Below are 53,469 nucleotides of genomic sequence, written 5' to 3' on the forward strand. Positions count from 1 at the left end.
CTCGAACAGGAACACGGCGTCTGGCGCTGTCAGACCCAGTTCTCCTGTACCGAGGTCTGTCCGAAGGACATCCCGCTCACCGAGCACATTCAGGAGATCAAGCGCGAAGCGATCAAGAACAACCTGAAGTTCTGGTAAGCGACCACACAATCACAATTCAATCATGTACACACACGATGTAATCGTCGTCGGCGCGGGTGGCGCGGGCCTCCGCGCGGCGATTGCGGCACACGAGGAGGGAGCCGACGTGGCTATCGTGTCCAAACTGCACCCGGTTCGCAGTCACACCGGTGCGGCCGAGGGCGGCATCAACGCCGCACTCCGCGAGGCCGACTCGTGGGAGGACCACGCATACGACACGATGAAGGGGTCCGACTACCTCGGCGACGCCCCGGCAGTCGAAACCCTCTGTAAGGACAGTCCGAAAGAGACCATTCAGCTCGAACACTGGGGCATGGCGTTCTCGCGCGAAGAGGACGGCCGTGTCAGCCAGCGCCCGTTCGGTGGCCTCTCGTTCCCGCGTACGACCTACGCGGGCGCGGAGACCGGCCACCAGTTGCTCCACACGATGTACGAGCAACTCGTCAAGCGCGGCATCAAAGTCTACGACGAGTGGCACGTGACCAACCTCGTCGTCTCCGACGAAGAACGCCCAGAGGACCGCTCGTGCCACGGCATCGTCGCCTACGACGTGCAGTCCGGCACGGTCGAGGGCTTCCAAGCCCGCAACGGCGTCATCCTCGCTACGGGTGGTCTCGGACAGGTCTACGACCACACCACGAACGCGGTCGCCAACACAGGCGACGGCGTGGCGATGGCCTACCGCGCCGGCGCGCCCATCGAGGACATGGAGTTCATCCAGTTCCACCCAACCACGCTCCCTTCGACGGGTGTTCTCATCTCCGAGGGTGTCCGCGGAGAAGGTGGCATCCTCTACAACAAGGAGGGTGAACGCTTCATGTTCGAGTACGGCTACGCGAACAACGCCGGGGAACTCGCCTCGCGCGACGTCGTCTCTCGTGCCGAACAGACCGAAGTTGACGACGGCCGCGGTATCGAGGACGAGTACGTCCACCTCGACATGCGTCACCTCGGCGAAGAGCGCATTCTGGACCGCCTCGAAAACATCATCCACCTCTCGGAAGACTTCGAGGGCGTCAACCCGCTCGAAGCACCGATGCCGGTCAAGCCCGGCCAGCACTACGCGATGGGTGGCGTCGAGACGGACGAACACGGCGAGACGTGTATCTCCGACCTCTACGCCGTCGGTGAGTGTGCCTGTGCCTCCGTCCACGGTGGCAACCGCCTCGGCGGTAACGCGCTCCCCGAACTCATCGTCTTCGGCCGTCGCGCCGGCGAACACGCCGCGGGCAAAGACCTCGGCGAGCCGAAAATCACGACCGGGAAGGTCGGCGACTTCGAACTCGCAGAGGTCGAGACGCCGGTCGAACTCGGCGAAGCGGGCATCGGCGAAGACGTCGTCGCGGATGGAGGTGCTGCTGCCGACTCCGGTACTGCCGCAGCGAGCGACGAAGCGATGCAACGCGCCGTCGAATCGGAGCGCGAGATGATAGACTCGCTCCTCGAAAAGAACGAGGGCGTCCAACACGCCGAAGTCCGCGAACGCGTCCAGAAGTCGATGACGCGCAACGTGAACGTGTTCCGCGAGGAGAGTCGCCTCAAGCAGGCACTCAAGGATATCCGTGAGGCTCGCGTCCTCTACCAGGACGTCTACGTGGGCGACAAGTCCCGGACGTTCAACACGGACTTGCTCCAGACGCTGGAGACGCGCAACATCCTCGACCTCGCCGAAGCCATCACCGTCGGCGCACTCGCCCGCGAGGAGTTCCGCGGCGCTCACTGGCGCAAGAACTACCAAGAGCGACGCGACGAAGAGTGGCTCAAGCACACGATGCTCTCGTGGAACGACGGCAAGCCGGAACTCTGGTACAAGCCCGTCATCCTCGAAGGCGAGAACAAGACGTACGAGCCGAAGATTCGGAGCTACTAAGCTCGACATCTCTTTTCTTCGACGCTGGGCCGCGAAGTCGAGCGACAGCACTGTGTCGAACGGCCCACCCGTGGCCCAACCGAGTGCCGGTCATCGGTGAGAGTCACCGACCGCGAACCGGACTGACCAACGGCTATTTCATGAATCACGCCCTAGCAATGGCTGGAAGGGTGGCTCAGTGGTAGAGCACACCGGCAGTGGCCTTTCGAGGCCGATCCGGTGGTTTTCAATGGCTTCGCGTGGTTCGACTCCCGCCCCTTCCATCCCGCGTTCGTCCCCGTTCTGTCCCGCTTCGTCTTTCGTCGAAAGTCGCTCCCGATACACCCGTGTTTTTCTCGCATGTACGTTCGTGACGAACAGAACGATTTGCTCGAATTCGAGTAGTTCAGGTTCCCTCTATGGATTATACACTATTCGACAATCGTTGAAAGAGGGTTTTATTATCGTCGAAGTCAAGAAGTCGATAACAACTATGCAGCAGACGATTCAACATACGACGGTTCCCTCGGAGCTGAATTCGCCGACAGCCAAACTCGTCTACCTCTATCTCACGACGCACGACGGCGCGTCTATCACCGAACTGGAATCGGGTCTCTCGATGAAGAAAATCTCTCTCTACAGCATCCTCAAGACGCTCTCGAAGCGTGGCTTAGTCCAGCAGCACGCAGAACAGTACCACGTCGCGCAGTAGTCACTCAAGCGCGCAGGAGGCCCCGTCACACGAACGCCAGCAACAGGCCGAGGACGATGGCTGCGAAGATGAGCAACGATGCAGCGAGCATGAACTGGTCGGATTTACTCATACCCTCTCGTCGCAGCGAGTGGAAATAAGTCTCCGTCTCGTCGAGGTGGGCCAGTATCGCGCCCGAGAACTGGTACGAAAGCCGGTTCGCCCCACATTCTCCGTTCTAGTCGGATTTTCGTCTAATTTTCTTCTTCGATAACAGCAGGGGTAATACTAAATTCAAGAACCTCGTGGAGTCAGTAGCGAAGTTAATGGAGTACGTGTACGCGGTCACGGTGCTGATTGCGGGGCTTCTCCTCGGAGCCGTCGCAGTCGTGACTGCGCTGACGTACACGCCGTACGGTGCTTCGACGTTCGACACCGCCATTACCGCGTTGACGGGGATTACACTCCAACTCGGTAACCTGCTTTCTATCTCGGCGCTCTGTGCGTTCTTGTTCGAAGGGCTCACGATGGCTGGTATCCACTACCCGATTATCGTCCCGGCGACGTTCGCGTACGTCGTCACCCACATCACCGTCTACTACTCGTGTCTCCGAATCACCGACCTCCAGGCAGAGCCGCTGGACCCGGATATCGTCATCAAGCACAACCCGTTTCGTGCGCTCGTCCTCGGTGTTCCGGGGTCGCTTCTCTTGATTCGGGTTCGACCACCGAGTGGACGGCGATAGGGGGTTCTGTTTGGGAAGACAGGGCGGAGTGCGATTTGAACGCCGTGAGACGACTGTCTCACGTGCGTAGGCGAACAGAAATTAGTCTGAACCGCGGTCGCAACGCTTCGAATGGTTACTAGCTGAACGTCCGGAGTGCGATTTGAACCACGGTCGCAACTCTCCGAGTTGCTCCCTGATTCAAATCCCACTGTTCGCTCTTTCTTCGTCGCGTTGCTCCTCAGAAAAGAGCTAGGAGTGGGATTTGAACCCACGAAGTCTCGATTACAAGTCGAGTGCATGAACCGCCCATGCTCCCCTAGCGCATCTGGCGATTATCGGTCCTCCTTTGAGTGTGTATCGTTTCGCGTCGATTTTTCGAGTTCGATTCGATGGGCGTCGTACCCGTGGCGTCGGTAGAATCGACGCGCATCTTCGTTAGCCGCGAGGACGTCCAAGGAGATAGTATCGACACCGTTCGCTCGAAGCTGTGCTTCGGCTGCCGTGAGCAGTTCAGTTCCGACTCCGCTGCCGCGCCGCTCGGGGAGGACGAACAGGTTGTGAATCGTCCCGCGACGAACGTCTTGCTCGTATCGACCGGATTCGATGCCGAACATGACGAACCCGAGCGGGTCGCTCGTCGAGTCGTTGTCGCCGTCCGCGACGGCGACGAACACGCCGCCGGCGGTGATGTACTGGGCTATCGACTCTCGAATCGGCGTCCGGTTGGCGTCGGCTTTCAGATGCGACTGATACGCTCTCTGGCCCGCTGCGAGGTCCACCCAGTAGTCCACGAGCGTATCGAGGTCGGAGAGCACCGCCGGCCGAACCTGCATGCGTTCCACTCTGACGGCTGTTGGCTTTTATTTGGCGGCAATGACCGGATGTTGGCAAATACGTCGTTGTCTGTCGGTTGTACTGTTTGCACCAGTGGCCAATTAGGAAAGCTTTAAGACTGTTTATCGTCCGCACTTATCATGAGGATAGTTATCAATGGGTATTGCCGAAACTTACTCCCGGGGCAGGCAGTTTGCCGTCGAGCGTCCGTTCGCGCTCGTCCTCGCCGTCGTCGCAGTGTTCCTGCTCGGCGACCTTCTTCTCGGGGTAGCAACTGGCCAAACGCAGTTTGCCGACATCGGCACGCTCGTTTGGGATGGCCTGATGCGTGGGCTCGTGATTGGCCTCGCGGGCATCGGGCTATCGATGACGTACAGTATTCTGAACTTCGCTAACTTCTCGCACGGTGACTACATCACGGCCGGCGCGTTCTCCGGGTGGGCGACGACCTACCTCCTGGCCGGACTCGGCCGTGCTGACATCGGTGCCCTGCTGTTAGTCGGCGCGGGTGGCTCCGTCTACGGTGGGACCCTCGGCATCGGGATGCTCTCGACGCCGGTCGCCGTCGTCGCGGGTATCATCATCGCAGGCGGATTCACCATCCTCCTGTCGCTCGGCGTGGACCGGTTCATCTTCCGACCGATTCGTGACGAGGGAGGTATCACCCTCCTCATCACGAGTATCGGTGTCGCGTTCGCGCTCCGCTACCTGATGCAGTTCGTCTTCGGGTCGGACGTTCGCGGGACGACCGCACAACCACCATCGGTCGGACTCTACTTCATCGATGGAACCATCTTCATCGACGCCCACGACATCACGCTTCTCGTCGTCGCGGGCGGACTGATGCTCGGCGTCCACCTGCTCTTGCAGCGGACGAAACTCGGCAAAGCGATGCGCGCGATGGCCGACAACGAAGACCTCGCCCGTATCACGGGAATCCCGACCGAACAGGTCGTCCGTGCCACGTGGATTATCGGTGGCGGTCTCACCGGTATCGCCGGCTACATGTTCGTCCTCTGGAAGGGGACGCTCGGATTCAACGACGGGTGGCTCTTGCTGCTGCTCATCTTCGCGGCAGTCATCCTCGGTGGCATCGGCTCGATTTACGGTGCCATCACCGGCGGTATCGTCATCGGTATGACGGCGTCGCTGTCCGTGCTGTGGATTCCGTCTGCGTTCGCACGCGCGGCGGCCTTCGTCGTGATGATCGTCATCCTGCTCGTGAAACCGTCCGGTCTCTTTAGCGGGAGGGCGACCGCATGAGCATCAGAGAAGACCTCGCCGACCGGATGCCCGGTGGCGACGCGGGACTCATCGTTGCGACGCTCCTCGGCGTCTATCTGCTGTACATCTTGGCAGGTATCGGGCTTGGGTACACCCTTCGTGGGCAACTCAACTCGCTCGGAACGCTGACGTTCTACATCGGTATCTTCGCCATGCTGTCGTTGGCACTCAACCTCCACTGGGGGTACACGGGGCTGTTCAACATCGGTATCGTCGGCTTCATGGCCGTCGGTGTGTACGTGATGGCCATCGTCTCGAAACCGACGTTCGTCGCCGGTGGGGCCGCACAGGTCGGCGGGCTTGGCCTGCCACTGTGGGTCGGCGTCCTCGCCGGCATGGCTGCCGCCGCGATTCTCGGCTTTATCGCCGCACTCCCTGCCTTGCGGTTGCGGGCCGACTACCTCGCAATCGTGACGATTGCACTCTCGGAGATTATGCGCTTTAGTTTCCTCTCGGGAGAGTTGCAAGAGTTCAACCTGCTCGGCAACAAGGTCGGCTTCGGTGGCGGGTCCGGTCTCATTCTGGACTTCGTCCCACCGCTCGAAGCGCTCTTCCGTAGTATCGGCCTGTGGGGTGCCTACCTCGGTCTGGTCGATGCCGTCCAGGTCGTCATTCCCCGGAACCCGAAGCCAGTCGTCGATAGTCTCGTCTACGGGGCGCTGCTGTTGGCCTTCGTCGCCCTGTTCTATTGGTTACTCAAGCGGACTGGCGAGTCGCCGTTCGGTCGCGTCTTGAAGGCGATTCGAGAGGACGAAGACGTCGCCAACGCGCTCGGCAAGAACACTGACAACTTCAAAATCAAGTCGTTCATGCTCGGGTGTGCGCTGATGGGTCTCGCCGGGATTCTGTGGCTCATGCCGCAGGGTGCGGTGACGCCGAACTTCTTCCGCCCGCGCGTGACGTTCTTCGTCTGGATTGCGCTCATCATCGGCGGTGCCGGCTCCAACACCGGCAGCGTCCTCGGCGGGGCAATCTTCGCGGCCGTTCTCTACCAAGGCCCGCGCTACTTCCAGAACCTCGTCCAAGCGGTACTCCCGAACCTCGACGCGCCGAACGGATTCGGCCCGGCTATCTCGCCGCTCATCTCGTCGTTCGACCCGGTTCCGTTCGTCCTCTACACGGTTGACAGCATCCGCCAGCTCCAACTCGTCTTGATGGGTCTCGTGCTCATCTGGCTGATGCACAACCGACCGGAAGGACTGCTCGGACACCGCAAGGAGACGGCGTCTGTGATTTCGCTCGACCGCCCGAAGTCGATGCAAACGACCGCGGCCGACGGTGGGTCGGAAGAATCTGTCCGGACCGATGGTGGCATCGACGAAGAAGGAGGTGTCACCGTAGGTGACAGCACGTTAGACCGGAGGTCTAACGGAGGTGCTGACGATGAGTGATTCGTCTGCACCCTCTGTCGATGACGTTGCGAACAAAGTCGATGAAGGCGCACTCGGTGCCTTCGCCGGCGGCGTCGAAACCACAGAGCAGTTCCCATTGAAAGTCGATGGACTCCGAAAGTCCTTCGGCGGTATCACCGCCGTCGATGGTGCGTCGTTCGAAGTCGAGGCCGGGACGCTCACCGGTCTCATCGGCCCGAACGGGGCCGGTAAATCGACGACGTTCAACCTCATCACGGGGATGCTGAAACCCGACACCGGAACGGTGACGTTCAACGGCGAGGACGTGACGGGTCTCGAACCCCACCAAATCGCCAACCGCGGGATGGTTCGAACGTTCCAAATCGCACGCGAACTCAGCGAGATGACCGTCTTAGAGAACATGATGCTCGCGCCGAAGGCGCAAATCGGCGAAGAGCTTTGGCGGTCTGTCGTCCCCGGCGTGCGCAACGAAGTGCGCGAACAAGAAGAAGAACTCCTCGAACGCGTCTGGGAAGTCCTCGACTTCTTCGACATCGACCACATCGCCCACGAGTACGCGGGGAACCTCTCCGGCGGCCAGCGGAAACTCCTGGAGATGGCTCGGGCACTCCTGACCGACCCCGACATGCTCCTCTTGGACGAGCCGTTCGCCGGCGTCAACCCGACGCTCGAGAAGAAACTGCTCGAACACATCCACGAACTCCGCGAACAGGGTTACACGTTCCTGCTCGTCGAACACGACATGGACCTCATCATGAACAACTGTGAACACGTCATCGTGCTCCACCAGGGCAAGGTCCTGACCGAAGGGACGCCCGACGACATCCGGAGCAACGAGGACGTTATCGAAGCCTACCTCGGAGGTAACGTATGAGCATCGACGCGAACACCAGCGCCACCAGCGGCGCGGGTGTCGAAGACCGCGACGACGTCTTACTTCGCGTCCGCGACCTCGACGCAGGCTACGGCGACTTGCAAATCCTGACCGACGTGGACATGGACGTCTTCGACGGCGAGTACGTCACTATCGTCGGCCCGAACGGCGCAGGCAAATCGACGACGATGAAGTCCGTCTTCGGCCTGACTGCCCTCATGGGCGGCAGTGTCGAGTTCAAGGGCGAGGACATCACCGGCCGACGACCGGAAGACATCATCCACGTCGGCGTCGGGTACGTCCCACAGAACGACAACGTGTTCCCGACGCTCTCGGTCCAAGAGAACCTCGAAATGGGCGCGTACATTCTCGACGAGGTGCCACAGGACGCACTTCGGGCGGTGTACGACCGCTTCCCCATCCTCGAAGAGCGCAAAGACCAGAAGGCCGGTACGATGTCCGGCGGGCAACAACAGATGCTTGCGATGGGTCGCGCATTGATGCTCGACCCCGACCTCCTGCTCTTGGACGAACCCTCGGCGGGACTCGCACCCGACCTCGTCCAGGAGATGTTCGACAAAATCGACGAAATCAACGAGGCCGGGACGGCCATCCTGATGGTCGAACAGAACGCCAAAGAGGCGCTTCGACGCTGTGACCGCGGCTACGTCCTCGCAAACGGTGAGAACCGCTACATGGACACCGGCACGGCGCTCCTCGAAGACGAACAGGTCCGTCAGGACTTCCTCGGCGGGTAATCTTCGGCAATCCCCTTTTCGAGATGCCTGTGTAGTGAGGCTGAGCCTCAGCGTCGTCACGTCCAAGAGAGTATCCCTGTTTCCACCGTCGGAACTCCCCCTTCGAGTTGGACCTCCGCTTTCGTGCTTGCACTGTTGCAAGCGAGGTATGGAACGGTAGCAGAACCCGATGACGTTGCAACAGTCAACTCGTACTCGTCGCCGATTGGGAAGTCAACGGTGAGATGGTCGGTTCCCGGTGCAACCGTCTGTGTTGTTTCGGCGACAACCACGTCGTCCCTGGTTAGCGTCGTCGTCACTTCGTGTCGGGTCTCGTCGTTGTTCTCGACTACTATAACTGCAGTCCCGGGCCACGCACACCCAACTCTCAGCGCTCCACTCTCGGTGATGAGGACAGCTAAGACAGGATAGTTTGCGTATTCGCCGATTTGCCATTCGTATGTTGACTGCTGTCCGTATTCCGTCTCGATGAACACGTCGTACGTCGCGTGCGATTTCACTACCGGGCCAGCCGAAATTTCGTGGTGTCTCAGTGCATCAAAGGTGTGGACGAAGAACTGGTCACCAGAGTGCTCGAGTGTGACTGTGAGTTCAGAGGCGTCGTTGCTTTCGTTTCGTACGACCACGCGAGGTGAGCTGAAAATGTCTTTCGCACCCGAAACGGTGTACGGTAGTGACTCGTCGCTCAACTCGACACTCTCGTTTTCGCGTGGTTCGAGTGCTCCGTTGCTCGTGATAACGATTTCGAGGCCTCTATCTCCTTCTTTGAAGCACCACTCGTAGTCGAGACGAGCACCGGTTTCGAGTCCAGCCACGATGCTATAGACTCCTTCTCCGACGATGTCGGGCTTGATACTCATCGAATGTCCGGGTCCGGGGCCTATATCGAAAGACTGGTCGAGAACTGTTTCGTCGGCCTGCGTAACCTGCACCGAGAGTGTGTGGCCGCGGTCGGACTCGTTTTTCACACCAAGGTTTACCCTTGGAACCGGTGTTTTGGTCCGTGTCTGCTCTGGTGTTGGCGATGCTGTTGTCGGTGGTTTAGTCGATGGCTCTGCTGTCGTTCGTTGGGATGCAGGCCTCTCGGAATTAGACCCAAGACACCCTGCGACACCTACGAGGAGCGACCCGGAGAGCGACGAGAGGAGGGCACGGCGCTTCATCGTCTTCTCGTATCAGCAGTCGGATAAGTGTCTTCTGCCCCAACACTCGAAATCGAGCGCCAGCGCCGTCGCTCACTGCTTTGCGTCGAAAGAAAATCGGAGTTGTGCGTTTAGTTCTCTGGACCGGAGAGTGCCGTCTCGATGACGGAGGAGTACGACGACTCACCGATGTTGAATGCGACCTGATTGTAGACTTCGCCATCGAACGAGTCGGCGAAGACGTTCGAGAAGCGCTCAGAGAGCTGCTGGCCGTAGTCGTTGTTGACGTAGAGCGTCGAAACCGTGGAGGCTTCGAGGCGTTCGGCCATGACCTGCGCCATGACGCGGCCCTGCAGGAAGTCGGATGGTGCCGTCCGGAAGATGAAGTCGTTGTCTTCGAGGTTCGAGACGGACAGTGCCGTCGAGGACGGCGAGCAACCGACGACCTCGTTCGGGATGAACGCCTGTTGTGAGACAGGGACGTTCACACCGGAGGATGCCGACCCACACACTGCGGGGACACCTGCGGAGACGAGCGACTGTGCGGCAGAGACACCGGCGTCCGGGGACGTCTGTGTGTCTTCGATCTGCGCGTTCACGGTGATGCCCGCCGGGTTGGCGTCGTTGACCTGCTTGACCGGAATCTGTGCTGCCTGAATCATCGGCTGACCGACTGCCGCGAGGTCGCCGGTCTCAGGCAGGAGAATTCCGACCGAGATTTCGCGGTCGGAGCCGCCAGCCCCGCTGTCTGCAGATGGGCCGTTGCCGTCCGGGTTCTCGCCCTCGAAGCTCTGGACTTCGACGTCCGTGGTGGCGTTGTTCTCTGCGTCGAACTCCCAGACGGCGTATGCTGCCTCTGCTGGGTCGCCCTTCTCGTCGAAGTTGACGGACGAAGAAGCACCGACGTAGTTGATGTCTTCGCCGTTCGCGGCCGCCTCGACACCCTCGACGAGGTTGTCTGGCGTGACCTCCATGCCACCGGGGTTGGCGACACGTCGCATCTGGTCGCGGATTGCCGCGCCGGTGTTCTCACCGGCCGCAGCGTTTGCGAGAATCAGCGTCGCAACCGAGTCGTAACACTGCGAGTTGAACACACCCGGTGCCGCGTTGTACTCTTCTTGGAAGAGCTGGTTGAACGTCTCCTGTGCCGGACCACCCGCTGCGGGTGCGGTACCGGTGACGTTCGCCATGTCGTTACCGACCTGACCGGGCATCGAGCCCGAGCGCAGACCGTCGGGAACGAGAATGGACTCGCTTCCATCGGATGCGCTGTAGTAGTCACGGAAGAGCTGAATACCACTTTCCGGGTAGCCGATGACGACGAGGCCTTCTGGCCCATTGCCGCCACCGCCACCGCCACCGATACAGCCTGATAAACCAGTTAAGCCTGCCGCCCCTGCGGCGCCCACTCCCTTTAGGTAGTCTCGTCGTGCGATATCACGTACCATATGAAAGTCAATGGCAAGTACGGGTTATAAATTTAACTCCCTGAGTTTCGAAAAAGACGAATTTGCGATATACCGCGGTAAGGACAGAAATTCGTTGAAATTGTCAATTGTAGACTTTTATATTCGATATTCACTCACTGACCGTTGACACGACAGACGATGCGAATCGCTGCGTTCAAACCGCTTGCACCGCGTTTTTCGAGCGATGACCATCCCGTCGTTCGTCATCGGCATCGCCGGGGGTAGTGGTGCCGGAAAGACGACTGTGGCCCGACTCATCACGGAGAACGTCGGTGAGTCCGTGACACGGATTCCGATTGACAACTACTACAAGGACCAGAGCCACCTCGAAATGGCCGAACGAGAGCAGGTCAACTACGACCACCCGTCGGCATTCGAGTGGGACCTCCTCAGAGAGCAACTGTCGGACCTCCTCGAAGGCCGTACCGTCGATATGCCGCAGTACGACTTCGAAGTGCACAATCGTAAACCCGAGCGCGTCACTGTCGCACCCACCGACGTCATCATCCTCGAAGGAATTCTCGCCCTCTACGACGAACAGGTCAACGAGATGCTCGACCTGCGACTCTACGTCGAAACGGACGCCGACGTGCGCATCCTCCGGCGCATCCAACGCGACGCCATCGACCGCGGCCGCGACTTACAGGGCGTCATGGACCAGTATCTCTCGACGGTCAAGCCCATGCACGAGCAGTTTATCGAACCGACGAAGAAACACGCCGACCTCATCATCCCCGAAGGCGCCAACAGCGTCGCTGTGACCCTGCTCGAAGAGAAGGTCCAAGCGGAGGTCGAAGGTGACGAGACGCGCACGTGGGAGCGCGGCGAAATCGAGAAAGAAGTCCAGCAGCGTTCGTCGATGCAGGGGTCGGACGACTGACGTCCGAGCGAACGCTTACGCGCTTTTTCCTTTGACGAACTGCTCTGCGCCTTCGTAGAACCAGTAGCCCGCTTCGCGCATGCCCTTGCCGACGGCCTTGTGGAACTCGACGAAATCGCCGTACTCCTCGCCATCGACGTGCTCGAAGATTTCGCCGAGCGAGACGACGCGCTCGTAGTCGATTCGAATCGGTTCGTCACCGAACTCCTCGACGAACTCCGCTTTGTTCAGCGGGAAGTCCTCGTCTTCGTCGATTTTCTTGGCGATGATGGCCTGACCGTATTTACGCCGTCCTTCGCTTCCTTCTTCTCCGTCTGGGTCGTGTGGCCAATCCATACCCGACTGTTAGGGGGCCGATTCAAAGCCGTTACGCATCGGTGGTGTGTGGCATGGGTGGGTGGCTGAGTACTCACGTCAAGATTAGAGATTGGACGGGCCCCATTTCACTACAGTGGTAGGTAACTACTCTATACTGTGTGTTGAAATGATGTTCAAATTCCTAACCCACAATCTACGCTATTGTGCCAGTAAATCTGTTCTCAAAATGATTCCAAGCATACCTATTAAAACGACAAAACCTGACAACACCTTGGCCCAGTCAGCCAATGGAAGTACTCCAATAATTTGGGCGAGAACAAGAATAAATGTCAAGAAGACCAGAGAATTATTAATCTGGTTATCGCGTGCCGACAACTCTCTTTCGTGAGCGACATCGAACCCATCTGATGTGAGTTTATATCCATACTCTCTTTCTCCCTCAAGACCGCCAGTCCCAGGACTGTCCCATCTTGATTTGATTTCTTCTCTTTCGACAAGTCCCCATTCTTCCAGAGTCTCAACCGACTTATTTGCCTCTAGTCTGTTTAGGTCCGTCTCTACAACAAATGGGTGACTTCTGTTAATTTCTCCCGTAGGTAGGTTGGGGGACTGCTGATACAGAACGCGAACGATTTCGGCCCAATCTGGTTCTTCCATACAGAATAACAAATAGTCAAAACACACGACATTATCGGTTAAGGAGGATTGACTAGTTCTGTGGGCCGCGTAAGAGTTAATCCCATGTCGTTGTGTACACCATTGACTAACTTCACGACACCAAATAAACGAAATCTGGAGTTGTGACCTGTGTCATAATGTGGTGGGACTGGGATTGTGAGCGCTGTGAGACGTTCGTCTCACATGCTCAGGCTCACTGCGTTCGCCTGAACTTCACTCGCAAATCAGAGATTTGCTCCCTAGTTCAAACCCCAGACCGGACCGCAACACCCGCTCACGATGGCGAGCACACGCTACGCGGTGCTCGCAGTGTTGTTCGCGGTAGAATGCGGTGGGACTGGGATTGTGAACCACGGTCGCTCGCTGTGCTCGCTCCCTGATTCAAATCCCACTCCGTCTCCGATTTCCACTCACTGTGCCGCGCAGATGTCACTGCGCGGCGATTGGTTCGTGGAAAATGCGGTGGGACTGGGATTTGAACCCAGGATTCCGTGAGGAAACCTGCTTTCAAGGCAGGCGCGTTAGGCCGCTCCGCCATCCCACCCTCGTCACCACGTTTTCGGTGGGGTACCTAAGAGTTGTCGCTCTCAGTCAGTCACGAACGAGTTCGAGCACGCCGTCCACTTCTTCGACCGAAAGCCCCCACTCGAAGACGAGCGTCGTCGTGTGCTTGGGGACGAGACGCTCGACTTCCACGCGCGAGCGAAGAATCGGAACGAGCGTGGCGAGGTCAGCGCCCGTTTCCACGACCGGGAGCATCTGGAGATACTCGAACGAGAGGTCCGCGTCGTCGGCGCGCTCGGCCAGCGTCTGAATCTCCGGCGTCTCGTAGGCGTCGGTGAAGTCGATTGGTTCGGTGAAGCCGGCGTAGAAGACGCGACCCTCGGTCGAAGGGCCGACGACGACCTGCGAACTGCGGAGTTTCATCGCCGCGGTGTCGATGTGCGGGCGACCGAGTTGCGGGACGGTCGGGGTGACGACGGCCGCGGAACTCACCTCTTCCTCACGAAGCAGGTGCGTCACGGTGTTGCCGGCGCGGGCGGAGAACGTCGAACCGACCTGCGGTTCGAATCGAACGTCGTCGAGGTCGCCGACTGCGTCCGCGACGATCTCCCGGAGTTCGTCCTCGGCGGAGAGGTCTTCGACGTACTCGTCGGGGAGGTCGTCGTCCGCGCGGTAGTTGACGAGCAACTCGCCGCCGGAGCGCGAGACGGCGAGGGCGGCGTCCTTGAGCATCGCTTCGTACAACTCGGCGGCTTCGGTCTCGGAGAGGGGACTCGTCTCGACGAGCGACGAGAGCACGAGTCCGGGCCGCGGTGGTTCGGCGAGAACGGCGACGGTGGTCATATCGACACGTCAGTTCGGGGCACCCTTCAAGTCGCCGCTTGCGACTCGGCGAGTCGAGACGCGGTTAGCGACTCCAGTGACCGTCAGCGACTCCGACGACCCTTCGTCTGACGGTAGTCGCGGTCGAACACTTCCTCGACGACGTGGTCGATGAACGCCCGTGTGTCCTCGTCGGTCTGGTCTTCGGGGGCTTTCATGGGCACGAGTTCGAACCCGCGTCCCCGGATGGTCGTCGCGTGCTCGGCGTCGATGTCGAAACTGTCGGCCGCGCGCGTGGTGTAATCGAACGCGAGCGCCTCCAGTGCGGCCTGTCCGACGGGGACGATGATGTGCGGGTTTATCATCCGAATCTCGGCGTTGAGGAACGGTTCGCACGTCGATATCTCGTTCTCGGTCGGCCCGCGCTCGGGGTGACGACACCGGGTCAGATAGGTCACGAAGGCGTTCTGGATATCCGGTTCGTCGGCATCTGGCTCCGACCGGACGAAGCCGAGTTCGCCGAGGATAGACTGGACTCGCTCGCCCGCTTCGTCGCCGGTGAAGGGAACACCGGTCTCTTCGGCGGCGGCGCTCGGGGCTTCGCCGACGAACAGGAACTCCGCGCCCACGTCGCCGTAGCCGTGGACGACCTGCTGGCGGACCTCGCAGAGCGCCGAGCAGTTGGTGCAGTCGGCGTCCATCGAGAAGGGATTCTTGAACTGACGTTGATTCGCGTCCACACAGGGTGTTCGTCTGGGAAGCTAAAATCAACCCGGTCCCCGGAGCACAGAGGTGCGGAGTGAAAGTGAAATAATGTGAATTATGCGTGCAAGTGTTCGAAATACCCGAATTGGGGCGAAAGACACGCTTGTGAGCAGTGAAAGTGAAAACGGGTACCGAACTCGTCGGTGTGAGGTGAGGACAGTCCCTTCAGCGGTCGAGACCGCCTTTCGACTTGATGTCCATGATGTGGCGGACGTTCAGGTAAATCTCCTCGGGCGAGGTGTCGCCGTCGGGGTCGTAGAGGTCGCTCACGCGGTAGAGAATCGCCGATACCTGCCGACTCTCCGAGGAGTCGCCGTAGATATCGTCGGCGATTTCGCGGAGTACCTTTCGCTTTTCCTCGTCGTTCTCGAACTCCGCGTCCGAGTCGGGAGCCATCTCCCAATCGACGTCGTCGGCGTCCTGTTCCGGGTCGGGTTGGGTGTCGCCATCTGGTCGGCCGTCGCCATCTGACCGGCCGTCGCCATCTGACCGGCCGTCGCCATCTGACCGGCCGTCGTCACTCATCGTCGGCAACCTTCCGTCGCTGGACGATGCCGGTCATGTTGGCGACGTTCTCGGTCATCACGCGGAACGCGTCGGCCGTGTCGCTGTCGTCGTCGAGGACGATTGGGCGGCCGCCGTCGCCACCCTCGCGCACTGCCGGGTCGAGTGGAAGCGCACCGAGGAACGGCAGGTCGTTCGAGGCGGCGAAGTCGCGGCCGCCGCCCGCGCCGAAGATGTCGTGGCTGTTGCCGCAGTCGGGACAGCGGAACGTGCTCATGTTCTCGACGATGCCCAAGACGGTCGTATCGTGCTTGCCGAACATCCGAAGTCCCTTGTTGGCGTCGTCGAGCGCGACGTTCTGCGGCGTGGTGACGATGACGGCACCCGTGAGCGGGAGCGTCTGGAGGATGGTCAACTGCGTGTCGCCGGTTCCCGGCGGCAGGTCGAGCACGAGGTAGTCGAGTCGTCCCCACTCCACGTCTTCGACCAACTGGGTCAGGAGTTGGTGGACCATCGGGCCGCGCCAGATGACGGGGTCGTCCTCGCCGACGAGGAACGCCATCGACATGAGCTTCATCCCGTACTTTTCGGGCGGGACGATAGTCTGGTCTTGGGTCGCCTGCGGGGCGTCTTCGGCGGCGACCATCCGCGGGACGTTCGGGCCGTAGATGTCGGCGTCGAAGAGACCGACGCGCGCGCCGAGTTTCGAGAGACCCGCGGCGAGGTTGACCGCGACGGTCGATTTCCCGACGCCGCCCTTGCCGGAGGCGACGGCGATGATGTTCGTGACGCCGGGCAACACTTCTTCGTCCGGGTCGCGGTCGGACGGAATCTTTGCGGTGAGTTCCGCCTCCAGTCCCATCTCGCCGAGCACTTCGCGCACTCGACGCCCGATGGTGGTCTCCGAGGGGGAGTACGGTGCCCCGAGTGCGAGCGACACGCGGGCGGTGTCGCCATCGACCTCGATGGCGTTCACCAGTCCGAGAGAAACGATGTCGTCGCCGAGTTCGGGGTCCTCGACCGCTCGCAGACGGTCGCGTACGTCGGCTTCGTCCATGTCCATCTGTCCGGCCGTATCGCCGATAAGAGTTTTGTAAACCCCCGAAGCGCCTCGATAAATGCGGCCACATTCGCCGACATTTCCCACGCATGGTAATCGAATGTGGTTACTTCGAGGTCGATTGACACCTCGAATTTATCAGCGCTCCCACGTACACTCCTGACATGGTGTTGGCGGACGACTTTGGCAGAGAAGTAACCGGCGTTCGTATCTCTCTTACCGACCGGTGCAACTTCGACTGCATCTATTGTCACAACGAAGGGCTGGGAGACACGAGGGGACCGATGGACGCCTCGGACAACGAGATGAGCGCCGACGACGTGGTGCGATTTCTCGAAGTGGTCGAGGAGTACGGCGTCGAGAAGGTGAAGTTCACCGGCGGCGAGCCGATGCTCCGGGCCGACCTCGAAGAGATTATCGAGCGCACGCCGGACTCGATGGAAACGTCGCTGACGACGAACGGGACGTTCCTTCCGGAGCGCGCCGCCGACCTCGTCGATGCCGGTCTCGACCGGGTGAACGTCTCGCAGGACGCCCTCGACCCGAAAGCGTTCGCGGAAATCACGAAGTCCGGTGCCTACGACAAGGTGATGGAGGGCGTCAAGACGGCCGTCGAAGTCGGTCTCACACCGGTCAAGCTCAACATGGTCGTGTTCACCCACACGGCGGGCTACGTCGAGGAGATGGTGGAGTACGTCGCCGAGAACGAGGGACTCCAGTTACAGCTCATCCAGTACATGCCCGAACTCACGGGGCGACCCGACTGGAACATCGACATCGACCGCGTCCACCGCTGGCTGAACGACATCGCCGACGAGACGGAAGTCCGAGATATGCACCACCGACGACGGTACCACATCGGCAAGGGCATGGTCGAAATCGTGGACCCAGTGGAGAACCCCGAGTTCTGTGCGAACTGCCACCGCGTGCGCGTAACACATCAAGGATTCCTCAAGGGCTGTCTCAACCGCAACGACGACCTGCGGCCGATGGGCGAGATGACGCGTGCCGAGATTCGTGAGACGTTCGAAGCAGTCGTCGCCAGTCGCGTCCCGTACTACGGCGAGTACCTCGTCCGCGACAACGACGGCGACTGGACCATCAACGAAGAGTACATCGGCGCGTAAAACCGGCCGCCGTCGCCACAGTCTTCCTCGCCACTCACTCCCGAATAAATCGGGTTTCTGTTTTTTGAAGTTTCATTCAACTTATACGCGTAGCCTTCAACGCTCAGGTGTTGATTGTACGTTCAGTCAGTCGGCACGGGCCGACCGGCTCCGGCGTGCATTCGTGTCGTCGTCTCCACACGAACCATCATCACACACCGTATCTCCAATGAAACTCTCACGCGCACTCGCCGTCGTCTTGGTCGTACTGGTCGCTCTTCCGAGCCCAGCGATGGCCGGTATCGTCGGCGAACCGAATCTCCAAGCGTACGCACCGAGTAACAAACTCGTTCCCGGACAGGAAACGTCGGTCAACGTCGTCATCACGAACTACGGCGGCGACACCGAGTACCGACAGTTCTCCTCTTCGGAGAGCGCCGCATCGCTTTCGGACCAGCAGCGGAACCAACTCGAAGCGCAAGTTCGCTCCGCGCGCAACGTCCGCCTGACGCTCGAATCCGGTGAGGCACCCGTCGAAGTGAACACGGCGACGCTTCCGGTCGGCGACATCGCGCACGGAAGTCAGAAGGAAGCGACCTTCTCCGTCTCGGTCAAAGAGGACGTCGCACCGGGCACCTACGACATGACGCTCGTCGCCGAGTACGAGTACGACGAGTCCGTCCGTGACAACGGCGACGTGCAGAACGAAGAGGAGACGACGGCCGAGATTCCCGTGACTGTCGTCGTCGAAGAGGCACCGAGCTTCGAAATCGTCTCCACCGAGACGACCGCCCAAGTCGGCGGAAGCGGCATCGTCACCCTCACCATGCGGAACACCGGTTCCCAACCCGCCTACGACTCCTCGGTGACGCTCACCTCGCAGAACCCCGAAGTCACCTTCGGTCAGTCGAACACCGCGAGTCGCTACGCCGGTGAGTGGGGCGTCAACGAGACGCGTCAACTCGAATACAAGGCGTCGGTCGCACCCTCTGCGGCGGTCCAGCAGTACGCGATGACCGTGCAAGTCAACTACGAGGACGACGACGGCGTGCCCAAGCAGTCCAAGAGCCTCGCCACGGGTCTGACGCCGCTCGCCGAGCAATCGTTCTCGCTCGACGCGACGGACTCGACGCTCCAAGTCGGCCGTGAGACGACGGTCGGCGGGACGATTACGAACGACGGTCCCGACACCGCACGGAACGCCGTCCTCGTCATCTCTTCGAACTCTCCGACGACGAACATCAAAGAGACCGAGTACGCACTCGGGACCCTCGAAGTGGGCCAATCGTCCGACTTCGAATTCTCCGTCGAAGTGAGTGACTCCGCGGACGCTGGTGTCCGACAACTGAACTACGTCGTCGAGTACCGCAACGCCGACGGCGACGTGCAGAAATCCAAGTCGCTCACGATGGAGACGCGAGTCGAACCCAAGCAGAACCTCTTCGACGTCGAGATGAAAAACGAGTCGCTCGAAGCCGGGTCCTCGCAAACGATGGTGCTCGTCGTCACCAACAACGGCGACGAGACGTTCCGCAACATCGACGCCAAGGCCTTCGCCGACAGTCCGCTGAGTCTGTCTGACGACACCGCGTTCATCGACGAACTCGCACCCGGCGAGTCCACGGAGATTGCACTCGGTATGAGCGCCGCCTCGTCGGCGACGCCGAAGACCTACTCGTTCGACATCGACTTCCAGTACGAGAACGAAGACGGCGAGCGCAAACTGTCTGACTCCTACGCCGTCCCCGTCTCGGTCACCGAGAGCGAACGCGGCGGTGGGCTTCCGATTACGCTCATCGGCGCGGTCGTCATCGTCGGTCTCGGCGTCGTCGGCTTCCTCTGGTACCGTCGGTAACCCCTCCATCCAATCATGATTGACTACGAACGGTACACCGAGCGCCTCGGCGAGCACATCGTCACGAACCCCGGCAGGGTCGTCGCCCTGTTCCTCGTGGTGACGCTCGTCTTCAGTGCCGGTCTCGGAAACATCTCCACCGACGCCGGGACCTCGCAGTTCACCGAAGACTCGCCCGCCCAAGAGGCACTCGACGACGTCAACCGCGAGTTCACGCCGGCCTTCGAGACGAGTTCCGGGAGCACACAGCTCATTCAACGGAGTTCGAACGTGCTCTCGAAGTCGTCGATGCTCGATATGTTACGGCTCCAGCAGAGTATCCTGGAGCGCACTGATCTCCGGGCGACGTCGGCATCGTCGGTCGCTTCGACGGTCGCGCAGACGCTCGACCCGTCGGCGACGACTATCGACGCCCAAATCGCGGCGATGGAAGCGGCCTCGCAGTCAGAGGTTCGCGCCGCAGCGCGGCAAGCAACGTCGAACCCCGGCGTCGCCTCGCTGCTGAGCAACGACTTCAACCGCGAGTCGGTGACCGCCTCGGCGACGATTGGCGTCGTCAGCCACGAGGTGCCCGGCATCTCGTCGAGCGCCGGGACCTCCGGAACGAGTCCGCTCTCGGACATTCAAACCGAGATTCAGACGATGAGTACCGTCGCCGAGAGCGACATCACCGTCTTCGGGAGCGGTATCATCTCCAGCGAGTTGGGGAACGTCATCGTCGATTCGCTGTTGTTGGTCGTGCCCGCGGCGGTGTTGCTCATCTTCGCGTTCTTGGTCATCGCCTACCGCGACCCAATCGACCTCCTGCTGGGGGTTATCTCGCTCGGTCTCGCAATCATCTGGACGTTCGGGTTCATGGGTCTCGCAGACATCCCGTTCAGCCAGATGCTCATCGCGGTGCCGCCGCTGCTCTTGGCTGTCGGTATCGACTTCGGTATCCACGCCGTCAATCGATACCGCGAAGAGCGCATCAAGGACGTCGCGCCCGGGCCCTCGATGCGGATTACCGTGAGACAGCTTTCGGTCGCCTTCTTCATCGTCACCGCGACGACGGTGATTGGCTTCCTCTCGAACCTCACGAGCGACCTCGCGCCGATTCGTGACTTCGGTCTCGTCGCGGCGGTGGGCATCCTCTTTACGTTCCTCATCTTCGGGGTGTTCCTCCCCGCGGCGAAGCTCTACGCCGACCAACTCCGGGACGAGTACAACGTGCCCGAGTTCGGTTCCGCGCCGCTCGGCACCGAAGGTGGACTGCTCGCGCGCGTCCTCTCGGTCGGTGTCGTCATCGGCCGTCGCGCGCCGGCACTGTTCCTCCTCGTCGTCGTGCTGATTAGTGTCGGCGCCGCTGCCTACGGAACCGGTGTTGACACCACGTTCTCCCAAGAGGACTTCTTGCCGCCGGAGGAACAACCCGCCGTCCTCCAGCAACTCCCGGAACCCTTCAAGCCGGGTGTCTACACCGTCACGCGCGACCTGAACTACCTCGAAGACACCTTCGAGAGCACGCAGGGTGACAGTGTGACCATATACGTCGAAGGACAGCTCAGGGACGACTCGGCGCTCGAAGAGATTCACCGCGCCGGCGAGGACCCGCCGAAGTCGTTCGTCTCGTCCGACCGGCGTGCCGAATCGACGAGCATCGTCACCGTCATCCAGAACTACGCGGCACAGGACCCCGAGTTCGCCGCGCTCGTGGACCGCAACGACGCGGACGGAAACGGCGTCCCGGACGACAACCTCGACCGGATATACGACGAACTGCTCGCCTCGCCGGTTTCGTCGCAGGCGTCGTCGTACATCTCCGACGACTACCGCAAGACGCGCATCGTGTACACCGTCAAAGGCGATGCGACCCAGGACGCAATCGTCAACGACGGCCAGGAAGTCGCCGACAGACTCCGGATGAGTTCGACTGCGACCGGCAGTACGGTGGTGTTCAAGGCTATCTCCGATACCATCTTCATGTCCGCGGTCACCAGCCTCGTCATCGCACTCTCGGTGACGGCGGTGTTCTTGGTGCTCATCTACCAACTGCTCGAAGGCAAGGGGTCGCTCGGAATCGTCAACGTCGTACCTATCGTCGTGACGATTGCCCTGCTCGCCGGGTCGATGCGCTATCTCGGCATCCCGCTCAACGCGTTGACCGCGACGATTCTCTCTATCGCCATCGGGCTGGGTATCGACTACTCCGCCCACGTCGTCCACCGCTTCTCCGACGAGTACAACGCCGGTGGCGACCTCTTCGAGGCGCTTCGGCTGACCGTCGGCGGGACCGGTGGCGCACTCACCGGAAGTATGCTCACCACGACCACGGGTCTCGGCGTGCTCGCTATCGCCATCACGCCCGTGCTCGGGCAGTTCGGTATCGTGACCGCTCTGAGCATCTTCTACTCGTATCTGACCGCGCTCGTGGTCACGCCCCCGACCATCGTCATCTGGGAGCGCCTGACCCAGCGCGGAACCGACGCGCTGACCTCTGTGTCCTCCTGACGCTCTCCCTCCACCGCCCACGAAACCCGGCCCATCGCGGGTCGGTGGCCTTCGACAGGCCGCGACGCCCAGTCGGCTCGATGCCGACGTCTCGACCGAATCGCTCGGTCGTTGCCCCTGCCCCCAACGCCCGTATCGCTCGCTTCACATCGGCCGTATTGCGGCCGACCACTGCCCACACCGCGGTTGACCACCGCTCACATCGGGTTTCGACCGACCGACGTCGCTCGGACTCGAACTGGGCCACAACCGCCATCAGACCACGAACGCAACGCTCATGCCCGACAACCAATCGAATCAAACCATGTCCGTACTCTCGAAGCTTCCCCCCTGGCTCGTCGCGGTCGTAGCGGCGCTCCTCGGTCTCCTCGTGACGGGGCTTGGCCACCTGTTTCTGTGGCGCTGGCGTCGAGCACTCCTCTGGATTCTGCTCGCGTTCACCGTCGCACTCGTCTTCGTTCCGACGTCGGCGCTCGAAGCGGTCTCGAACGGGGCGGCGATGTCGCCCGCCGAATTCCGGCCCGTCCTCGTCGAGTTGCTTCCAGTTCTCGTCGTCTCTCTCGTCAGCGTGGCCGATGCGTTCATCCTCGGATGGAAGAAAGCGTCGAGTGCACCGACTGTCACCGACGAACCCGACGGAGAGACCCACACGTGCCCGCAGTGCGGCAACGAAATCGACCCGGAGTTGGACTTCTGTCACTGGTGTACGACGCGCCTCGCCCCCGCGGACGGAGACGGTTCCTAGTCACACAATCGAATCGAGACACGACCACTGACCACACACGACGACACATACGACGAAATTTCACCCACAATGTACGACGGACCGCCAGACACAGGCCGAAGCGAGACGGAACAGGCCATCATGGATGCGACGCTTCGAGCGCTCGCTACGCACGGCTACGCCGACCTCTCGATAAAGAACATCGGCACCGAGTTCGACAAGAGCACCTCGCTTCTGTACTACCACTACGAGAGCAAAGACGAACTGCTGCTCGCGTTTTTAGACTACATTCTCGACATCTTCGCGGCCAGTATCGACCCCGACGCCGAGGACCCCGACGAAGAACTCCGCGAGTTCGTCTCGTACATCCTCACGGACGAGACGGACGGCCCGGAGGTGCTCGCCTTCCAGCGCACTATCATCGAACTCCGTGCGCAGACGATTCACAAGGAGTCCTACCGAGCGAAGTTCGGAGACATCGAGACGCGCATGATAGAGACGGTGAAGACGCTCATCGAACGCGAAATCGAGGCTGGCCACTACCGCGAGATGGACGCCGAGATGATGGCGGAGAACCTGATGGCGTTTCTCTACCGCGCGCTCGACGTTCGCGTGACCGGAACGCGCCCCGAGTCGATAGACGCGATGCGAGACTCTGTGTTCTTCTTGCTCGACAACGTGATGCCCCTCTCGGGAGACCCGGCACGCCCGGAAGACACGTCGAACTAATCACGCGAACTAGCTTTCTGCGCTCTTGGGGAGGTCCGACCCGTTTTCGGCAGGGTTCTCGATGAAGTCGATGATAGACTGGGCACCCTGAAACCCGTCGTCGAGTCGTCCGACGAGGTCACCGTCTTCGAACAGCAAGAGCGTCGGCACGCTCCGGATGGTGTACGTCTCCGCAATGGACATGTCCGTCTGTGGGTTGACCATCACGACCGTCACGTCGGTCGCTTTGGCGACCGTTCCGAGGACGGGTTCGATGCTCTGACAGAGCGTACAGCCCTTGGTGTAGATATCGAGGAGCACGCGCTCGTGGGTGGCGAGGAGTTCGTCCAACTCGTCGTTCGTCTCGATTCGGACGGGTTTTTTCTGCGCTCGCTCGGTGTCGCTCGAAGCCATTAGAGACGATACGTTCGCGTGGTATCTATGGCTTTACTGACAATCGATATCATGGGCCAATAGTGCCGTCCAACGGTGAGTTCGACCCTCACACGGCGAGCTCCCTTTCGTGATGTTTAAGTAATGTCCCCGATTCGTATCGCATGCAATCGCTGATAGGGGTGTAGTCCCCGAGTCCATGAGGGCGAAACTAACTACAAACGCAGTGTTGCGGTAGCCAAGCCTGGCCCAAGGCGCTGGGTTGCTAACTCAGTGGCGTCAAGCCCCCGGGGTTCGAATCCCCGCCGCAACGCTCACCAATAGACTCTCAAAGTCATGAGTGCAGAAGAACCACAGGACGGCTCACCCGAGGAGGAAGAGGACCTCCGTTACTTCATCCGGATTGGTCAAACCGACCTTGACGGGACGAAGTCGGTCGAGCGCAGTCTGACGGACATGAAAGGTATCGGCAAGCGCACAGCGCGCATCATCGCCGACGCCGCGGAAGTTGACCGAACGGCGCTGTTCGGTAAGCTTCCCGAAGACGAGATCGACTCCGTTGTCGATGTCGTCGAGAACTTCAAGGACCACGCCCCGACGTGGATGGTCAACCGGCAGAAGGACTTCTTCTCCGGCGAGACCGACCACATCATCGGTACGGACCTCGAAGAGAAGCGGCGGCATGACATCAACCGCATGAAGATGATCAGCTCCTACAAGGGCGTTCGACACCAGCGTGGACAGAAGGTTCGCGGACAGCGAACCAAGTCCACGGGTCGTACTGAAGGTACGATCGGTGTCAACGTCGAGGAGATCAAAGAGGGGATGGAAGAATGACGACCGGCAACAACACGAAATTCTACGAAACCCCCAACCACCCGTTCCAGGGCGAGCGTATCGCCCAGGAAGCGGACATGCTCTCGCGCTACGGTCTCCAGACGAAAGAGGAGTTCTGGCGCGCGCAGTCTGAGCTTCGTAACATCCGACGTGAGGCACGACGCCTCCTCGGCGAAGCACAGGGTGACGTCGAGGAAGCCGAATCGCTCGGTGCCGAGTTTATGGCTCGTCTCCGACGCTACGGCATCCTCTCCGAGAACGACGACATTTCGCAGACGCTGCGTCTCGACGTGACGGACATTCTCGAACGACGCTTCCAGACTATCGCCTACCGCAAGGGTCTCGCATCGACCCCGCAGCAGGCACGACAGTTCATCGTTCACGGCCACGTGACGATCGACGGTGCCCGCGCGACGGTCCCCTCGCGGAAGGTCGAAGTCTCCGAAGAGGACTCCGTGAGCTTCGACGAAAACTCGCCGCTCTCGGACGAACTGCACCCTGAGCGCGCGGAGGCCCAAGAATGAGCGAATCCGAATCCGACAAGTGGGGAATCGCCCACGTCCACGCATCGTTCAACAACACGCTCATCACGGTCACTGACATCACGGGCGCCGAGACGATCGTCGCATCGTCCGGTGGTTCCGTCGTCAAGCAGAACCGTGACGAGGCGTCCCCGTACGCCGCCATGCAGATGGCAGAGAGCGTCGCCGACCAGATCAAGGCCGCAGGCATCTCGGGCCTTCACGTCCGAGTCCGCGGCCCTGGTGGCAACCTGAACAAAAGCCCCGGCCCCGGCGCACAGGCAACGATTCGCGCCCTCGCCCGTGCCGGTCTCGAAATCGGCCGTATCGAGGACGTGACGCCTATCCCGCACGACGGGACGCGCGCGCCGAAAAACAGCCGACTCTAACTAACCATGGCAAACGACTTCGAGGTCACGTTCATCGAACGCGAAGACCGACGCGCCCGCTTCGTCGTGCGTGGGCTGACGCCCGCGTTAGCCAACGGCATTCGCCGGGCGATGGTCGCCGACGTGCCGACGTTCTCTATCGACACCGTTCGATTCGTCGAGAACACGTCGGTCATGTTCGACGAGATGATCGGACTCCGACTTGGTCTGGTTCCGTTCACGACGCCTCTCGACGAGTTCGAGCCCGGTGACGTCGTCACCGTCGCGCTCGAAGTCGATGGGCCGGCGACTGCGTACTCTGGGGACATCGAGTCCGCAGACGACATGGTCGTCCCCGCGGACGAGAACGTCCCGATTATCGAGCTGAAGGAAGGCCAGCGTCTCGAATTCGAGGCGGACGCCGTCCTCGGCTACGGGAAAGACCACGCGAAGAACCAAGGCGGCGTCTCCGTCGGCTACCGACACCTTCAGCGTGTCGAGGTCGTCGGCGACGCCGGTGAGTTCGACGAACAGGAGCCGAACATTCTCCGCGGCGTCATCGAAGAGGTCGCCGCAGAACACGCGGACGACGAGGACGCCGAAGACGGTGACCTCGTCGTCACTGACGAGTTCGGAAACGACCTCACGAACCGATACCCCGGCAAGGAAGTCGAAGTGACCGACGTGCCGGGCGCGTTCGTCTTCAGCGTTGAGACGGACGGTTCGTTCACCGTGGACGAGTTAGTGCGCCGCGCCGTCGCCTCCCTTGGCGACCGCGCCGCAGAACTCGAAGAAAAGGTCGCACTGTAAGTATGATTACTGCCCCGTACACACACCGAGGTTCGCCCCGCCCGAAAGCGGCCGCGCTCTCCACCGTGAGAGCCGACCGCACGACGGCACCGGGTCGGACCGAAGGTGTTTTTACGGGGCATGAAGTAAAGCGGAATGCGTGCAGGGATAGCCAAGTCTGGCCAAAGGCGCAGCGTTCAGGGCGCTGTCTCATAGGAGTTCGCAGGTTCAAATCCTGCTCCCTGCACTCCGCTTTCTCTCTAGAGGTACACAATGAGTAAGACGAACCCGAGACTCAACAGTCTCATCGCCGAGCTGAAGGCGGTCTCGCGTGAGTCCGGCGCCAACGTCTGGCAGGATGTCGCGGACCGTCTGGAAAAGCCACGGCGCACCCACGCGGAAGTCAACCTCGGTCGTATCGAGCGATACGCAAAGGAAGACGAAACCGTCGTCGTACCCGGCAAAGTGCTGGGAAGCGGTGTGCTGCAGAAGAACGTCACCGTCGCGGCCGTGGACTTCTCGTCCACCGCTCGCACGAAGATCGAGCAGGTCGGCGACACCGTGACGCTGGAACAACTCGCTGAACAAAACCCCGAAGGGTCGAACGTACGGGTGATTCGATGAGCCTCGCAGAATTCGACGCAGACGTCGTCGTCGATGCACGCAACTGCATCCTCGGCCGTGTCGCGTCCAAAGTCGCACAGCGTGCGATGGACGGCGAGAAAGTCGCAATCATCAACGCAGAAGACGCCGTCATCACCGGCTCGGAAGAGGACGTGATGGGCGTCTACCGCAAGCGCACTGAGATCGGTTCGGACCAGGGTCCCTACTACCCCAAGCGTCCCGACCGCATCTTCAAGCGTGCCGTTCGCGGGATGATTCCGTACAAGAAGCCCCGCGGTCGAGAAGCGTTCTCGGGCGTTCGCGTCTACGTCGGCAACCCGTTCGACGAAGACGGCGAGATGCTCGACGAAACGTCGCTGGACCGCCTGTCGAACATCAAGTTCATCACGCTCGGAGAGGTCTCCGAGAAACTGGGTGCTAACGTCACATGGTAACGAACACGTCAGGGAAGAAGAAGACCGCCATCGCCCGCGCAACCGTGCGCGAGGGCGAAGGGCGCGTCCGTATCAACTCCCAGCCCGTCGAACTCGTCGAACCCGAGATGGCCCGCCTCAAGATGCTGGAACCGTTCCGCATCGCAGGCGAGGACCTCCGTTCGAAAGTCGATATCGACGTGCGTGTCAGCGGTGGCGGCGTGGCCGGTCAGGCCGACGCAGTCCGAACCGCACTCGCACGCGGGCTGGTGCAGCACTTGAACGACGCCGAACTCCGCGATGCGTACATGGAGTTCGACCGTTCGCTGCTGGTCAACGACGTTCGCCAGTCCGAATCCAAGAAGTGGGGCGGACCGGGCGCACGCGCTCGTTACCAGAAATCTTACCGCTGAGGTGATTCACCCATGATGATTCCCGTCCGGTGTTTCACGTGTGGTAAAGTGATTGGCGAGCATTGGGACGAGTTCAAAGCCCGTGCCCGCGAAGAGGGTGAAGACCCTGCTGAGGTCCTCGACGACCTCGGTGTCACTCGCGCCTGCTGCCGGCGGATGATGGTGTCGCACAAGGACCTCGTCGATGTCGTGTCCCCATACCAATGATGACGCGCTACAATCGGTACGAGAAAGCCCGCATCCTCGGCGCGCGAGCGCTGCAGGTCTCCTACGGCGCACCGGTGCTCGTCGAAACCGAGCAGACCGAACCTATACTAATCGCCGCCGAAGAGTACGATGCAGGTGTCCTTCCGTTCACCGTCAAACGAGAGGGTACATAAGACATGACTCGAATCACATCCGTTTCGCTCCGTCGCGTGCTCGACTCTCGAGGCAACCCGACCGTCGAAGCCGACGTACTCACTGAGTCCGGTGGCTTCGGTCGTGCCGCTGCCCCCAGCGGCGCTTCGACCGGCGAGTACGAGGCAATCGAACTGCCGCCGTCCGAGGCAATCGCCGCCGCACGCCGCCACGCTGTGCCCCGACTCGTGGACGAAGTCCACGCCGGGAACCAGCGTGAAGTCGATGCCGCACTCCACGCGGCCGACGGCACGGAGAACTTCTCCGAAATCGGCGCGAACAGCGCCGTCGCAATCTCGATGGCCGCCGCGAAGGCCGGTGCCGACGTGCTCGGTGCACCGCTGTACCAGCACCTCGGTGGTGCCTTCCGCGGCGAGAACTTCCCGGTCCCGCTCGGGAACGTCATCGGTGGCGGCGAACACGCCAAGGAAGCGACGAACATTCAGGAGTTCCTCGCCGCACCAGTCGGTGCGCCGAACGTCGCCGAAGCCGTCTTCGCCAACGCGAAGGTTCACGCTCGCGCCTCCGAAATTCTCGACGAGCGCGGCGTCCCCTCGGCGAAGGGTGACGAGGGTGCGTGGGCACCCGCTATCTCGGACGCAGACGCGTTCGAGGTGATGGACGAAGCGGTCTCCGACGTCGAAGACGAACTCGGCTTCGAGATTCGCTTCGGCCTCGACGTGGCCGCCTCCGAGATGTTCGAAGACGGCGTCTACCACTACGGTGACGAGACGAAGACGACCGACGAGCAAATCGATTACATCGCCGACCTCGTCGATGAGTACGAACTCGTCTACGTCGAAGACCCCCTCGAAGAGAACGACTACGAAGGCTTCGCCGAACTCACCGAGCGCGTGGGCGACCGCACGCTCATCTGTGGTGACGACCTGTTCGTCACGAACGTCGAACGCCTCTCGGACGGAATCGACGTGGGTGCCGCAAACTCCATTCTCATCAAGCCCAACCAGATTGGGACGCTCTCGGACGCGTTCGATGCAATCGAACTCGCCAACCGAAACGAGATGGACGCGGTCATCTCTCACCGCTCCGGTGAGACGGAAGATACGACCATCGCACACCTCGCCGTCGCAACCGACGCCTCGTTCATCAAGACGGGCACGGTGCAAGGCGAGCGAACTGCCAAACTGAACGAACTCATCCGCATCGCGGACGACGCAGTATGAGCGACAACGACAACGACGCGGTGGAGGTCGTCGACGACGAAGCCGAGACGGAGACCGAAGAGGTCACCGAGACGGTATCCGACGAGGCCGCCACCGAACAAGAGGATGCAGAGACCGCCGAGGCGGCCGAAGAGGCTACCGAGGCTGAAGAAGCAGAGCCGGAACCGGCCTTCGACGAGGACGTCATGCCCGACGAAGATGCCGACCTGCTCATCCCGGTCGAAGACTACCTGGCCGCCGGTGTCCACATCGGTACCCAGCAGAAGACCAAGGACATGGAGCGGTTCATCCACCGCGTCCGTGACGACGGCCTGTACGTGCTCGACGTGAGTCAGACCGACTCCCGTATCCGCACGGCCGCCGACTTCCTCGGAGGATACAACCCCGAGCAGATTCTGGTCACGTCTTCGCGCCAATACGGTCGCTTCCCGGCCGAGAAGTTCGCCGACGCCGTCGGCGCTCGTGCCCGCACGGGTCGCTTCATCCCCGGAACGCTGACCAACCCCGACTACGCCGGCTACATCGAACCCGACGTGGTCGTCGTCACCGACCCAATCGGTGACTCGCAGGCGGTCAAGGAGGCTATCACGGTCGGCATCCCGGTCATCGCGATGTGCGACTCCAACAACCAGACCTCGAACGTTGACCTCGTCGTCCCGACGAACAACAAGGGTCGCCGCGCACTGTCGGTCGTCTACTGGCTGCTTGCCAACGAGACGCTCGACCGCCGCGGCACCGACACCGTCTACGCCCTCGAAGACTTCGAGGCAGAACTGTAAGACGAGACCTTCGTCTCACAACACGAATTTTCTGACACCCGACCGGTGAGCGATGGCGCTGTCGTGCGTCCAACGGAGCGGACTCGCACGCCCATCGAGTCGTGTCACTCACGACAAACGATTTTCCGAGTGGCGCGCTTACAGTCACTATGGCGAAGCTACTCGCGCAGATGACCGTCGAAGAACTCGCCGACGCGCTCGATGCAGGCGAGGAGATGACGCTCATCGACACACGACCACCCGAGAGCTACGAGGCGTGGCACATCGCGGGCGCAGCGAACATCCCGTACCACCCGGTCGATGGACTCGGGAGCGACTGGGACTGGGAGCGCGTCTCGGACCTCGCGGCGTCGGGACCGCTCGTCGCCATCTGTGGAAAAGGCCTCACCTCCACGTCGTTCGGCTTCGAACTCGGGACGCGCGGCTACGACGACGTTCGCGTGGTCAAAGGCGGGATGGAAGACTGGAGCAAGCTGTACGAGGTGGTCGAAGTCGAAACCGAGAACCCGGAGCTGTACCTCGCACAGGTCCAGCGACGAGCGAAAGGCTGTCTCGGGTACGTGGTTGGGTCGCGGGCGGCGAACGAAGCAGTCGTCGTGGACGCGACCCGGCAGTCCGAGCAGTTCGAACTCGCCGCTTCGGACGCGGGGCTTCGAATCGTCGGCGTCTGCGACACGCACGTCCACGCGGACCACATTTCAGGTGGTCGTTCGCTCGCCTCCCGGCTCGGCGTCCCGTACTACATGGGGTCGAACGCGACCGACCGCGACGTGGAGTTCGACTTCGTCGCCATGGACGACGGCGACACTCTCTCGGTCGGCAACATCGACATCGACGTACTCCACGCGCCGGGCCACACCTCGGAGATGGTCGCCTACCTCGTGGGTGGGGAGGCACTCCTGACCGGCGATACGCTGTTCGTCGAATCGGTCGGCCGAACCGAACTCCAGTTCGGGGACAACGATGCCGGGACGGGTGCGGAACTCCTGTACGAGACGCTCCACGAGTCGATTCTCGAACTCCCGGACGAGACGCGAATCCTGCCGGGGCACGTCTCGGTCGATTCCGAAGGCAGATTCGGCGTCGCCGCGCCGGGCGAACTCGTGAGTGCGAGGCTCGGCGACCTCCGCGAGTCGCTGGACTTCCTCACGATGGACGAGTCGTCGTTCGTAGAGCGAATCACGGGCGACCTACCGGAGAAGCCGCCGAACTACGAGCGCATCATCGCGCTCAACACCGGCCGCGGGTCGCTCGATGGCGAAGAAGAGGCCACGCAACTCGAACTCGGGCCGAACAACTGCGCGGCGTAAGCAGACGCGCCCGACAACGCGTTCTCAGACGCGCTCGACGACACCGAGTCGCCGGTGAAACAGGTCGTGGTCGAACCACGCCATCCGGCGGTCGTCGTAGTGGTTCTCCGGGCCGAGCGACAGCGATTCTCGCGCCTGTTCGATGTCGCTGACGCCGAGTAAGAACGCACACGGGCCTTCGCCGACCGACGAGACGCGGTCTTCGAGCCACCCTTCGGCGGCCTCGCAGAGAGCGATTGGCGTCCCCGGAATCACCGAGAAATGCGGGAAGGGGCCGTTCGCGTCGATTGGCGTCGGATAGCGGTGTCGCTGCGCGAAGAGGTCGGCGGTCTCCTCGCGGTCCGCAGTTGCGATGACGACCGTCTGGATGCCTTGCAGTGTGGCATCCGACGTTCGGCGAACACGGTAGCTTCGGGGGGTGCGGTCACGGATGTTGAACGGGAGCCGCAGGTCCGTGCCTTCGAAACACATGTCCCACTCGACGAGGCGGCCGTCCGGGCGCTCTCTGGCCGCCTCGTGCGGGCCGTCGATGGCCACGCCGGCGTCGATTGCAGCCTTCGCGCTGGCGCGGACGTCCGGCACGTCGAGACACCACGCCGCAGGTCCTGCGTCCTCGGCGAGATGCGTCGGCCAGAAACCAGCGTTCGCCGGTTTCGTCCCCGGCGTCGGGGCGATGAGTTCGAGATACGATCCGTCGGGGAACGGAACGATAGCCATGTGTGTCGTGCCGGTGGCGTGTTCGCCGCCGTAGGTGGGTGTGAGACCGACGTCTGCGGCGGCGTCTCGGAGCGTGTCGAGGTCGAGACCGCCGAACGCGACGTGGTCGATGGTCCTGTCCATACCCCTCCATCTCACGTCAGCCTATAGTGTGTTCGCCCGACTGTGGTCCGACGGAACGTACCGAAAATCCAACTCGTCCGAAGCGTTTTGCCCAACGGTGCCTTCATACGGGATATGAACATTCTTCGGAGCGTCTGGCGGGTCGCCGACTCCTCGTCCAACGGGAAGGGAAGCATCGACTGGGCGGCGGTCTCGGCGGCCGCGAAGGCGGCGACCGACCCCGGGTCGCTCGACCTCTCGACGGCCGACCGCGATGGCTACGCCAGCGACGTTCGTGACGCGCGCGAGCGACTACAAGCGGTGGCCGAAGTCGAATTCGACGTTCCGGAAGTCATCGAAGTCCAGAACCGACACCACTGGATAGACGCGAACGTCGAGACGTTCCACCGTATCATGCTCCCCCTCGAAGAGCACGGCCCGACCGTCTTGCCGGGTATCACCCGTGCCATCAACACGGGGACGTTCGCGCTCGTCCTCTCATTCCTCGGCAACAACGTCCTCGGGCAGTACGACCCGTTACTCTTGGCTGACGGCGACGGCGACGACGACCACGGACTCTACTTCGTCGAACCGAACATCCGTCGCGTCGCCCACTCGCTGGACGTGGACTACCCGCGATTCCGCCGCTGGATTGCGTTCCACGAAGTCTCCCACGCCGCCGAGTTCGGCGCGGCACCGTGGCTCTCGACCCACCTCGAAACGCGGATGGAACGCGGTATCGACGCGCTCGTCGAAGGCGACCTCGACCGCGACGCTTTCCGCGAACTCGATACCGCGATGACGGCCGTCGAAGGCTACGCGGAGTTGCTCATGGACCGCGCGTTCGACGAAGAGTACGGCGACCTGCGCCGCAAGTTAGACGAGCGCCGACAGGGTGGCGGACCGATTGCAAAACTCGCCCGTCGATTCCTCGGACTGGGTCTCAAGCGCCGCCAGTACGAACGCGGCGCGCGGTTCTTCCGCTACGTCGCAGACAAGCGCGGCGTGGCCGCCGCTTCTCGCGTGTGGGACCATCCGGAGAACCTGCCGACGGACGACGAATTAGACGTACCCGAGCGATGGATCGCGCGGGTGTCGCCTTGAGGAGACTGCAACTCCATCAGTAATGCGCACCCGCCCGGGAGAGTCCTGAGCGCGAACGCACCTTGGGTAGTGTCCGTGTTGTGCCAAACGCCCAATTCAGCACCCCACGAGACTCCGGTATGGAACCAGGTCGTTGCCCCTGCCCTGGCTACCGGCAACGACGAGATGCACAGTCTATGACCATATAGGCTACGATTCTACATGATTCTTGATTGATGCTATTTCTTCGTCAACGAATGAAACAAATGAGTGACAATTGCCAGCATAATGTGTGTTGACTGCGCAAGAACGACAGACGGCGCGAGGGTCAACGACGATTCGACGAGACGAACTCCTTGCTCCACCGGTCGAGATAGATAATCAGCGCGGTCCCGAGAATAATGCCGCCAAGGAAAGCCAACCCGGTTTGTAGGGGTGTCGCGTCGCCGGCGAATGCGATGAGCGCGCCGGTGAGTCCGTTGAGGAGGACGAAGCCGACGCGAATCTGGTTGTTCGCGTTACGCGTCTCGTCGTCGCTCAGACTGGGGCCGACCATCGACCCTCCTCGTGTGTAGAACGTTGCGACCCCAAAGACGGGTACCGCGTCTGTCCGGTCATGTCTACGTGATAGACGCGAGTGGATTTGAAACCCGCTGACTGGTCGTGGTCCGATACGGGAGTGGTCGCGTGTCCGAGGAACGAGCCTGCATTGGGTCAGTCTCGGAGCGGAGGGGTTTCGAACTGACCAACGCAGTTCTGACACACGACGACAGTTGCAGTCGTCTCTCCCAGTGTGATTCGCAGGTCGGCGTGGCCACACTCGGGACAGTCGCTCGGGGTGAACGCGGCTGCGCAGTCCGGGCACACGAACTGGAGGCTCTCTTCGCCCACTTCCAAGCGAAGGGTGTCGTGACTACAATTGGGACACGTTGCAGGGATTCTCGTGTCGTTCGTGTCACGGGGCGCGCCCAGTGCGAACACGCTGAGTTCGGTGTCGCTCCGATTTGCTCCCGACTGGAACTCGCCGGGTTCGAATCGAACTGCCTCACCCTCGCCGACCGTGATTTCGCCCGCCATCGTCTCGAACGTCGCCTCGCCCGCGACGACGACGAACACCTCCTCTTGGTCCATGTGGGCGTGGAGACCGCCGGGGAGTCCGTCGCCGGGCGCGATTCGGTAGTGGTTGAGCGCGACGTTCGTCGTTCCCAACGGGTCGGACAGACTGCGACGGGCGCTCTCCTCGCCGAGTGAAGCCGAGTCAACGTCGTTGAGGGCGACTTTCTTCATGTGAGATAGTCTGTTCGTCGGGGACTAAGTTCCTGTCAAGAACCCGCCAATCGTCCGGGACTACTGAAACCCGCGCCCGACTTCGTCCGTCTCTATCAGGTCGTCCAATTCCGAGGTCAACAGTCGGTTCGCGTCTTCGAACTCGTCGGAGAGGCTTTCGAGTCGGTCCGGGCGGGCGTCGAACTCGTAGTCCATCGGGCCGAACGCCGGGCTTTCGAGGGCGTCCATCACGTCGGTGAAGAAGTCGTCTGGCGTCGTCGGCGCGTCGGCGTGGACCTTCACCGTCTCTTCGAGGCGCTTGGCCATCGACTTGGCGTGGTCTTCGTCCTCTGGTGGCGATTGCACGCCGAATCGCCCGGTCGCTTCCTCGGCGTCTCGTCGGGGGAACAGCGGTTCGAGGTCGTCGTCGATGCGGCGGGCGACGCGCGCGCCGACGCCGCGGACCTCGTAGGGGTTCTTCGCGTACGTCTTGAGTTGGTAGACGCCGACCGAGGGGTGGCCGAGATAGAGGTCTTCGCCGATTCCCGAGCGGCGCTTTCCGGCGACCGCACGCCACTGCTGGGCGTCGTGACCGCCGTCGGTGACGTCCGCGAGGATATCTTGCCACTCTCTAACGCGCATGGGTGGACTAGTGCGGCGATGCGAAAATACGTAGCGATTAGTTCGGTTGACCGACGGCTATTTCCCCGCGTCTCCCCCACAAATTCGACGTGAACCTTCGCGGTCCGCTCGTCGAGGTCGGAGAGCCACGGACGGTCGAAACGCGGTACGGCGAGCGCTCGCTGGCCGAAGTGACGCTCCGCCCCGAGCGCGGGACCGCAGACCCGGTGACGGTGACGCTGTGGGGCAAGTGGACCCACGCCGCCGAGCACGCCGAACCCGGGATGGACCTGCTCGTGACGGAGGTCGAGACCTCCGAGTATCGGGGCGAGGAGACGTATTCGACCTCGAAAGAGTCCTACGTCGTCGTCGAACCCGACTTCCTCGTGGACGTGACCGACATCCGCTCGTGGGTGCAGTGCTCGCGGATGTACTACCTGAACAAGCTCTCGGGAATTCCGCTGAACTACCCCGTCGTCAAAGGGACTATCGTCCACGAAGTCTTCGGCGACTTGCTCCGCGGCCGCGACCTCTCGGCCTCTATCGACGAACGCATCGAAGAACGCGGCTTGGAACTCGGTTTGTTGGGGCGCGGACCCACGGAAGTCGCGGACGAAGTCCGCCGCAACGCCGCCGCCATCGAAGGCTGGCTCTCGCAGGGCGTGCTCACCGACGAAGACGAGTGGCGCTCTGAGTACACGCTCATCTCGCCGACGTTCGGCATCAAAGGGCGCGCTGACGCCCTCCGACGCGGTGCACCCGTCGAACTCAAGACCGGGAAGAACCTCAACCGCGACCCGCGGTTTCAGGACAAGATTCAGGCCGCGGCCTACGCGCTCATCCTCGAAGAACGCGGCGTCCCGGTCGATACCGGAACGCTCCTCTACACGAAGAACACGACGCTCGACCGAACCGAGGAGTCCGGCGACCTCTCGCCAGCCAAGGACTTCTCCATCGGAAAGGGACTGCTCGAATTCGTCGTCCGCACCCGCAACGAAATCGCCGCCATGGAGTTCGATAGTTCTGTTCCGACGGGCTACGAGTCGAACTCGAAGTGCCAGTACTGTTTCGAAAAGGACACCTGCATGGTCGTCTCGGGCCGTCTCGGGCAGGAATCAAAAGCCGGCGCAATCGGCTCTGCGGTTCCCGACGACGAACAGGAGTACTTCGAGCGATTCTACCGCGCCATCGAAGAAGAGCGCCACGCCGTCCACAAGGAGTACCGGAAACTCTGGGAACAGTCGCCCGAGGAGCGCGCGGACGACGACCGAGCCATCATCGGTCTCGAACCGCTCGACCAAGAAGAGTTAGACGACGGCCGGTGGGAACTGCGCGCCAAAAAGACCGACGACGCCGTCTCGAAACTCCGCGTCGGCGACGTCGCGCTCGCCAGCGACGGGAACCCCGTCGAGGGCCACGCCGAACTCTGTCGCATCGTCGAACTCGGCGAGGAAGTCGTCGTCACCGCGAGCGAACCCGTTTCGCTCCGCCGACTCGACGTGTACCCCTCGGAACTCACCACCGACCGCCTGCTCACCGCGCTCTCGGATGCGATTCTCAAGTCCGCTCCCGACCGCAAGGACGTGCTCTTCGGCCGCCGGGAACCCGAGTTCTCGGACCGGTCGGCCGGTGAGGTCTACATCGACAACAACGACGCACAGAACGAGGCGGTGAGACTCGCCGTCGATGCCGACGACGCGGCGCTCATCCACGGTCCGCCGGGTACCGGAAAGACCTACACCATCGCCCGGACGATTCGCGCGCTCGTGGAGAACGGGAACCGCGTCCTCCTCACGGCCTTTACGAACCGCGCGGTGGACAACGCGCTCGAAGCGTTGCGCGACCAAGGGTTCGAAGACATCGTCAGAATCGGCACCGAGTCGGGCGTCCGCGAGGACATGCTCGACGTTCGGCTTTCACGAAGCGGCGACCCGAACACGCTCGCGGCCGACCTGCACGACGCCTCCGTCGTCGCCGCGACGACCGCGTCCTGTGGCTCTCGGGTCATGCGCGAGCAGTCGTTCGACGTGGCGCTCGTGGACGAGGCGTCGCAACTCACCGAACCCGGGACACTCGCCGCCGTCAACCTCGCGGACAGGTTCGTCCTCGTCGGCGACCACAAGCAACTACCACCCGTCGTTCGCGCCGAAAACGACCTCCAAACCTCGCTCTTCCAGCGACTCATCGGGTCCTACCCCGAGTCGTCGGTCATGCTCACCCAGCAGTACCGCATGTCCCAGCGCATTCAGGCGTTCGCGTCCGCGGAGTTCTACGACGGCGCGCTTCGGCCCGCCGCGGGCGAGATTGCGGCCCAACACCTCCGCGATTTGGGTGTCGATGTGGCCGACCTGCCCTCGGAACTCCAGAACCCGGTCACTTTCGTGGACCCCGACGGACGCCGCGTCGGCAACACGAACCCAATCGAGGCCGAGCGCGTCGCCGAAATCGTCTCGGCCTACGAGGCCGCGGGCGTCGATTCGGCGGATATCGGCGTCATCGCTCCCTTCCGCGCACAAGTGTCTGAAATCTCCCGCCGAACCGACGTGACCGTCGATACGGTTGACCGATTCCAAGGCTCTTCGAAGGAGGTCATCATCGTCTCGTTCGTCGCCACCGGGGACCTCGACGGCCCGCTGTTCGAGGACCACCGCCGCGTCAACGTCGCGCTCACTCGCGCGAAGAAAGCGCTCTGTCTCGTCGGCGACGCTTCGGCGTTGGAGTCTGACCCCTTCTACGACCGAATGCTCGGGTGGGCGCGTCGGTGAGTCGCAGTCTGGGCGCGGCGCTGACTACTGCACGTCTATCTCTAACTCGTCGTCGTCGATTTCGGCGTGGACGCGCTCGTGAAACTCCCGTAGGGCGGCGCTTTCGTCTTCGGCGAGCACTACGTCGCTCGCCATCAGCGTGGCGAGACCGAACGCCCGCGGCGTCGGCGTCGTCACCTCGCGCTGGACGACACACATCTCGCCCGCCTGCATGGCTTCGAGGGCGTCCTCGATGGCATCGACGTTCAGTTTGTCCTCCAGAATCTCGCGGTATGTCTCTTCCATCACGGCGAACTCCTCGACCTCTTGGGCAAAGGAGAGCAACATCTCCGAGGAGACCTGTTGCTGGGCGGCGGACTTCTCGTAGCCCTTGTAGCGCTTGAGAATCATGAGCGAGCGCGTCGCGTTGATTCGGAAGTAGCGCTTGAGGAGGTCGGTTCCATCGACCGCCGCGCGGAGGTCTTCGACCACCGATTCGGGCGAGAGCGAGTCGATGATTCGCTTCAAATCGACCTTCCGATTGAGCGGCATCGACAGGGAAAAGCCGTTGTCTGCGACGGCGACTTGGACGTTCGCGTTCGTCTGGTTCGCGCAGTGGTAGGCGACGAGGCGGGAGAGACCGTCGTTGAACTGCCTGCCGAAGGTACAGTGGACGTAGTAGTGTCGCCGGTAGGTCTCTCGATTCAGTTCCTCTTCGACGACGATTCGCTCGTTCGTGGCGACGCTCTCGGGTCCCGCGTACCTGACCTGCTCGTCGAACATCCGGGTGAGCGCCCGCACGCTGTGCTCGTCCAGCGGGAACTCTCTGAGCCAGTTGCGGACGGCCGGTGGCCCGCTGTCGGTGAGTTTGTCGAGCAGGTCCGCTTGGAATCCCGCGATTTCGCGGCCGAGGTCGTACGAGAGCGGGAGGCGCTCGGAGAACCACGAGGGGACTGTCGGGCGCTTTGCGGTTCTATCGACGTACACCTTCGACCCGCGGCGATACCGGTAGGCGAAGTGGTCGCCGCCGAGGACGAACACGTCGCCCTTTTCGAGCGTATCGAGGTAGCCCTCGTCCAGCGTGCCGACCCAACTGTCCTGCCCGCGGACGATGACGTCGCACGTGAAACTGTCCGGGATGGTGCCGATGTTGGTCATGTAGATGACCCGTGCCATCCGCCCGCGCTTGCCGATGAGGGGTTCGCCGACTGCGAACTCCTCGTAGTGGTGCTCGCCGTCCGGCGCGTCGTTGGTGTCGCGCCAAATCTTGGCGTAGACGTTCTTGTCTTCGAGACCGTCGTAGTCGGCCGTCAGGTAGCGAAAGAGGCGTTCGAACTGCGCGTCCGAGAAGTTGCGATAGGGGTAGGCGCGAGAGAGCGTCTCCCGGAGGTCGGACTCGCGCCGAATCCCGTTGATAGCCATCCCGTAGACCTGCTGTGAGGCCACGTCGAACGCGCCCTCGGGGATGAACACCCTATCGACGAAGCCCTCTTCGGCGCGTTTGAGCATCACCGCGCACTCGACGAGTTCATCCCTGTCGAGGGCGATGACGCGACCCTCGACAGTCTGGCCGAGTCGGTGGCCCGCGCGGCCGACGCGCTGGAGCAGCGAGGCGACCGACTTCGGCGACCCAATCTGGACCACGAGGTCGATGTGGGGCATGTCGATACCGAGTTCGAGACTCGTCGAGGTGGTGACGACGCTCAACTCGCCCGCCTTCAACTGGGATTCGATTTCCTGTCTGCGCTCTTTGGAGAGACTGCCGTGGTGACACCCGGAGTTGGTCTCGTCGTAGGCCGAAAAATTTTCGCGGAGGTTGTGCAGGACGCGTTCGGCACCAGAGCGCGTGTTCGTGAAGACGAGCGTGTTGGTGTGCGAGTCGATGAGTTCGTGCAGGCGGTCGTAGAATCTGGTCTGGACGACGCTCCGTGGCGTGCCAATCAAGTCGTCTGTGGGGCACTCCAACTCGATGTCGAAGTCGCGGACGAAGCGCGTGTCCACGATTTCGTAGTCGCGGGGGTCACCGTTCTCGTAGCCGACGAGGTACTCGGCGACGGTATCGAGCGGTTCGACCGTCGCCGAACACCCGATTCGGGTCGGCGAGTCGTGTGCGAGGTCTTCGAGGCGTTCGAGCGAGACCGAGAGGTGGGTGCCGCGCTTGTTCGCCGCGAGACTGTGAATCTCGTCTACGACGACGTACTCGACGGTCCGAAGTTTCTCCTTGAACTTGGGCGAGTTGAGCAGAATCGCCAGCGTCTCGGGAGTGGTATTGAGGATGTGCGGCGTCTCGGTGAGCATCTTCTGTCGGTCCGACGACGAGGTGTCTCCGTGGCGAATCGCGTGTCTGAGATTGATTTCCTCGCCGCGCTTTTCGGCCAGTTCGGCGATGCCGTCGAGCGGTTCGGTCAGGTTTCGGTGGATGTCGTTGGCGAGCGACTTCAGCGGCGAGACGTAGAGGCAGTACACCGAGTTGTCGAGACCGTCGGGCGACTCGCGTTCGCGGCGGAACAACTCGTTGATAATCGCGGTGAAGGAGGCGAGCGTCTTGCCGGACCCGGTGGGCGCACAGATGAGCGCGTTCTGCTCTTCGTGAATGAGCGGAATCGCCCCGCGTTGCGGCGGCGTGAAGAAGCCTCCGTTGCCGGGGACGTACTCGCCGAACTGGTCTACCCACCACTCGCTGACGGCGGGTTCCAAGAGGTCCAGTACGTCCTCGTCGTCGATGGCGACCGAATGGGGGTCGAAGTCGTAGGCGTCCGCCCGCGACGTGAGGAGGTCTCGACCGCGCTCAGTCATCGCGTGGACGTTAGCCTGCGCAGGTATGAGGGTTGTCCCTCTCAGGTGTCGATATCAGGCGTCGTTTCGGGGGTCGAACACGCCCTCAATCGCACGCCTCTCGTCTCCGTTTTTGACGTATCAATATCAGAATACAAATGGAAGCACTAACCCGGCGGGGAGATGTACGGTCCTGTATGCGCATCACGTTCCTCGGAACCGGCAGCGCGATGCCAGTCCCCGGGCGGGCACAGACCGGACTCCTCCTCGAATCGGACTCGGACGCCCTCCTCGTGGACTGTGGCTCCGGCGTGCTGAGCAGACTGGCAGAGACGGACGTCGGCTACGAGGGCATCTCGTCGGTCCTCTTGACGCACCGCCACCTCGACCACGTCTCCGACCTGATGGCCCTCCTCAAAGCGCGCTGGCTCGCGGGCGAAGAGTACCTCGAAATCGTCGGTCCAGAGGGAACGCGCGAACTCGTCGAAGGTCTCCTCGACGTGCACGACTACCTCCAAAAGAGACTCACGGTCGAACTCCGAGAAATCGGTCCCTCGTCGTTCGATGTCGCCGGCTTCCACGTCGAAGGATTCGAAGTTCACCACTCGATGTACACGCTGGCCTATCGCTTCGCCCACGACGAGAGCGACGGCGAGTTCGTCTTTTCGGGCGACACCGAACCGTTCGACGACCTTGCGAACTTCGCGGAAGGTGCGTCGGTGTTGGCCCACGAGTGCGCCTTCCCCGACGACCTCGACATCTCGAATCACACGACGCCGAGCGCGCTCGGACGCGTGCTGAAAGGCCGCGATATCGACCGCGTGTTTCTCACGCACCTCTACCCGCACGCCGCCCGCCAGACGGACGAACTCGTCGCTGGCGTTTCACGAAACTTCGACGGCGACGTGGCCGTCGCGGAAGACGGTTTGAGGGTCGAACTTTAATTCGAGCCGCGAATCACGGTCCCCGGCGACTCGCCGGCAACGAACTCTCCTAGGCCCTCGGGACCGAAGATGTGCGCCGGCGCGCCGAGCGCCAGTAGTTTCTGTACTTTCGCGGCCATGCCACCGGTCACGTCCGTGGAGTCAGACCCGCCGAGCGCGTCGGCCGCGTCTCCGAACGCCGTAATCTCCGGAATCACGTCGCCCGCGGTGTCGAGGACGCCCGGAACGGTCGAACACAGACCGACGCGGTCGGCGTCGAGACCCGAGGCGAGCGAGACGACGAGGTCGTCGCCGGAGACGATTGTCGCACCCTTGCCCGCGTGGGCGATTACGTCGCCGTGGAGGACCGGGACGAACCCCTCGCCGAGCATCGTCTCGGTCGCGGCGAGCGGGAGCGACAGCGACCCGTCTTCTTCGCGTGCGCCCGCGGAGAGTGGGTGAACCGGAAGCGCAGGAACGCCGCGCTCGGCGAGCGCGTCCAGCACGGCATCGTTCAGGCGTTTCATCGCGTCGTTGATTTCTCGGATGCCGGCCACGTCGTGCGTTCCCGACTCGGAGGAGACGCCGTGGTCGGCGGCGTGGTGGTGGCCGAAGCTTCCGCCGCCGTGGACGACGACGACCTGTCCCGCTTCTGCAAGGGCGGCGACGGCATCGACGGCCGCCGCCAGTCCGCTCTCGTCTACGGTTTCGGCCTCGTCTTTGTCGGTGACGACGCTCCCGCCGAGTTTGAGGACGACGAGGCTCATTGGTCGCCCTCTGTCGCGCCTTGCTCGTCGGACTCGACGCGCACGCCCTCGGTTGCGAGTTCCGCGCGGAAGGCGTCTTCACACCCCGGTGTGAACCGGAGCGCCGTGTTCGTCTCCGGCGTCGGGTCCAGCGCGACGGTACACCCACCGCCGCCAGCGCCGGTGAGTTTGGCTCCGTACGCCCCGGCCTCGCGGGCGGCCCACACCATCGAATCGAGCGAGCGCGAGGAGACGCCCAGCGCTTCGAGCAGGCCGTGGTTGAAGTTCATGAACCGGCCGAGTTCTTCGAGCAGGTCTTCGGTGGGTTCGACGTCGGGGTCGGCATCGGCGAGGAGTCCCTCGCCCTGTCGAACGATGTTGCCGATGGTCTCGACGGTGTCGGCGGCGAAGTCGTACTTGTCGCGGAGACCGCGGACGTGCGAGACGAGCGCGCCCGTGTCGCCCGCGCCGCCGTCGAACCCGATGACGAACGGGAGTGCGGGCGCGTCGATAGTTCGGCAGTCGTCGCCCTCGACGCGGACCGCACCGCCCATGGCCGAACAGAACGTGTCGGCGCGGGAGGCCTGCCCGTCTTGGACCTCGTGTTCGGCCCGGTACGCTCTGTCCGCGATTTCGCGGGGCGTGAGTTCGACGCCGAGTTCGCGCGTCGCGGCGTCGATACCGGCGACGACGACGGCCGCCGAGGAGCCGAGTCCGGCACCGAGCGGGATGTCGCTCTCGACGGTGATATCGAAGCCTGCGTCGGGTGCGTCGGCCGCATCGCGGGCCTGTTCGACGGCGGCGTCGATGTAGCCCATCGCGGCCTCGACGAGGGGCGTGGGCACGTCAACGTCGGGTCGCTCGCCGGTCGAACCGCTGTACTCGACGGTGAAGCCGTTCAGACTCAAATCCTCCGCGCGCACGCGAACGTGGTCGTCATCCCGCAGCGAGACCGAAACCGTCGCGCGCCGCTCGACGGCGCAGGGGACGGCGGGTTCCCCGTAGACGACGGCGTGCTCCCCGAAGAGATACACCTTGCCGGGGGCGCTCGAAACAGTCATACACCGGGCTTTCTGTGGGATTCGCTTAAGCGTATCCGACCGGCGTCGTCACCGGGAGTGGAGCGTTGTCAGTGAGGGCGGAGTGCCGTCAGTTGGAACGGAGTGTTGCCACTGCGAGGTGAGTGTCGTCACTGGCGGGTTGGGTTCGAAAAAATCAGCGCGCTGGCGTTATGCGCTCGCTTCGACTTCGTCGGCGTCGAGTCCGACGAGTTCTTCGTACTCTTCGTCTGCGCCACCGCTGCGGAGGTAGCGAACGACGGCGGCGATGCCGACGAGGAGGACGAGACCGAAGACGAGTCCCATACCCGGCCCGGAACTCGACTCGTCGTCCGTCTCTTCGTCTGCTTCGATTTCGACCTCGACGGCCTCTTCCATCTCGATTTCGTCCGTCTCGTCTGCGTCGCCTTCGCGCGAGAATCTACTCATGAGGGGGGCACGGTTGGTCGGGCGGAACTCGAATCCGTCGTGCAGGTGCACCTCGAAGAGGGTAAAATCTGCCATACACCTCAATACGCCCACAAGAACCATAGTCGTTGTGGGAGGCGTGAAGATTCGTTGTATTCATCACGCTACCACTGGTCACTTTCACGCATGGACGACGACCGCCGCGACTTTTTGGAATCGTTACTCACGACGCCAAGCCCATCCGGATACGAGACCGACGGCCAGCGAGTGTGGGTCGAGTACGTCTCGGAGTTCGCCGACGACGTGACCGTCGATGCCTACGGAAACGCCGTCGCAGTCCACGAAGGGTCGGGCGACGGCCCGGAAATCGCCTTTACCGGCCACGCCGACCAAATCGGCTACATCGTCCGCGACATCGACGACGACGGCTTCGTCCGTATCGGTCCCATCGGCGGCGCGGACCGAACCGTCTCGAAGGGCCAGCACGTCACGGTTCACGGCGACGAGGACGTACCCGGCGTCATCGGCCAGACTGCGATTCACCTCCGCGACGTGGGCAGCGAAGAGTACGACGACCTCGAAGAGCAGTTCGTCGATATCGGCGCGACGTCGAAGGACGAGGCGACCGAGTACGTCGAAGTCGGCGACCCCGTGACGGTCGAAGCGCAGGTTCGTGACCTCGCGGGCGACCGCATCGCCGCCAACGGCATGGACAACCGCGTCGGCACGTGGTCCGCCGCAGAGGGCCTGCGCGCGGCGGTCGAAGCGGACGTTGACGCGACGGTCTACGCCGTGAGCACGGTCCAAGAAGAGGTCGGCGTGCAGGGTGCCAAGATGGTCGGTTACGACCTGAACCCCGACGCGATGGTCGCCGTAGACGTGACGCACGCGACGGACAATCCCGACGTGCCGGGCAAGGCCAAGGGACCAGTGGAACTCGGCGAGGGACCGGTCGTCTCGCGGGGGAGCGCCAACCACCCGAACGTCGTCGCGCTCGCCCGCGACGCGGCCGAGGGCGCAGACATCGACGTGCAACTCCAAGCCGCCGGAATTCGAACGGGCACGGACGCCGACGCGTTCTACACCAGTCGCTCCGGCATTCCGTCGCTCAACATCGGTATTCCGAACCGCTACATGCACACGCCGGTCGAAGTCGTCTCGACCGACGACCTCGACGACGTGGCCGCATTGCTCGGCGCGATGGCGTCGCTCGCGGGCGATGTCGATTCGTTCGGCGTCGAGTTGTAACTCGGCGTGGACGTGTAGTTCGGTGTGAGCGACTGCAGGAAAACGGGCGCGCGGTGGTCCACGACAGGAGCCAGTCGAGACGCCGCAGAGGCACAATCTGTTTCGGGAAGTTCGACGTCTCGGCGAACGGTGGCGGCTCACTGTCGCTCGGGAAGACCACCGCGATTCCGTGGCGGGGCCACCATCCCTGAGCAGTGAACGCTGGCAGCTATCTTAGCGTACTAGGATAGCGTTCTGTCATTCTCAGCTAACCGACAAGTTGGTGGTATCACTCAGTAGTAGTATGGTATGCACAGCCCTCGCACGGCTTCCGGCCGAAAGAAAACCGTTAAAAGTCGCCACACGGTGTTTCCACGTATGGCTGGAACTATCGAAGTGCTCGTTCCCGGCGGGAAGGCGAACCCCGGTCCGCCGCTCGGACCCGAGCTCGGCCCGACGCCCGTTGACGTGCAGTCGGTTGTTAGCGAAATCAACGACCAGACCGCCGCGTTCGACGGCATGGAAGTCCCCGTTACCGTCGAGTACGAGGACGACGGCTCGTTCTCTATCGAAGTCGGTGTCCCACCGACGGCGGCACTCATCAAGGACGAAGTCGGTTTCGACACCGGCAGCGGCGAACCCCAGAAGGACTTCGTCGCCGACATGTCCATCGAACAGCTCAAGAAGGTCGCCGAGCAGAAGTCCTCTGACCTGCTCGCCTACGACCTGAAGAACGCCTCGAAGGAAGTCGCAGGGACGTGTGCGTCCCTCGGCGTCACCATCGAAGGCGAAGACGCCCGCACGTTCAAAGGGCGTATCGACGGCGGCGAATTCGACGACGCGTTCGACGAATAATCGTCTACGGACCGTCGAACCGCTCTTTCCGTCCGGTCGAGTTCGCTCGGCCGATGTTCTTCTCTCACCACTGAATCACCGCTCTTCGCACAGGTGTATGTGGTGCCGTCACACGCGGAAACGCCCGATTTCGGGCGACTCGGCGGGTTTTCTTCGACGGACTTAAGTTGAACCTACTCGTCCTGCCGGACGAGGCAGGCAGTAGCCTGTTTCACTGACCCGTAGGAGCAATCCTGCGTACTACGGAGGTGAATAATGGCAGATACAATAGTTGACGCAGTCTCTCACGCACTTGACGAGGCCCCCGGGCGGAATTTCCGCGAAACCGTGGACCTCGCTGTCAATTTGCGTGACTTAGATCTTAACGACCCGTCGAAGCGTGTAGACGAGAGCATCGTGCTCCCGTCAGGCACCGGGCAGGACACCCAGATTGTGGTGTTCGCAACCGGTGAGACAGCAGTCCGTGCTGAAGACGTTGCCGACCAAGTTCTCGGGACATCCGAACTCGAGGACCTCGGTGACGACACGGACGCCGCAAAGGACCTTGCCGACGAAACCGACTTCTTCGTCGCAGAGGCAGGACTGATGCAGGACATCGGTCGCTACCTTGGTACCGTTCTCGGTCCACGCGGTAAAATGCCGACGCCGCTTCAGCCTGACGACGACGTGGTCGAGACGGTGAACCGGATGAAGAACACGGTGCAGCTTCGCTCCCGTGACCGACGTACGTTCCACACGCGTGTCGGTGCTGACGACATGTCTCCCGACGAAATCGCGGAGAACATCGACGTCATCATCCGTCGTCTCGAAGCGACGCTCGAAAAAGGCCCCCTCAACATCGACTCTATCTTCGTGAAGACGACGATGGGTCCATCCGTGGAGGTGCCCGCATGAGCGAGTCTGAAACACGCCGAACTGAGGTCATCCCGCAGTGGAAGCAAGACGAAGTTGACGCGCTCGTTGACTTCATCCAAGGGTACGAATCCGTTGGTGTCGTGGGTGTCGCGGGCATCCCGAGCCGACAGCTCCAGGCAATGCGCCGCGGGCTGCACGGCTCCGCCGAGGTGCGCATGAGCCGTAACACGCTCGTGAACCGCGCGCTCGACGAAGTCCAAAACGGCTTCGAAACCCTCTCTGACTACGTTTCCGGACAGGTTGCCCTCATCGGCACGAACGACAACCCGTTCGCCCTGTACAAGGAACTCGAGGCGTCGAAGACGCCCGCACCGATTAACGCCGGTGAAATCGCGCCGAACGACATCGTCATCCCCGAGGGTGACACGGGTGTTGACCCGGGTCCGTTCGTCGGCGAACTCCAGCAAGTTGGCGCCTCTGCGCGCATCATGGACGGCTCCATCAAGGTGACCGAGGACTCCAAAGTCCTCGAAACCGGTGAAGTCGTCTCCGAAGAGCTTGCAGGCGTCCTCTCCGAACTCGGCATCGAACCCAAGGAGGTCGGTCTCGACCTTCGTGGCGTCTTCTCCGAAGGCGTCCTGTTCAAGCCCGAGGAACTCGCAATCGACGTGGACGAGTACCGCACGGACATCCAGTCCGCGGTCGCCGCCGCGACCAACCTCTCGGTCAACGCGGCCTACCCGACCACGCAGACCGCGCCGACGCTCATTGCGAAGGCGACTGGCCAAGCCAAGGCCGTTGGTCTCTTTGCCAACATCGAGAGTCCGGACTTCATGCCGGAACTCATCGCCAAGGCAGACGCCCAGATTCGCGCGCTCGCCGCGCAAATCGACGACGAAGAGGCGCTCCCCGAGGAACTCCGCGGCGCTGTCGCACCTAGTGCGCCCGCCACGGAAGACGAAGAAGAATCGACTGACGAAAGCGCAGAGGAAGCCGACGAGGCAGACGCTGACGACGCCGACGACGAAGACGACGGCGACGACGCAGGCGACGCTCTCGGCTCTCTGTTCTAACAACACACAAGGAACACAACAATGGAATACGTCTACGCTGCTCTCATCCTGAACGAGACGGACGCAGAGATCAACGAAGAAAACATCACCGCAACCCTCGAGGCTGCCGGTGTCGATGTCGAAGAGTCCCGTGTCAAGGCGCTCGTCGCCGCACTCGAGGACGTTGACATCGAAGAGGCCATCGAGACGGCCGCTGCCGCTCCTGCACCCGCTGCAGGCAGCGCCGGTGGCGAAGTCGAGACGGCCGACGATGACGACGAAGAAGAGGCCGCTGAAGAAGAGGCCGCTGAAGAAGAAGACGAAGACGACGAGGCAGACGGCGAAGGTCTCGGCGCGCTCTTCGGCTAATTCGGACACAGCGACCGCATCCGCGGTCACACTTCGTTTCCAACCCCGATTTCTTTCGACGCTCGTCGGCGAGCGGTAGCACTCCGATAGCACTGCTGCCGTTGTGACACTCAGTCTCGCAGCGTAGGTTCATACCCGGTGACGGAACCACTCCCGCTCGATGTCCGTCGTTGGCTCGATGCCCGCAGTCGGCCCGGTACCCACAATCGGCCCGATAGTCGCAGGTGTCGTCGCCGGTATCCTCCTCGGGACGTGCTCGGGTCTCGTCCCGGGTCTCCACGCCAACGCCTTCGCGCTCCTCCTAGCGTCGGCCGCGCCGCAGGTGCAGGGACCGCCGTCGGCGATTACCGCCGCGATGCTCGCCGCGGCGACGGTCCACACGTGTCTCGATATCGTTCCGAGTCTCGCGTTGGGCGTCCCCGACCCCGCGCTCGCCCCGGGCGCGTTGCCGGGTCATCGACTCGTCCTCGGGGGTCGCGGGCGCGAAGCGCTCCGCCTCTCGGCCCTCGGGAGTGGCTTCGCGCTCTGTCTCACGCTTCCGATTGCGGTGCCGCTCACCACGGCGATGGTTCGATTGTATCCGCTGCTTCGAGACTCGCTCCCACTCGTGCTCTTCGCGGTCGTCGTCGCACTCGTCTGGACCGAACCGACCGCGCGGGCTAAAGTCGCCGCGCTCGTCTCGCTCGTCGCCGCGACGACGTTGGGACTCGTGACGCTCGACGCCTCGTTTTCGGGACCGCTCCCCGTCGGCGACGTACTCGCGCCGCTGTTGGCCGGGTTGTTCGGGATGCCCGTCTTGCTCGATGCGTGGGAGAGCGCGGGGGTGCCCCCGCAGGACGACGCGACGATTGCGACGACCAAGCGCTCGGTCGTGCGGAGTATCCTCGCCGGAACGGGCGGGGGCGCGTTCGTCGGTTATCTGCCGGGCGTCTCGGCGGGTGTCGCGGGGACGCTCGCGCTGAGCGTGCTCCCCATCTCCGACCCCGAAGAGACGGCGCGCGCGTACGTCGTCGCCACGAGTGCGGCGACGACAGCGACGACAGTGTTCGCGCTCTTTGCGTTCACCGGGCTTGGGACGCCCCGAACCGGCGTGCTCGTCGCGCTCGCCGACGCGAACCTCCCGTCCGGTCTCGCGCTCGCGGTTCCGGTGACGGTGTGTGCGGGTATCGTCGGCGTGGTGTCGGTGCCGGTGCTCGGCGACCGCGTGCTTGCGCTGGTCGGGCGAGTAAACCAGAAACGCCTCGTCGCGGGCGTCTGTCTCCTGCTCGTCGCGCTCTCGTGGGGTTTTACCGGCAGTGGTGGCGTCGCGGTTCTCCTCGTCGCAACCGCGGTCGGGTTGCTCCCGCCGCGACTCGGGTGCCGCCGAGTCCACTTGATGGCAGTGTTGCTCGGGCCGCTCGTGGTCGGGTAGAACGAATCCGCTCGAAGTGTGACACACCGTACCGTTCATTGAACCCGGAAAGACAACGGTTAAAGGTCACGCGCCGGTTTGTTCTTCGTATGAGCGACGCAGAACAGCGACACGCTCGACAGTGTGTGTCCTGTGGCATCAACATCTCCGGTATGAGCGCGGCGACGTTCGACTGTCCGGACTGTGGCAACGAGATTTCTCGGTGCTCCAAGTGCCGTAAGCAGAGCAACCTCTACGAGTGCAACGAGTGCGGTTTCCTCGGACCCTGATACAACAATGGGAAAAGTAGCAGCCAAGATTAAGGTCATGCCGAACAGCCCGGAACTCGATCTCGACGACCTCGAGACGAAACTCGAAGACTCCCTCCCTGAGGGCGCGAAAATCAAGGGCTTCGAGCGCGACGACGTCGCGTTCGGTCTCGTCGCCCTCCTGCCGACGGTCATCGTCCCCGACGACGCCGGTGGCACCGAGGCCGTCGAAGAAGCGTTTACGAACGTCGAAGGCGTCGAGAGCGTCTCCGTTCAGAACGTCGGCCGTATCTAACGCGGACCAGACGTTTTCTCCACCCTACGACGCGACCACAGAGCGGATGCGCTGGCGCGTGTGGTCCTCCATGAGGACGATGCCGAGGACCATCCCCAATCCGACTCCGAGCATGACGGTGACGGGGAAGAAGTCCCAAATCACGCCGGTGAGTCCGCCGAGCATGATACCGATGGCGAGTCCGATTCCGAACCACTCCCCGGACCAACTCGTCGTCTCGCGGAGTTCGTGCTGGATGACGGCCTGCTCGTCGAGTTCGGTGGCAGACGCCGTTGGTTGCGGCTGTCCGAGCACCTCGTCTGCGAGCGTTGCGGATTCTTGAGACATATATGATGATTCAACGTTTAGAAATATAATCGTTCTCGCGGTTCTCAAACATCGAAAACGACGAAAATAAAGAACGTGAGGTTGCGAGCGGGTCTTACAGCGCGGCGTCGAACGCCTGCTGGAGGTCGGCTTTCATGTCGTCGATGTGTTCGACGCCGACCGAGACGCGGATGAGACCGTCGGTGAGGCCCGCGGCGAGTCGCTCTTCACGTGGAATCGCGGCGTGGGTCATCGCCGCCGGTTGCTCGATGAGGCTCTCGACGCCGCCGAGGCTCTCGGCGAGCGTGAACACCTCGGTCTCCTCGATGACGGTCGATGCCTGTTCGAGCGTGCCGTCGAGTTCGAACGAGAGCATGCCGCCGAAGTCGTCCATCTGCTCGCTCGCAAGGTCGTGTTGCGGGTGACTTTCGAGACCGGGATAGAAGACCTCAGAGACGGCCTCGTGGTCGTCGAGCCACGCCGCGAGTTCGCGGGCGTTGTCGCAGTGGCGGTCCATGCGGACGGGCAGCGTCTTCGTCCCGCGAAGGACGAGGAAGCAGTCGAACGGCGAGGGCGTCGCGCCGACCGAGTTCTGGTAGAACGCGATTTCCTCGTCCAACTCCTCGTCGTCGGTGACGAGCGCGCCGCCGACCACGTCGGAGTGGCCCCCGAGATACTTCGTGAGCGAGTGCGAGACGATGTCCGCACCGTGTTCGAGCGGGCGCTGGAGGTACGGCGTGGCGAAGGTGTTGTCCACCGTACAGAGGGCGTCGTACTCGTGGGCGATTTCGGCGAGCGCTTCGATGTCGTTGACGCGCATCAGGGGATTGGTGGGCGTCTCGACCCACACGAGTTCGGTCTCCTCGCGCATCGCGTCGCGGACGGCGTCGTGGTCGGTCGTCTCCACGAAGTCGAATTCGAGGTCGTACTTCTCGTAGACCTGTGTGAAGATACGGTGGGTTCCCCCGTAGACGTCGTTGCCGGCGACGACGTGGTCGCCCGCTTCGAGCAGGTTGAGCACGGTGTTGATAGCGCCCATCCCCGAGGAGAACGCGCGGCCGTACGCGCCGCCTTCGAGCGCGGCGAGGTTGGTTTCGAGGTCGGTTCGCGTCGGGTTGCCGGTTCGAGAGTACTCGTAGCCGCGGTGGTCGCCGGGACCGTCCTGTACGTAGGTCGAGTTGGCGTAAATCGGCGTCATGAGCGCGCCCGTCTCCTCGTCCGGTTCCTGACCGGCGTGGATGGCGCGGGTTTCGATGCGTCGCTCGTCTTCGGACATACGTGGATGCCCGCACTCGCTCAGGTTAAGTCCGTCTCTCCGCGACAGGTACGCGGATGTGGCACACGCGCGGTCCGTAACGTGCAATTTATAACGGCGACGCAAGTATTCGTTCTCACGACTATGCCGAGCTCCAACGGTCCACTCAAGGGTACGCGTGGAAAGCTTTCGAACAAACCCCGAGAGCGCGGAACCTCCCCGCCGCAGCGCTCTATCGCCGAATTCGAGGAGGGCGAGAAGGTCCACCTCAAGATCGACCCAAGCGTGCGCGAAGGCCGCTTCCACCCGCGCTTCAACGGTCTCACCGGTGAGGTCGCAGGCAAGCAGGGCCGTGCGTTCAAGGTCCTCATCAACGACGGTGGTAAGGAGAAGACCGTCATCGTCCGACCTGCCCACCTGCGCGCCCAGAAGTAAGCAATGACTATCTTCAAAGAAAAGCTCGACGAGGAGTATCTCACGATTTCGGAAGTGAAGGAACTCCTCGCCGAGGTTGAGGCGGACCGCGCACTCGACGAAGAGCGCGAGATGCGCTACGAACTGGCCCGTGCAATCGAGCACGTCAACCGGTTCGCTCACCTCGACCCCGAGGAATCGCGCGAACTCGTCGAGGAGCTCGCCGAACTTGAGAAAATCGACGACGCGACTGCCATCAAAGTCGCGGACCTCCTCCCCGAGTCCCGCGACGAACTGCGCGCAGTGTTCGCCCAGCAACGGTACGCACTCTCCGGTGACGAACTCGACGAAATTCTCAACATCGTCGCCAAATACATCTGACCGCGGTACCACGCGGCCAACTATTTAAATAGCAAGTCGTCGTATCTACTGACATGACTACGACGGATAGCGGTGACACCGACACGGCGGGTGAGTACGCTGTCCTGCTCGACGTACTCAGACACGGACGTCGAAGCGACAACCGACGATTCGATTCAGCCCCCGTCGCGTACGCCCTCGCCGAGTCGAACTTTCACCTCCTCGAACTGACGCTCACTGAAGACTCGGACGTGAGTATCGGTGACCGCGTCCTCATCTCTCCGGTCGAAGACCGCGAAGACGTTGCGCAGGTCTCACGAATCGGGTACGACGACCTCTCGAACACCGCCCACTCCGAGTTGGAGTACGTGGTCGAAGACATCGTCGATGCCGACGAAACCCGATTCGTCGATTTCTACAACGACGCCCAACCCATCACGCTTCGACTCCACCAGTTGAATCTCCTGCCCGGAATCGGGAAGAAACTCCGCGACAAGGTGCTCGAAGAGCGCAAGCGCTACGGCCCGTTCGAGTCGTTCGACGACCTCGAAGAACGCGTCTCCGGTCTCCACCATCCGAAAGACGTGGTCATCGAGCGCATCCTCGACGAGATTCGCGGCGACGATGTGAAGTACAAGACATTCGTCCGCGCCGACGCATAAGCGGAGCGGGACTTTTACCCACTCGCGTCTGCTACCCTCGCCAATGACCAGTGACGGACCAGTTGGTTCCGAGTCGGTCGCCCGCGACCCCGATGCGCTCATCCGCCGGGCCGGCGCTCGCGGCGACCCA

Annotated in this window: 61 protein-coding genes and 5 tRNA genes (2 of these 66 only partly in view); 44 read left to right on the forward strand and 22 right to left on the reverse strand. The window is 62.2% G+C overall.

The window, feature by feature from the left end; genetic code table 11:
• The 5 genes from ACFQJC_RS00605 to ACFQJC_RS00625 all read left to right on the forward strand — a co-directional run.
• Positions 1-138: the end of a succinate dehydrogenase/fumarate reductase iron-sulfur subunit gene (locus ACFQJC_RS00605; protein WP_390221308.1), read on the forward strand. The gene continues 747 nt to the left of window position 1, outside the view; 138 of the gene's 885 nt are visible here — the last part of the coding sequence; its start codon lies off the left edge, out of view; it ends in the stop codon at positions 136-138.
• A 25-nt stretch (positions 139-163) separates the two neighbouring features.
• Positions 164-2,011: an FAD-binding protein gene (locus ACFQJC_RS00610; RefSeq protein WP_390221309.1), complete on the forward strand. Its 1,848-nt coding sequence runs from the start codon at positions 164-166 to the stop codon at positions 2,009-2,011.
• Positions 2,012-2,175: 164 nt separating this feature from the next.
• A tRNA-OTHER gene (locus ACFQJC_RS00615) sits at positions 2,176-2,274 on the forward strand.
• A 209-nt stretch (positions 2,275-2,483) separates the two neighbouring features.
• On the forward strand, positions 2,484-2,702 hold the full coding sequence (locus tag ACFQJC_RS00620; protein ID WP_390221310.1) for a TrmB family transcriptional regulator: 219 nt from the start codon (positions 2,484-2,486) through the stop codon (positions 2,700-2,702).
• Between the two features lie 305 nt (positions 2,703-3,007).
• Positions 3,008-3,427 carry a DUF8133 family membrane protein gene (locus tag ACFQJC_RS00625; RefSeq protein WP_390221311.1) on the forward strand — a complete coding sequence of 140 codons (420 nt, stop codon included), beginning with the start codon at positions 3,008-3,010 and terminating at the stop codon, positions 3,425-3,427.
• Between the two features lie 229 nt (positions 3,428-3,656).
• On the opposite strand, the gene ACFQJC_RS00630 is transcribed toward ACFQJC_RS00625, so the two are convergent.
• Positions 3,657-3,730, reverse strand: a tRNA-Thr gene (locus ACFQJC_RS00630).
• A gap of 11 nt (positions 3,731-3,741) precedes the next feature.
• Positions 3,742-4,242: a GNAT family N-acetyltransferase gene (locus ACFQJC_RS00635; RefSeq protein WP_390221312.1), complete on the reverse strand. Its 501-nt coding sequence runs from the start codon at positions 4,240-4,242 to the stop codon at positions 3,742-3,744.
• A gap of 325 nt (positions 4,243-4,567) precedes the next feature.
• On the opposite strand from ACFQJC_RS00635, the gene ACFQJC_RS00640 reads away from it, so the two are divergent.
• The 4 genes from ACFQJC_RS00640 to ACFQJC_RS00655 are packed head-to-tail and all read left to right on the forward strand — an operon-like array spanning position 4,568 to position 8,532.
• Positions 4,568-5,506: a branched-chain amino acid ABC transporter permease gene (locus tag ACFQJC_RS00640; RefSeq protein WP_390222314.1), complete on the forward strand. Its 939-nt coding sequence runs from the start codon at positions 4,568-4,570 to the stop codon at positions 5,504-5,506.
• A complete protein-coding gene (locus ACFQJC_RS00645) occupies positions 5,503-6,918 on the forward strand; it encodes a branched-chain amino acid ABC transporter permease (protein WP_390221313.1) in 1,416 nt (471 codons plus the stop codon). The genes ACFQJC_RS00640 and ACFQJC_RS00645 overlap by 4 nt, the downstream gene beginning before the upstream one ends.
• Positions 6,911-7,774, forward strand: a complete 864-nt coding sequence (locus ACFQJC_RS00650) for an ABC transporter ATP-binding protein (RefSeq protein WP_390221314.1) — start codon at positions 6,911-6,913, stop codon at positions 7,772-7,774. The genes ACFQJC_RS00645 and ACFQJC_RS00650 overlap by 8 nt, the downstream gene beginning before the upstream one ends.
• Positions 7,771-8,532 carry an ABC transporter ATP-binding protein gene (locus ACFQJC_RS00655; RefSeq protein WP_390221315.1) on the forward strand — a complete coding sequence of 254 codons (762 nt, stop codon included), beginning with the start codon at positions 7,771-7,773 and terminating at the stop codon, positions 8,530-8,532. Before ACFQJC_RS00650 ends, ACFQJC_RS00655 begins: the two co-directional genes overlap by 4 nt.
• A gap of 56 nt (positions 8,533-8,588) precedes the next feature.
• Here ACFQJC_RS00655 and ACFQJC_RS00660 read toward each other — a convergent pair whose 3' ends face one another.
• Positions 8,589-9,695, reverse strand: a complete 1,107-nt coding sequence (locus ACFQJC_RS00660) for a hypothetical protein (RefSeq protein WP_390221316.1) — start codon at positions 9,693-9,695, stop codon at positions 8,589-8,591.
• A gap of 110 nt (positions 9,696-9,805) precedes the next feature.
• Complete coding sequence (locus ACFQJC_RS00665) at positions 9,806-11,122, reverse strand: ABC transporter substrate-binding protein (protein ID WP_390221317.1); 1,317 nt, start codon at positions 11,120-11,122, stop codon at positions 9,806-9,808.
• Positions 11,123-11,327: 205 nt separating this feature from the next.
• Between ACFQJC_RS00665 and udk the strand changes: the two genes are divergently transcribed.
• Positions 11,328-12,023 carry a uridine kinase gene (udk, locus tag ACFQJC_RS00670; protein ID WP_390221318.1) on the forward strand — a complete coding sequence of 232 codons (696 nt, stop codon included), beginning with the start codon at positions 11,328-11,330 and terminating at the stop codon, positions 12,021-12,023.
• A gap of 15 nt (positions 12,024-12,038) precedes the next feature.
• On the opposite strand, the gene ACFQJC_RS00675 is transcribed toward udk, so the two are convergent.
• The 7 genes from ACFQJC_RS00675 to ACFQJC_RS00705 all read right to left on the reverse strand — a co-directional run bounded on the left by ACFQJC_RS00675 (position 12,039) and on the right by ACFQJC_RS00705 (position 16,671).
• Positions 12,039-12,359 carry a DUF5785 family protein gene (locus tag ACFQJC_RS00675; RefSeq protein WP_390221319.1) on the reverse strand — a complete coding sequence of 107 codons (321 nt, stop codon included), beginning with the start codon at positions 12,357-12,359 and terminating at the stop codon, positions 12,039-12,041.
• Positions 12,360-12,539: 180 nt separating this feature from the next.
• Complete coding sequence (locus tag ACFQJC_RS00680) at positions 12,540-12,998, reverse strand: hypothetical protein (RefSeq protein WP_390221320.1); 459 nt, start codon at positions 12,996-12,998, stop codon at positions 12,540-12,542.
• 481 nt (positions 12,999-13,479) lie between these two features.
• Positions 13,480-13,563, reverse strand: a tRNA-Ser gene (locus ACFQJC_RS00685).
• A gap of 47 nt (positions 13,564-13,610) precedes the next feature.
• Positions 13,611-14,366: a TIGR04282 family arsenosugar biosynthesis glycosyltransferase gene (locus tag ACFQJC_RS00690; protein ID WP_390221321.1), complete on the reverse strand. Its 756-nt coding sequence runs from the start codon at positions 14,364-14,366 to the stop codon at positions 13,611-13,613.
• An 83-nt stretch (positions 14,367-14,449) separates the two neighbouring features.
• Positions 14,450-15,085: a uracil-DNA glycosylase gene (locus ACFQJC_RS00695; protein WP_390221322.1), complete on the reverse strand. Its 636-nt coding sequence runs from the start codon at positions 15,083-15,085 to the stop codon at positions 14,450-14,452.
• A gap of 190 nt (positions 15,086-15,275) precedes the next feature.
• Entirely contained in the window at positions 15,276-15,635 is a 360-nt protein-coding gene (locus ACFQJC_RS00700; RefSeq protein ID WP_390221323.1) for a hypothetical protein, read from the reverse strand.
• Complete coding sequence (locus ACFQJC_RS00705; RefSeq protein WP_390221324.1) at positions 15,628-16,671, reverse strand: Mrp/NBP35 family ATP-binding protein; 1,044 nt, start codon at positions 16,669-16,671, stop codon at positions 15,628-15,630. Before ACFQJC_RS00705 ends, ACFQJC_RS00700 begins: the two co-directional genes overlap by 8 nt.
• A 167-nt stretch (positions 16,672-16,838) precedes the next feature.
• On the opposite strand from ACFQJC_RS00705, the gene moaA reads away from it, so the two are divergent.
• From moaA to ACFQJC_RS00730, 5 genes are all read left to right on the forward strand, one after another.
• On the forward strand, positions 16,839-17,801 hold the full coding sequence (gene moaA, locus ACFQJC_RS00710; RefSeq protein WP_390221325.1) for a GTP 3',8-cyclase MoaA: 963 nt from the start codon (positions 16,839-16,841) through the stop codon (positions 17,799-17,801).
• A 208-nt stretch (positions 17,802-18,009) separates the two neighbouring features.
• On the forward strand, positions 18,010-19,635 hold the full coding sequence (locus ACFQJC_RS00715) for a COG1361 S-layer family protein (protein WP_390221327.1): 1,626 nt from the start codon (positions 18,010-18,012) through the stop codon (positions 19,633-19,635).
• A gap of 15 nt (positions 19,636-19,650) precedes the next feature.
• Entirely contained in the window at positions 19,651-22,125 is a 2,475-nt protein-coding gene (locus tag ACFQJC_RS00720; protein WP_390221328.1) for an efflux RND transporter permease subunit, read from the forward strand.
• Between the two features lie 304 nt (positions 22,126-22,429).
• Positions 22,430-22,870 (forward strand): DUF7575 domain-containing protein, encoded by a 441-nt coding sequence (locus ACFQJC_RS00725; protein ID WP_390221330.1) that lies wholly within the window; start codon positions 22,430-22,432, stop codon positions 22,868-22,870.
• 69 nt (positions 22,871-22,939) lie between these two features.
• Complete coding sequence (locus ACFQJC_RS00730) at positions 22,940-23,578, forward strand: TetR/AcrR family transcriptional regulator (RefSeq protein ID WP_390221331.1); 639 nt, start codon at positions 22,940-22,942, stop codon at positions 23,576-23,578.
• Between the two features lie 9 nt (positions 23,579-23,587).
• Here the strand turns inward: ACFQJC_RS00730 and ACFQJC_RS00735 are convergent, their stop codons facing one another.
• Positions 23,588-23,971 (reverse strand): thioredoxin family protein, encoded by a 384-nt coding sequence (locus ACFQJC_RS00735; protein WP_390221332.1) that lies wholly within the window; start codon positions 23,969-23,971, stop codon positions 23,588-23,590.
• Positions 23,972-24,178: 207 nt separating this feature from the next.
• On the opposite strand from ACFQJC_RS00735, the gene ACFQJC_RS00740 reads away from it, so the two are divergent.
• From ACFQJC_RS00740 to ACFQJC_RS00805, 14 genes are all read left to right on the forward strand, one after another.
• Positions 24,179-24,263 (forward strand) — tRNA-Ser (locus ACFQJC_RS00740).
• Positions 24,264-24,286: 23 nt separating this feature from the next.
• Positions 24,287-24,787: a 30S ribosomal protein S13 gene (locus ACFQJC_RS00745; protein ID WP_390221333.1), complete on the forward strand. Its 501-nt coding sequence runs from the start codon at positions 24,287-24,289 to the stop codon at positions 24,785-24,787.
• Positions 24,784-25,311, forward strand: a complete 528-nt coding sequence (locus tag ACFQJC_RS00750; protein ID WP_390221334.1) for a 30S ribosomal protein S4 — start codon at positions 24,784-24,786, stop codon at positions 25,309-25,311. The genes ACFQJC_RS00745 and ACFQJC_RS00750 overlap by 4 nt, the downstream gene beginning before the upstream one ends.
• The gene (locus ACFQJC_RS00755) at positions 25,308-25,697 is read left to right on the forward strand and encodes a 30S ribosomal protein S11 (RefSeq protein WP_390221335.1); all 390 of its coding nucleotides are present in this window, start codon (positions 25,308-25,310) and stop codon (positions 25,695-25,697) included. Before ACFQJC_RS00750 ends, ACFQJC_RS00755 begins: the two co-directional genes overlap by 4 nt.
• A 6-nt stretch (positions 25,698-25,703) precedes the next feature.
• Positions 25,704-26,486 carry a DNA-directed RNA polymerase subunit D gene (locus ACFQJC_RS00760; RefSeq protein WP_390221336.1) on the forward strand — a complete coding sequence of 261 codons (783 nt, stop codon included), beginning with the start codon at positions 25,704-25,706 and terminating at the stop codon, positions 26,484-26,486.
• Positions 26,487-26,627: 141 nt separating this feature from the next.
• Positions 26,628-26,712, forward strand: a tRNA-Leu gene (locus tag ACFQJC_RS00765).
• Positions 26,713-26,738: 26 nt separating this feature from the next.
• Positions 26,739-27,089 (forward strand): 50S ribosomal protein L18e, encoded by a 351-nt coding sequence (locus ACFQJC_RS00770; protein ID WP_390221337.1) that lies wholly within the window; start codon positions 26,739-26,741, stop codon positions 27,087-27,089.
• Positions 27,086-27,523 carry a 50S ribosomal protein L13 gene (locus tag ACFQJC_RS00775; RefSeq protein WP_390221338.1) on the forward strand — a complete coding sequence of 146 codons (438 nt, stop codon included), beginning with the start codon at positions 27,086-27,088 and terminating at the stop codon, positions 27,521-27,523. The genes ACFQJC_RS00770 and ACFQJC_RS00775 overlap by 4 nt, the downstream gene beginning before the upstream one ends.
• A complete protein-coding gene (locus ACFQJC_RS00780; RefSeq protein WP_390221339.1) occupies positions 27,517-27,915 on the forward strand; it encodes a 30S ribosomal protein S9 in 399 nt (132 codons plus the stop codon). The genes ACFQJC_RS00775 and ACFQJC_RS00780 overlap by 7 nt, the downstream gene beginning before the upstream one ends.
• Positions 27,916-27,927: 12 nt before the next feature.
• A complete protein-coding gene (locus ACFQJC_RS00785; protein ID WP_390221340.1) occupies positions 27,928-28,122 on the forward strand; it encodes a DNA-directed RNA polymerase subunit N in 195 nt (64 codons plus the stop codon).
• Positions 28,119-28,295 carry a DNA-directed RNA polymerase subunit K gene (locus ACFQJC_RS00790; protein ID WP_390221341.1) on the forward strand — a complete coding sequence of 59 codons (177 nt, stop codon included), beginning with the start codon at positions 28,119-28,121 and terminating at the stop codon, positions 28,293-28,295. The genes ACFQJC_RS00785 and ACFQJC_RS00790 overlap by 4 nt, the downstream gene beginning before the upstream one ends.
• Before the next feature lie 3 nt (positions 28,296-28,298).
• Entirely contained in the window at positions 28,299-29,498 is a 1,200-nt protein-coding gene (gene eno, locus ACFQJC_RS00795; RefSeq protein ID WP_390221342.1) for a phosphopyruvate hydratase, read from the forward strand.
• Positions 29,495-30,277 (forward strand): 30S ribosomal protein S2, encoded by a 783-nt coding sequence (rpsB, locus tag ACFQJC_RS00800; RefSeq protein ID WP_390221343.1) that lies wholly within the window; start codon positions 29,495-29,497, stop codon positions 30,275-30,277. Before eno ends, rpsB begins: the two co-directional genes overlap by 4 nt.
• A 149-nt stretch (positions 30,278-30,426) precedes the next feature.
• Complete coding sequence (locus tag ACFQJC_RS00805; RefSeq protein WP_390221344.1) at positions 30,427-31,587, forward strand: MBL fold metallo-hydrolase; 1,161 nt, start codon at positions 30,427-30,429, stop codon at positions 31,585-31,587.
• Positions 31,588-31,611: 24 nt separating this feature from the next.
• Here ACFQJC_RS00805 and ACFQJC_RS00810 read toward each other — a convergent pair whose 3' ends face one another.
• Positions 31,612-32,427, reverse strand: a complete 816-nt coding sequence (locus ACFQJC_RS00810; protein ID WP_390221345.1) for a VOC family protein — start codon at positions 32,425-32,427, stop codon at positions 31,612-31,614.
• A gap of 114 nt (positions 32,428-32,541) precedes the next feature.
• Between ACFQJC_RS00810 and ACFQJC_RS00815 the strand changes: the two genes are divergently transcribed.
• The gene (locus tag ACFQJC_RS00815; protein WP_390221346.1) at positions 32,542-33,510 is read left to right on the forward strand and encodes a zinc-dependent metalloprotease; all 969 of its coding nucleotides are present in this window, start codon (positions 32,542-32,544) and stop codon (positions 33,508-33,510) included.
• Between the two features lie 307 nt (positions 33,511-33,817).
• On the opposite strand, the gene ACFQJC_RS00820 is transcribed toward ACFQJC_RS00815, so the two are convergent.
• From ACFQJC_RS00820 to ACFQJC_RS00830, 3 genes are all read right to left on the reverse strand, one after another.
• The gene (locus tag ACFQJC_RS00820) at positions 33,818-34,045 is read right to left on the reverse strand and encodes a hypothetical protein (RefSeq protein WP_390221347.1); all 228 of its coding nucleotides are present in this window, start codon (positions 34,043-34,045) and stop codon (positions 33,818-33,820) included.
• 158 nt (positions 34,046-34,203) lie between these two features.
• Positions 34,204-34,776, reverse strand: a complete 573-nt coding sequence (locus tag ACFQJC_RS00825; protein WP_390221348.1) for a cupin domain-containing protein — start codon at positions 34,774-34,776, stop codon at positions 34,204-34,206.
• Positions 34,777-34,836: 60 nt separating this feature from the next.
• Positions 34,837-35,397 (reverse strand): hypothetical protein, encoded by a 561-nt coding sequence (locus ACFQJC_RS00830; RefSeq protein ID WP_390221349.1) that lies wholly within the window; start codon positions 35,395-35,397, stop codon positions 34,837-34,839.
• 89 nt (positions 35,398-35,486) lie between these two features.
• Between ACFQJC_RS00830 and ACFQJC_RS00835 the strand changes: the two genes are divergently transcribed.
• On the forward strand, positions 35,487-38,141 hold the full coding sequence (locus ACFQJC_RS00835) for an AAA domain-containing protein (RefSeq protein WP_390221350.1): 2,655 nt from the start codon (positions 35,487-35,489) through the stop codon (positions 38,139-38,141).
• A gap of 24 nt (positions 38,142-38,165) precedes the next feature.
• Here the strand turns inward: ACFQJC_RS00835 and ACFQJC_RS00840 are convergent, their stop codons facing one another.
• A complete protein-coding gene (locus ACFQJC_RS00840) occupies positions 38,166-40,916 on the reverse strand; it encodes an ATP-dependent helicase (protein ID WP_390221351.1) in 2,751 nt (916 codons plus the stop codon).
• A gap of 176 nt (positions 40,917-41,092) precedes the next feature.
• On the opposite strand from ACFQJC_RS00840, the gene ACFQJC_RS00845 reads away from it, so the two are divergent.
• Entirely contained in the window at positions 41,093-41,839 is a 747-nt protein-coding gene (locus ACFQJC_RS00845; protein ID WP_390221352.1) for an MBL fold metallo-hydrolase, read from the forward strand.
• Here ACFQJC_RS00845 and ACFQJC_RS00850 read toward each other — a convergent pair.
• The 3 genes from ACFQJC_RS00850 to ACFQJC_RS00860 form a co-directional block, all read right to left on the reverse strand.
• Complete coding sequence (locus tag ACFQJC_RS00850; protein WP_390221353.1) at positions 41,836-42,585, reverse strand: isopentenyl phosphate kinase; 750 nt, start codon at positions 42,583-42,585, stop codon at positions 41,836-41,838. The genes ACFQJC_RS00845 and ACFQJC_RS00850 overlap by 4 nt on opposite strands.
• Complete coding sequence (mvk, locus tag ACFQJC_RS00855; RefSeq protein WP_390221354.1) at positions 42,582-43,625, reverse strand: mevalonate kinase; 1,044 nt, start codon at positions 43,623-43,625, stop codon at positions 42,582-42,584. The genes ACFQJC_RS00850 and mvk overlap by 4 nt, the downstream gene beginning before the upstream one ends.
• A gap of 168 nt (positions 43,626-43,793) precedes the next feature.
• Entirely contained in the window at positions 43,794-44,126 is a 333-nt protein-coding gene (locus tag ACFQJC_RS00860; protein ID WP_390221355.1) for a hypothetical protein, read from the reverse strand.
• Between the two features lie 90 nt (positions 44,127-44,216).
• On the opposite strand from ACFQJC_RS00860, the gene ACFQJC_RS00865 reads away from it, so the two are divergent.
• From ACFQJC_RS00865 to ACFQJC_RS00900, 8 genes are all read left to right on the forward strand, one after another.
• Positions 44,217-45,278: a zinc-binding metallopeptidase family protein gene (locus ACFQJC_RS00865; protein WP_390221356.1), complete on the forward strand. Its 1,062-nt coding sequence runs from the start codon at positions 44,217-44,219 to the stop codon at positions 45,276-45,278.
• Between the two features lie 357 nt (positions 45,279-45,635).
• A complete protein-coding gene (locus ACFQJC_RS00870; protein ID WP_390221357.1) occupies positions 45,636-46,112 on the forward strand; it encodes a 50S ribosomal protein L11 in 477 nt (158 codons plus the stop codon).
• Between the two features lie 255 nt (positions 46,113-46,367).
• The gene (locus tag ACFQJC_RS00875; RefSeq protein ID WP_390221358.1) at positions 46,368-47,006 is read left to right on the forward strand and encodes a 50S ribosomal protein L1; all 639 of its coding nucleotides are present in this window, start codon (positions 46,368-46,370) and stop codon (positions 47,004-47,006) included.
• Positions 47,003-48,040, forward strand: a complete 1,038-nt coding sequence (locus tag ACFQJC_RS00880) for a 50S ribosomal protein L10 (RefSeq protein WP_390221359.1) — start codon at positions 47,003-47,005, stop codon at positions 48,038-48,040. Before ACFQJC_RS00875 ends, ACFQJC_RS00880 begins: the two co-directional genes overlap by 4 nt.
• Before the next feature lie 21 nt (positions 48,041-48,061).
• The gene (rpl12p, locus tag ACFQJC_RS00885; protein WP_390221360.1) at positions 48,062-48,388 is read left to right on the forward strand and encodes a 50S ribosomal protein P1; all 327 of its coding nucleotides are present in this window, start codon (positions 48,062-48,064) and stop codon (positions 48,386-48,388) included.
• A 160-nt stretch (positions 48,389-48,548) separates the two neighbouring features.
• Complete coding sequence (locus tag ACFQJC_RS00890; protein ID WP_390221361.1) at positions 48,549-49,799, forward strand: tripartite tricarboxylate transporter permease; 1,251 nt, start codon at positions 48,549-48,551, stop codon at positions 49,797-49,799.
• A gap of 89 nt (positions 49,800-49,888) precedes the next feature.
• Positions 49,889-50,068 carry an HVO_2753 family zinc finger protein gene (locus tag ACFQJC_RS00895; protein WP_390221362.1) on the forward strand — a complete coding sequence of 60 codons (180 nt, stop codon included), beginning with the start codon at positions 49,889-49,891 and terminating at the stop codon, positions 50,066-50,068.
• 7 nt (positions 50,069-50,075) lie between these two features.
• The gene (locus ACFQJC_RS00900) at positions 50,076-50,342 is read left to right on the forward strand and encodes an elongation factor 1-beta (protein ID WP_390221363.1); all 267 of its coding nucleotides are present in this window, start codon (positions 50,076-50,078) and stop codon (positions 50,340-50,342) included.
• 24 nt (positions 50,343-50,366) lie between these two features.
• Here ACFQJC_RS00900 and ACFQJC_RS00905 read toward each other — a convergent pair whose 3' ends face one another.
• Positions 50,367-50,669 (reverse strand): glycine zipper domain-containing protein, encoded by a 303-nt coding sequence (locus ACFQJC_RS00905; RefSeq protein WP_390221364.1) that lies wholly within the window; start codon positions 50,667-50,669, stop codon positions 50,367-50,369.
• A 94-nt stretch (positions 50,670-50,763) separates the two neighbouring features.
• Positions 50,764-51,924, reverse strand: a complete 1,161-nt coding sequence (locus ACFQJC_RS00910; RefSeq protein WP_390221365.1) for a cystathionine gamma-synthase — start codon at positions 51,922-51,924, stop codon at positions 50,764-50,766.
• Positions 51,925-52,047: 123 nt separating this feature from the next.
• Between ACFQJC_RS00910 and ACFQJC_RS00915 the strand changes: the two genes are divergently transcribed.
• The 4 genes in view from ACFQJC_RS00915 to ACFQJC_RS00930 are tightly spaced (at most 53 nt apart) and all read left to right on the forward strand, a layout consistent with a single transcriptional unit that may run on beyond the window.
• A complete protein-coding gene (locus ACFQJC_RS00915; RefSeq protein WP_390221366.1) occupies positions 52,048-52,338 on the forward strand; it encodes a 50S ribosomal protein L21e in 291 nt (96 codons plus the stop codon).
• Positions 52,339-52,341: 3 nt separating this feature from the next.
• Entirely contained in the window at positions 52,342-52,698 is a 357-nt protein-coding gene (locus tag ACFQJC_RS00920) for an RNA polymerase Rpb4 family protein (RefSeq protein ID WP_390221367.1), read from the forward strand.
• 53 nt (positions 52,699-52,751) lie between these two features.
• On the forward strand, positions 52,752-53,339 hold the full coding sequence (locus ACFQJC_RS00925; protein ID WP_390221368.1) for a DUF655 domain-containing protein: 588 nt from the start codon (positions 52,752-52,754) through the stop codon (positions 53,337-53,339).
• A 43-nt stretch (positions 53,340-53,382) separates the two neighbouring features.
• Positions 53,383-53,469, forward strand: partial view of a 16S ribosomal RNA methyltransferase A gene (locus ACFQJC_RS00930; RefSeq protein WP_390221369.1) — the beginning only. The gene runs 774 nt beyond the window's last position; the window shows 87 of its 861 coding nt (coding positions 1-87); the start codon lies at positions 53,383-53,385; the stop codon falls past the right edge of the window.

Source organism: Haloferax namakaokahaiae, assembly GCF_042663225.1.
Classification (GTDB): domain Archaea; phylum Halobacteriota; class Halobacteria; order Halobacteriales; family Haloferacaceae; genus Haloferax; species Haloferax namakaokahaiae.

What these genes read in the sequence shown, in the direction of transcription:
- ACFQJC_RS00610 (WP_390221309.1), top strand. Translation starts at nt 164, where the DNA reads ATGTACACACACGATGTAATCGTCGTCGGCGCGGGTGGCGCGGGCCTC.
- ACFQJC_RS00620 (WP_390221310.1), top strand. Translation starts at nt 2,484, where the DNA reads ATGCAGCAGACGATTCAACATACGACGGTTCCCTCGGAGCTGAATTCG.
- ACFQJC_RS00625 (WP_390221311.1), top strand. Translation starts at nt 3,008, where the DNA reads ATGGAGTACGTGTACGCGGTCACGGTGCTGATTGCGGGGCTTCTCCTC.
- ACFQJC_RS00635 (WP_390221312.1), bottom strand. Translation starts at nt 4,242, where the DNA reads ATGCAGGTTCGGCCGGCGGTGCTCTCCGACCTCGATACGCTCGTGGAC.
- ACFQJC_RS00640 (WP_390222314.1), top strand. Translation starts at nt 4,568, where the DNA reads ATGCGTGGGCTCGTGATTGGCCTCGCGGGCATCGGGCTATCGATGACG.
- ACFQJC_RS00645 (WP_390221313.1), top strand. Translation starts at nt 5,503, where the DNA reads ATGAGCATCAGAGAAGACCTCGCCGACCGGATGCCCGGTGGCGACGCG.
- ACFQJC_RS00650 (WP_390221314.1), top strand. Translation starts at nt 6,911, where the DNA reads ATGAGTGATTCGTCTGCACCCTCTGTCGATGACGTTGCGAACAAAGTC.
- ACFQJC_RS00655 (WP_390221315.1), top strand. Translation starts at nt 7,771, where the DNA reads ATGAGCATCGACGCGAACACCAGCGCCACCAGCGGCGCGGGTGTCGAA.
- ACFQJC_RS00660 (WP_390221316.1), bottom strand. Translation starts at nt 9,695, where the DNA reads ATGAAGCGCCGTGCCCTCCTCTCGTCGCTCTCCGGGTCGCTCCTCGTA.
- ACFQJC_RS00665 (WP_390221317.1), bottom strand. Translation starts at nt 11,122, where the DNA reads ATGGTACGTGATATCGCACGACGAGACTACCTAAAGGGAGTGGGCGCC.
- udk (WP_390221318.1), top strand. Translation starts at nt 11,328, where the DNA reads ATGACCATCCCGTCGTTCGTCATCGGCATCGCCGGGGGTAGTGGTGCC.
- ACFQJC_RS00675 (WP_390221319.1), bottom strand. Translation starts at nt 12,359, where the DNA reads ATGGATTGGCCACACGACCCAGACGGAGAAGAAGGAAGCGAAGGACGG.
- ACFQJC_RS00680 (WP_390221320.1), bottom strand. Translation starts at nt 12,998, where the DNA reads ATGGAAGAACCAGATTGGGCCGAAATCGTTCGCGTTCTGTATCAGCAG.
- ACFQJC_RS00690 (WP_390221321.1), bottom strand. Translation starts at nt 14,366, where the DNA reads ATGACCACCGTCGCCGTTCTCGCCGAACCACCGCGGCCCGGACTCGTG.
- ACFQJC_RS00700 (WP_390221323.1), bottom strand. Translation starts at nt 15,635, where the DNA reads ATGAGTGACGACGGCCGGTCAGATGGCGACGGCCGGTCAGATGGCGAC.
- ACFQJC_RS00705 (WP_390221324.1), bottom strand. Translation starts at nt 16,671, where the DNA reads ATGGACGAAGCCGACGTACGCGACCGTCTGCGAGCGGTCGAGGACCCC.
- moaA (WP_390221325.1), top strand. Translation starts at nt 16,839, where the DNA reads ATGGTGTTGGCGGACGACTTTGGCAGAGAAGTAACCGGCGTTCGTATC.
- ACFQJC_RS00715 (WP_390221327.1), top strand. Translation starts at nt 18,010, where the DNA reads ATGAAACTCTCACGCGCACTCGCCGTCGTCTTGGTCGTACTGGTCGCT.
- ACFQJC_RS00720 (WP_390221328.1), top strand. Translation starts at nt 19,651, where the DNA reads ATGATTGACTACGAACGGTACACCGAGCGCCTCGGCGAGCACATCGTC.
- ACFQJC_RS00725 (WP_390221330.1), top strand. Translation starts at nt 22,430, where the DNA reads ATGTCCGTACTCTCGAAGCTTCCCCCCTGGCTCGTCGCGGTCGTAGCG.
- ACFQJC_RS00730 (WP_390221331.1), top strand. Translation starts at nt 22,940, where the DNA reads ATGTACGACGGACCGCCAGACACAGGCCGAAGCGAGACGGAACAGGCC.
- ACFQJC_RS00735 (WP_390221332.1), bottom strand. Translation starts at nt 23,971, where the DNA reads ATGGCTTCGAGCGACACCGAGCGAGCGCAGAAAAAACCCGTCCGAATC.
- ACFQJC_RS00745 (WP_390221333.1), top strand. Translation starts at nt 24,287, where the DNA reads ATGAGTGCAGAAGAACCACAGGACGGCTCACCCGAGGAGGAAGAGGAC.
- ACFQJC_RS00750 (WP_390221334.1), top strand. Translation starts at nt 24,784, where the DNA reads ATGACGACCGGCAACAACACGAAATTCTACGAAACCCCCAACCACCCG.
- ACFQJC_RS00755 (WP_390221335.1), top strand. Translation starts at nt 25,308, where the DNA reads ATGAGCGAATCCGAATCCGACAAGTGGGGAATCGCCCACGTCCACGCA.
- ACFQJC_RS00760 (WP_390221336.1), top strand. Translation starts at nt 25,704, where the DNA reads ATGGCAAACGACTTCGAGGTCACGTTCATCGAACGCGAAGACCGACGC.
- ACFQJC_RS00770 (WP_390221337.1), top strand. Translation starts at nt 26,739, where the DNA reads ATGAGTAAGACGAACCCGAGACTCAACAGTCTCATCGCCGAGCTGAAG.
- ACFQJC_RS00775 (WP_390221338.1), top strand. Translation starts at nt 27,086, where the DNA reads ATGAGCCTCGCAGAATTCGACGCAGACGTCGTCGTCGATGCACGCAAC.
- ACFQJC_RS00780 (WP_390221339.1), top strand. Translation starts at nt 27,517, where the DNA reads ATGGTAACGAACACGTCAGGGAAGAAGAAGACCGCCATCGCCCGCGCA.
- ACFQJC_RS00785 (WP_390221340.1), top strand. Translation starts at nt 27,928, where the DNA reads ATGATGATTCCCGTCCGGTGTTTCACGTGTGGTAAAGTGATTGGCGAG.
- ACFQJC_RS00790 (WP_390221341.1), top strand. Translation starts at nt 28,119, where the DNA reads ATGATGACGCGCTACAATCGGTACGAGAAAGCCCGCATCCTCGGCGCG.
- eno (WP_390221342.1), top strand. Translation starts at nt 28,299, where the DNA reads ATGACTCGAATCACATCCGTTTCGCTCCGTCGCGTGCTCGACTCTCGA.
- rpsB (WP_390221343.1), top strand. Translation starts at nt 29,495, where the DNA reads ATGAGCGACAACGACAACGACGCGGTGGAGGTCGTCGACGACGAAGCC.
- ACFQJC_RS00805 (WP_390221344.1), top strand. Translation starts at nt 30,427, where the DNA reads ATGGCGAAGCTACTCGCGCAGATGACCGTCGAAGAACTCGCCGACGCG.
- ACFQJC_RS00810 (WP_390221345.1), bottom strand. Translation starts at nt 32,427, where the DNA reads ATGGACAGGACCATCGACCACGTCGCGTTCGGCGGTCTCGACCTCGAC.
- ACFQJC_RS00815 (WP_390221346.1), top strand. Translation starts at nt 32,542, where the DNA reads ATGAACATTCTTCGGAGCGTCTGGCGGGTCGCCGACTCCTCGTCCAAC.
- ACFQJC_RS00820 (WP_390221347.1), bottom strand. Translation starts at nt 34,045, where the DNA reads ATGGTCGGCCCCAGTCTGAGCGACGACGAGACGCGTAACGCGAACAAC.
- ACFQJC_RS00825 (WP_390221348.1), bottom strand. Translation starts at nt 34,776, where the DNA reads ATGAAGAAAGTCGCCCTCAACGACGTTGACTCGGCTTCACTCGGCGAG.
- ACFQJC_RS00830 (WP_390221349.1), bottom strand. Translation starts at nt 35,397, where the DNA reads ATGCGCGTTAGAGAGTGGCAAGATATCCTCGCGGACGTCACCGACGGC.
- ACFQJC_RS00840 (WP_390221351.1), bottom strand. Translation starts at nt 40,916, where the DNA reads ATGACTGAGCGCGGTCGAGACCTCCTCACGTCGCGGGCGGACGCCTAC.
- ACFQJC_RS00845 (WP_390221352.1), top strand. Translation starts at nt 41,093, where the DNA reads ATGCGCATCACGTTCCTCGGAACCGGCAGCGCGATGCCAGTCCCCGGG.
- ACFQJC_RS00850 (WP_390221353.1), bottom strand. Translation starts at nt 42,585, where the DNA reads ATGAGCCTCGTCGTCCTCAAACTCGGCGGGAGCGTCGTCACCGACAAA.
- mvk (WP_390221354.1), bottom strand. Translation starts at nt 43,625, where the DNA reads ATGACTGTTTCGAGCGCCCCCGGCAAGGTGTATCTCTTCGGGGAGCAC.
- ACFQJC_RS00860 (WP_390221355.1), bottom strand. Translation starts at nt 44,126, where the DNA reads ATGGCAGATTTTACCCTCTTCGAGGTGCACCTGCACGACGGATTCGAG.
- ACFQJC_RS00865 (WP_390221356.1), top strand. Translation starts at nt 44,217, where the DNA reads ATGGACGACGACCGCCGCGACTTTTTGGAATCGTTACTCACGACGCCA.
- ACFQJC_RS00870 (WP_390221357.1), top strand. Translation starts at nt 45,636, where the DNA reads ATGGCTGGAACTATCGAAGTGCTCGTTCCCGGCGGGAAGGCGAACCCC.
- ACFQJC_RS00875 (WP_390221358.1), top strand. Translation starts at nt 46,368, where the DNA reads ATGGCAGATACAATAGTTGACGCAGTCTCTCACGCACTTGACGAGGCC.
- ACFQJC_RS00880 (WP_390221359.1), top strand. Translation starts at nt 47,003, where the DNA reads ATGAGCGAGTCTGAAACACGCCGAACTGAGGTCATCCCGCAGTGGAAG.
- rpl12p (WP_390221360.1), top strand. Translation starts at nt 48,062, where the DNA reads ATGGAATACGTCTACGCTGCTCTCATCCTGAACGAGACGGACGCAGAG.
- ACFQJC_RS00890 (WP_390221361.1), top strand. Translation starts at nt 48,549, where the DNA reads ATGTCCGTCGTTGGCTCGATGCCCGCAGTCGGCCCGGTACCCACAATC.
- ACFQJC_RS00895 (WP_390221362.1), top strand. Translation starts at nt 49,889, where the DNA reads ATGAGCGACGCAGAACAGCGACACGCTCGACAGTGTGTGTCCTGTGGC.
- ACFQJC_RS00900 (WP_390221363.1), top strand. Translation starts at nt 50,076, where the DNA reads ATGGGAAAAGTAGCAGCCAAGATTAAGGTCATGCCGAACAGCCCGGAA.
- ACFQJC_RS00905 (WP_390221364.1), bottom strand. Translation starts at nt 50,669, where the DNA reads ATGTCTCAAGAATCCGCAACGCTCGCAGACGAGGTGCTCGGACAGCCG.
- ACFQJC_RS00910 (WP_390221365.1), bottom strand. Translation starts at nt 51,924, where the DNA reads ATGTCCGAAGACGAGCGACGCATCGAAACCCGCGCCATCCACGCCGGT.
- ACFQJC_RS00915 (WP_390221366.1), top strand. Translation starts at nt 52,048, where the DNA reads ATGCCGAGCTCCAACGGTCCACTCAAGGGTACGCGTGGAAAGCTTTCG.
- ACFQJC_RS00920 (WP_390221367.1), top strand. Translation starts at nt 52,342, where the DNA reads ATGACTATCTTCAAAGAAAAGCTCGACGAGGAGTATCTCACGATTTCG.
- ACFQJC_RS00925 (WP_390221368.1), top strand. Translation starts at nt 52,752, where the DNA reads ATGACTACGACGGATAGCGGTGACACCGACACGGCGGGTGAGTACGCT.